Source organism: Winogradskyella algicola, from assembly GCF_005869935.1.
Lineage (GTDB): Bacteria > Bacteroidota > Bacteroidia > Flavobacteriales > Flavobacteriaceae > Winogradskyella > Winogradskyella algicola.
In genome coordinates this window covers 1-57,671 of the sequence record NZ_SZQF01000002.1, presented here as the reverse complement: position 1 = coordinate 57,671, position 57,671 = coordinate 1, and the positions used below count along the sequence as shown (strand labels likewise).

45 protein-coding genes and 5 tRNA genes (1 of these 50 running past the window's edge) are annotated in these 57,671 nt (G+C 33.7%); 42 read left to right on the top strand and 8 right to left on the bottom strand.

The features are described from left to right. The 4 genes in view from FC091_RS04700 to FC091_RS04685 are tightly spaced (at most 11 nt apart) and all read left to right on the top strand, a layout consistent with a single transcriptional unit that may run on beyond the window. A protein-coding gene (locus tag FC091_RS04700) for a DegT/DnrJ/EryC1/StrS family aminotransferase (RefSeq protein WP_138433123.1) crosses the window boundary here: on the top strand, nucleotides 1-1,120 show its 3' portion. 2 nt of this gene lie to the left of the window's left edge; 1,120 of the gene's 1,122 nt are visible here — the last part of the coding sequence; only part of the start codon is in view: it crosses the left edge, with 1 base visible at nucleotide 1; it ends in the stop codon at nucleotides 1,118-1,120. Next, a complete protein-coding gene (locus tag FC091_RS04695; RefSeq protein ID WP_138433122.1) occupies nucleotides 1,121-2,428 on the top strand; it encodes an O-antigen translocase in 1,308 nt (435 codons plus the stop codon). Nucleotides 2,429-2,439: 11 nt separating this feature from the next. Then, on the top strand, nucleotides 2,440-3,744 hold the full coding sequence (locus tag FC091_RS04690) for an O-antigen translocase (protein WP_138433121.1): 1,305 nt from the start codon (nucleotides 2,440-2,442) through the stop codon (nucleotides 3,742-3,744). Continuing rightward, the gene (locus tag FC091_RS04685) at nucleotides 3,731-4,555 is read left to right on the top strand and encodes a phytanoyl-CoA dioxygenase family protein (protein WP_138433120.1); all 825 of its coding nucleotides are present in this window, start codon (nucleotides 3,731-3,733) and stop codon (nucleotides 4,553-4,555) included. The genes FC091_RS04690 and FC091_RS04685 overlap by 14 nt, the downstream gene beginning before the upstream one ends. Here FC091_RS04685 and FC091_RS04680 read toward each other — a convergent pair. Next, entirely contained in the window at nucleotides 4,545-5,684 is a 1,140-nt protein-coding gene (locus tag FC091_RS04680; RefSeq protein WP_138433119.1) for a glycosyltransferase, read from the bottom strand. The two genes, FC091_RS04685 and FC091_RS04680, sit on opposite strands and share 11 nt — an antisense overlap. Nucleotides 5,685-5,719: 35 nt before the next feature. On the opposite strand from FC091_RS04680, the gene FC091_RS04675 reads away from it, so the two are divergent. Together FC091_RS04675 and FC091_RS04670 are read left to right on the top strand one after the other, a co-directional pair. Continuing rightward, nucleotides 5,720-6,805, top strand: coding sequence for a glycosyltransferase (locus FC091_RS04675; RefSeq protein ID WP_138433118.1), 1,086 nt, complete (start codon nucleotides 5,720-5,722; stop codon nucleotides 6,803-6,805). A gap of 14 nt (nucleotides 6,806-6,819) precedes the next feature. Continuing rightward, nucleotides 6,820-7,230, top strand: coding sequence for a sugar 3,4-ketoisomerase (locus tag FC091_RS04670; protein ID WP_138433117.1), 411 nt, complete (start codon nucleotides 6,820-6,822; stop codon nucleotides 7,228-7,230). Here the strand turns inward: FC091_RS04670 and FC091_RS04665 are convergent. From FC091_RS04665 to FC091_RS04655, 3 genes are read right to left on the bottom strand one after another with little or no spacing between them, the layout of a single operon-like run. Beyond that, a complete protein-coding gene (locus FC091_RS04665) occupies nucleotides 7,215-8,135 on the bottom strand; it encodes a glycosyltransferase family 2 protein (protein WP_138433116.1) in 921 nt (306 codons plus the stop codon). The two genes, FC091_RS04670 and FC091_RS04665, sit on opposite strands and share 16 nt — an antisense overlap. Next, complete coding sequence (locus FC091_RS04660) at nucleotides 8,135-8,998, bottom strand: glycosyltransferase family 2 protein (RefSeq protein ID WP_138433115.1); 864 nt, start codon at nucleotides 8,996-8,998, stop codon at nucleotides 8,135-8,137. The genes FC091_RS04665 and FC091_RS04660 overlap by 1 nt, the downstream gene beginning before the upstream one ends. 3 nt (nucleotides 8,999-9,001) lie before the next feature. Continuing rightward, nucleotides 9,002-9,685 (bottom strand): cell division ATP-binding protein FtsE, encoded by a 684-nt coding sequence (locus tag FC091_RS04655; RefSeq protein WP_138433114.1) that lies wholly within the window; start codon nucleotides 9,683-9,685, stop codon nucleotides 9,002-9,004. 232 nt (nucleotides 9,686-9,917) lie between these two features. On the opposite strand from FC091_RS04655, the gene FC091_RS04650 reads away from it, so the two are divergent. Continuing rightward, nucleotides 9,918-12,938 carry a tetratricopeptide repeat protein gene (locus FC091_RS04650; RefSeq protein ID WP_138433113.1) on the top strand — a complete coding sequence of 1,007 codons (3,021 nt, stop codon included), beginning with the start codon at nucleotides 9,918-9,920 and terminating at the stop codon, nucleotides 12,936-12,938. Nucleotides 12,939-13,042: 104 nt separating this feature from the next. Continuing rightward, the gene (locus tag FC091_RS04645; protein WP_138433112.1) at nucleotides 13,043-14,770 is read left to right on the top strand and encodes a TonB-dependent receptor; all 1,728 of its coding nucleotides are present in this window, start codon (nucleotides 13,043-13,045) and stop codon (nucleotides 14,768-14,770) included. 111 nt (nucleotides 14,771-14,881) lie between these two features. Here the strand turns inward: FC091_RS04645 and FC091_RS04640 are convergent, their stop codons facing one another. Continuing rightward, complete coding sequence (locus FC091_RS04640) at nucleotides 14,882-15,583, bottom strand: class I SAM-dependent methyltransferase (protein WP_138433111.1); 702 nt, start codon at nucleotides 15,581-15,583, stop codon at nucleotides 14,882-14,884. Nucleotides 15,584-15,696: 113 nt separating this feature from the next. On the opposite strand from FC091_RS04640, the gene FC091_RS04635 reads away from it, so the two are divergent. From FC091_RS04635 to FC091_RS04610, 6 genes are all read left to right on the top strand, one after another. Next, entirely contained in the window at nucleotides 15,697-16,191 is a 495-nt protein-coding gene (locus tag FC091_RS04635) for a YkgJ family cysteine cluster protein (protein WP_138433110.1), read from the top strand. A gap of 48 nt (nucleotides 16,192-16,239) precedes the next feature. Further along, nucleotides 16,240-17,139 carry a hypothetical protein gene (locus tag FC091_RS04630; protein WP_138433109.1) on the top strand — a complete coding sequence of 300 codons (900 nt, stop codon included), beginning with the start codon at nucleotides 16,240-16,242 and terminating at the stop codon, nucleotides 17,137-17,139. A gap of 4 nt (nucleotides 17,140-17,143) precedes the next feature. Then, a complete protein-coding gene (locus FC091_RS04625) occupies nucleotides 17,144-17,992 on the top strand; it encodes a sterol desaturase family protein (RefSeq protein ID WP_138433108.1) in 849 nt (282 codons plus the stop codon). A gap of 66 nt (nucleotides 17,993-18,058) precedes the next feature. Further along, nucleotides 18,059-18,382, top strand: coding sequence for a GIY-YIG nuclease family protein (locus tag FC091_RS04620; RefSeq protein ID WP_138433107.1), 324 nt, complete (start codon nucleotides 18,059-18,061; stop codon nucleotides 18,380-18,382). 37 nt (nucleotides 18,383-18,419) lie between these two features. Next, entirely contained in the window at nucleotides 18,420-19,256 is an 837-nt protein-coding gene (locus tag FC091_RS04615) for a glycerophosphodiester phosphodiesterase family protein (RefSeq protein ID WP_138433106.1), read from the top strand. A gap of 155 nt (nucleotides 19,257-19,411) precedes the next feature. After that, nucleotides 19,412-19,843: a hypothetical protein gene (locus tag FC091_RS04610; RefSeq protein WP_138433105.1), complete on the top strand. Its 432-nt coding sequence runs from the start codon at nucleotides 19,412-19,414 to the stop codon at nucleotides 19,841-19,843. Between the two features lie 180 nt (nucleotides 19,844-20,023). Here FC091_RS04610 and FC091_RS04605 read toward each other — a convergent pair whose 3' ends face one another. Continuing rightward, complete coding sequence (locus FC091_RS04605; protein ID WP_138433104.1) at nucleotides 20,024-21,340, bottom strand: exo-beta-N-acetylmuramidase NamZ family protein; 1,317 nt, start codon at nucleotides 21,338-21,340, stop codon at nucleotides 20,024-20,026. 10 nt (nucleotides 21,341-21,350) lie between these two features. On the opposite strand from FC091_RS04605, the gene FC091_RS04600 reads away from it, so the two are divergent. The 25 genes from FC091_RS04600 to FC091_RS04480 all read left to right on the top strand — a co-directional run bounded on the left by FC091_RS04600 (nucleotide 21,351) and on the right by FC091_RS04480 (nucleotide 45,412). Next, a complete protein-coding gene (locus tag FC091_RS04600; RefSeq protein ID WP_138433380.1) occupies nucleotides 21,351-22,583 on the top strand; it encodes an ABC transporter permease in 1,233 nt (410 codons plus the stop codon). Between the two features lie 68 nt (nucleotides 22,584-22,651). Further along, a complete protein-coding gene (locus FC091_RS04595; RefSeq protein ID WP_138433103.1) occupies nucleotides 22,652-23,632 on the top strand; it encodes a PLP-dependent cysteine synthase family protein in 981 nt (326 codons plus the stop codon). Nucleotides 23,633-23,712: 80 nt separating this feature from the next. Next, entirely contained in the window at nucleotides 23,713-24,984 is a 1,272-nt protein-coding gene (locus tag FC091_RS04590) for a DUF2851 family protein (RefSeq protein WP_138433102.1), read from the top strand. Nucleotides 24,985-24,997: 13 nt separating this feature from the next. Beyond that, the gene (locus FC091_RS15335; RefSeq protein WP_138433101.1) at nucleotides 24,998-25,225 is read left to right on the top strand and encodes a PspC domain-containing protein; all 228 of its coding nucleotides are present in this window, start codon (nucleotides 24,998-25,000) and stop codon (nucleotides 25,223-25,225) included. Nucleotides 25,226-25,228: 3 nt separating this feature from the next. Continuing rightward, nucleotides 25,229-26,251 carry a potassium channel family protein gene (locus FC091_RS04580; RefSeq protein WP_138433100.1) on the top strand — a complete coding sequence of 341 codons (1,023 nt, stop codon included), beginning with the start codon at nucleotides 25,229-25,231 and terminating at the stop codon, nucleotides 26,249-26,251. A gap of 97 nt (nucleotides 26,252-26,348) precedes the next feature. Continuing rightward, nucleotides 26,349-28,205: an alanine/glycine:cation symporter family protein gene (locus FC091_RS04575; RefSeq protein WP_138433099.1), complete on the top strand. Its 1,857-nt coding sequence runs from the start codon at nucleotides 26,349-26,351 to the stop codon at nucleotides 28,203-28,205. A 17-nt stretch (nucleotides 28,206-28,222) separates the two neighbouring features. Further along, nucleotides 28,223-29,095 (top strand): ComEA family DNA-binding protein, encoded by an 873-nt coding sequence (locus tag FC091_RS04570; RefSeq protein ID WP_138433098.1) that lies wholly within the window; start codon nucleotides 28,223-28,225, stop codon nucleotides 29,093-29,095. A gap of 15 nt (nucleotides 29,096-29,110) precedes the next feature. Further along, the gene (locus FC091_RS04565) at nucleotides 29,111-30,277 is read left to right on the top strand and encodes an acyl-CoA dehydrogenase family protein (RefSeq protein ID WP_138433097.1); all 1,167 of its coding nucleotides are present in this window, start codon (nucleotides 29,111-29,113) and stop codon (nucleotides 30,275-30,277) included. Between the two features lie 107 nt (nucleotides 30,278-30,384). Beyond that, nucleotides 30,385-31,275, top strand: a complete 891-nt coding sequence (locus tag FC091_RS04560) for a tyrosine-type recombinase/integrase (RefSeq protein ID WP_138433096.1) — start codon at nucleotides 30,385-30,387, stop codon at nucleotides 31,273-31,275. Between the two features lie 78 nt (nucleotides 31,276-31,353). Next, complete coding sequence (gene hpf, locus FC091_RS04555; RefSeq protein WP_138433095.1) at nucleotides 31,354-31,662, top strand: ribosome hibernation-promoting factor, HPF/YfiA family; 309 nt, start codon at nucleotides 31,354-31,356, stop codon at nucleotides 31,660-31,662. 110 nt (nucleotides 31,663-31,772) lie between these two features. Then, nucleotides 31,773-31,846 (top strand) — tRNA-Thr (locus FC091_RS04550). Nucleotides 31,847-31,899: 53 nt separating this feature from the next. After that, nucleotides 31,900-31,982: transfer RNA gene (locus tag FC091_RS04545), tRNA-Tyr, on the top strand. A gap of 75 nt (nucleotides 31,983-32,057) precedes the next feature. Continuing rightward, nucleotides 32,058-32,130: transfer RNA gene (locus FC091_RS04540), tRNA-Gly, on the top strand. Between the two features lie 54 nt (nucleotides 32,131-32,184). Beyond that, nucleotides 32,185-32,256 (top strand) — tRNA-Thr (locus tag FC091_RS04535). 68 nt (nucleotides 32,257-32,324) lie between these two features. Next, nucleotides 32,325-33,512, top strand: coding sequence for an elongation factor Tu (tuf, locus tag FC091_RS04530; RefSeq protein ID WP_076617142.1), 1,188 nt, complete (start codon nucleotides 32,325-32,327; stop codon nucleotides 33,510-33,512). A 64-nt stretch (nucleotides 33,513-33,576) separates the two neighbouring features. After that, a tRNA-Trp gene (locus FC091_RS04525) sits at nucleotides 33,577-33,649 on the top strand. Between the two features lie 45 nt (nucleotides 33,650-33,694). Further along, complete coding sequence (secE, locus tag FC091_RS04520) at nucleotides 33,695-33,889, top strand: preprotein translocase subunit SecE (RefSeq protein ID WP_138433094.1); 195 nt, start codon at nucleotides 33,695-33,697, stop codon at nucleotides 33,887-33,889. A 17-nt stretch (nucleotides 33,890-33,906) separates the two neighbouring features. Further along, nucleotides 33,907-34,452 carry a transcription termination/antitermination protein NusG gene (gene nusG, locus FC091_RS04515; RefSeq protein ID WP_076617136.1) on the top strand — a complete coding sequence of 182 codons (546 nt, stop codon included), beginning with the start codon at nucleotides 33,907-33,909 and terminating at the stop codon, nucleotides 34,450-34,452. A gap of 69 nt (nucleotides 34,453-34,521) precedes the next feature. Further along, entirely contained in the window at nucleotides 34,522-34,962 is a 441-nt protein-coding gene (gene rplK / locus FC091_RS04510) for a 50S ribosomal protein L11 (protein ID WP_138433093.1), read from the top strand. A 10-nt stretch (nucleotides 34,963-34,972) separates the two neighbouring features. Beyond that, nucleotides 34,973-35,662 carry a 50S ribosomal protein L1 gene (gene rplA / locus FC091_RS04505; protein ID WP_138433092.1) on the top strand — a complete coding sequence of 230 codons (690 nt, stop codon included), beginning with the start codon at nucleotides 34,973-34,975 and terminating at the stop codon, nucleotides 35,660-35,662. 19 nt (nucleotides 35,663-35,681) lie between these two features. After that, on the top strand, nucleotides 35,682-36,203 hold the full coding sequence (gene rplJ, locus FC091_RS04500) for a 50S ribosomal protein L10 (protein ID WP_138433091.1): 522 nt from the start codon (nucleotides 35,682-35,684) through the stop codon (nucleotides 36,201-36,203). Nucleotides 36,204-36,265: 62 nt separating this feature from the next. Beyond that, nucleotides 36,266-36,643 carry a 50S ribosomal protein L7/L12 gene (gene rplL / locus FC091_RS04495; RefSeq protein WP_138433090.1) on the top strand — a complete coding sequence of 126 codons (378 nt, stop codon included), beginning with the start codon at nucleotides 36,266-36,268 and terminating at the stop codon, nucleotides 36,641-36,643. Between the two features lie 123 nt (nucleotides 36,644-36,766). Then, entirely contained in the window at nucleotides 36,767-40,579 is a 3,813-nt protein-coding gene (gene rpoB / locus FC091_RS04490; protein WP_138433089.1) for a DNA-directed RNA polymerase subunit beta, read from the top strand. Nucleotides 40,580-40,652: 73 nt separating this feature from the next. Then, nucleotides 40,653-44,954: a DNA-directed RNA polymerase subunit beta' gene (gene rpoC, locus FC091_RS04485; RefSeq protein WP_138433088.1), complete on the top strand. Its 4,302-nt coding sequence runs from the start codon at nucleotides 40,653-40,655 to the stop codon at nucleotides 44,952-44,954. A 140-nt stretch (nucleotides 44,955-45,094) separates the two neighbouring features. Beyond that, a complete protein-coding gene (locus FC091_RS04480) occupies nucleotides 45,095-45,412 on the top strand; it encodes a DUF3467 domain-containing protein (protein WP_076617118.1) in 318 nt (105 codons plus the stop codon). 608 nt (nucleotides 45,413-46,020) lie between these two features. On the opposite strand, the gene FC091_RS04475 is transcribed toward FC091_RS04480, so the two are convergent. Both FC091_RS04475 and FC091_RS04470 read right to left on the bottom strand, forming a co-directional pair. Then, entirely contained in the window at nucleotides 46,021-46,251 is a 231-nt protein-coding gene (locus FC091_RS04475) for a (4Fe-4S)-binding protein (RefSeq protein ID WP_138433087.1), read from the bottom strand. 140 nt (nucleotides 46,252-46,391) lie between these two features. Next, complete coding sequence (locus FC091_RS04470) at nucleotides 46,392-47,981, bottom strand: peptide chain release factor 3 (protein ID WP_138433086.1); 1,590 nt, start codon at nucleotides 47,979-47,981, stop codon at nucleotides 46,392-46,394. 107 nt (nucleotides 47,982-48,088) lie between these two features. Between FC091_RS04470 and FC091_RS04465 the strand changes: the two genes are divergently transcribed. The 3 genes from FC091_RS04465 to FC091_RS04455 form a co-directional block, all read left to right on the top strand. Then, nucleotides 48,089-50,026, top strand: a complete 1,938-nt coding sequence (locus FC091_RS04465) for a sensor histidine kinase (RefSeq protein WP_138433085.1) — start codon at nucleotides 48,089-48,091, stop codon at nucleotides 50,024-50,026. A 38-nt stretch (nucleotides 50,027-50,064) separates the two neighbouring features. Beyond that, a complete protein-coding gene (locus FC091_RS04460; protein ID WP_138433084.1) occupies nucleotides 50,065-50,787 on the top strand; it encodes a LytR/AlgR family response regulator transcription factor in 723 nt (240 codons plus the stop codon). Nucleotides 50,788-51,373: 586 nt separating this feature from the next. Next, a partial coding sequence (locus FC091_RS04455; RefSeq protein ID WP_138433083.1) for a DUF7507 domain-containing protein occupies nucleotides 51,374-57,671 on the top strand: 6,298 nt, incomplete at its 3' end.

Sequence of the window (57,671 nt, the reverse complement as noted above, 5' to 3'; positions counted from 1 at the left end):
GATCCCCTTTTTAGACCTACATAAAATTAATGATAGATATAGAGAAGAGCTAAAAGCTTCGTTTGCTCAGGCATTAGATACATCGTATTATATACTTGGTCCTAACGTTAAGACATTTGAAAATGAATTTGCCAACTATTGCGGTACAAACTATTGTATTGGGACTGCAAATGGTTTAGACGCATTAACACTTATTCTAAAGGGCTATATAGAAATAGGGAGACTTAAAGTTGGAGATAAAGTTATTGTACCTGCTAATACTTATATAGCAACCATTCTATCTATTCTACACGCGCAATTAGAACCTATTTTAGTTGAACCAAATAGTGAAACTTATAATCTTTCTAGCGAAGATTTGGAGTCTAAATTAACGAAAGACATTAAGGCGATTGTAATGGTGCATTTGTATGGTCAGTTAGCAGAATTCGAAGGATTAAAAGCTATTGCAGATCGGCATAATTTATTATTAATTGAAGATGCTGCCCAAGCACATGGTGCTGTGAGTTCAAAACACCCAACACCTAATAACCAATGCCCAAAAGCCGGTAATTTGAGCCATGCAGCTGCATTTAGCTTTTACCCAAGTAAGAATTTGGGTGCTTTAGGTGATGGAGGTGCAGTAACAACTAATGATAAAGAATTGTACGAGACAATTTTGCTTTTGAGGAATTATGGTAGCAAAATAAAATATGAAAACGAAGTTATAGGATATAACAGTAGGCTGGATGATTTACAAGCTGCCTTTTTAAGTATAAAACTAAAATATTTAGATGCTGATAATTCAAAAAGACGAGATATAGCGAGGAGCTATCTTGAAAAGATAAAAAACCCTAAATTGGTTTTACCTTTTTATGATGGTTCCGAAAATCACGTGTTTCATACATTTGTGATTGAAGTGGATGATAGGGAGGATTTTATAAAGTATTTAAATCAACACAAAATAGGATGGTTAATTCACTATCCAACTCCACCTCATAAGCAAAAAGCCTTAGAAAGATTTTCTCATTTAAAACTTCCTATAACCGAACAAATTCATAAAAGAGTTATAAGTTTGCCAATAAGTCCAGTGTTATCTGATGAAGAAGTAAATACTGTGATCGAGGTTATAAATGCTTATTAATTGAAAAAGTTTTTTCACTACATAAATAATGAAGTTTTAGTAAAAGCTGCTAGTCTTAATACTGCCAATATTAGTATTAAGATTCTTGCAGGAATTCTCATATCAAAGTTTATAGCAGTTTTTATAGGACCTGAAGGTATGTCGCTTATCGGTAATTTAAGAAACTTCCTCAGTACCATACAGTCCATATCAATAGCTGGTCTTTACAATGGTTTTGTTAAACTTATTGGTAAGCATAAAAATAATGTGAAAGAATTAACCAACACGCTATCTACTGTATTTTATTTTGGATTTTTCGCATCACTCATATTGGCTTTTTTATGCTACTACAATGCTGAGTTTATTAATGAATTGATCTTTTTCAATAACAATTATGTTTATGTCATAAAAACGATGGCTATAGTACTTCCGTTTTACTCATTAAACATGTTCGTATTTGCCATAATGAATGGCTTTTCTAAGTATCGGATCTTATTGGTTATAAATATTACAGGTCAAATATTAGGTCTGTTAGTTACGCTTCTTTTAATAAAGCAAGAAAATATTGATGGTGCATTAATCGCAGTTGTTATTACACCTGCGCTTAATCTTCTCATTACAATAGTTGGAATTGCCTTTAGAAAAAATTTAATGTCAATAATAAACATAACTGATATTCAGTTTTCTGTACTCAGAAACTTAAGTCCAAATATGATTATGGCATTGGTATCTTCAATCGCATTGCCAATAGTATATATTATTATTAGAAATTATCTTATTTCTGAAATAGGCATAAAAGAGGCTGGTTATTGGACCGCTGTAACAAGAGTTTCAGATTACTACCTCATGTTTATTAACTCATTAATGGCATTGTATATTTTGCCAAGATTCGCTGAGTTAAAAACTCAAACCGAGTTTAGAAAAGAAGTCTTCAGTTTTTATAAAACGGTTCTTCCTGTTTTTGCACTAATATTAGGTGTCATTTACCTTAGTAGAAGTTTGTTGGTTACTTTATTATTTACTGAAGAATTTAGACCCATAGAAGATTTAATGGGTTATCAGATTCTAGGTGATTTTATGCGTGTAATGTCTATGGTTATTGCTTATAAATTCCTGGCTAAAAAAATGTTTACGCATTTTATTATTATAGAGATATTCTTATTTGTCATCATGTACTTCTCTAGTATTTATCTCATTGATGCTTTTGGATTAAAAGGCGCTGTGATGGGACATTGTCTTAGTTATTTGATGCATTTTGGTATAGTCTTACTTATTTTTGGTAGTTCATTATTTGGTGTTATAAATGATGAAGGAATAGACGAATTCTAAAAATTTTGAGCATGAAAATTCCTAGATTTATTAGAGATAATATTGTGCTTAAGATTACCTCCCTTAATGCAGTTGTAATTACAGTAAGACTTGTTATCTCTGGTTTTACACAATGGTTGCTATCTACAACTTTTGGAGAAACAGGAATTGCCAGAATAGGGCAGGTTAGAAATATCATGGGCATGCTAACCAGTATTTCATCTCTTGGAATTTTTAATGGTATAGTAAAATATGTCGCCGAACACAAAAATAATAAGGCAGAACTAAACAAACTCTTCTCTACAACTACAGTATTTGTTCTTATAGGTTCTTTTATTTCAGGAACTGTGCTCTTCTTTGGATCTGGTTATTTTTCTGAAATTTTATTTAAATCTGATGATTTTAAATATGTTTTTAAAATTATTGCTTTTATAGTGCCTTTTATTGCTTTAAACAGAGTTTTGTATGGTATAGTAAATGGCTTATCAGAATATAAAAACTACGCCAGAATAGAAATGATAAGTTACCTACTGGCAGCAATACTTCTAGTCATTGCACTTTACAAAGCAAATTTAGAGTTTGCTATTTTGGCCATAGCTATTGCTCCGGTAATTCAATTAGGAGTAATTGTCGTTGTGTTTGGAAAAGTTTTAAAACAGTTTGTTGACTTTAAGAAGTTACGGTTAGGCTTAGATTATAAGAATAGTCTGTTGGCATTTACTTTGATGTCATTTGTTTCCACATTTTTACTCAACTATATAGAATTAAGCATAATCAGTCTCATAGAAGATAAAATAAATATTAATGAGGCAGGCTATTGGACTGCAGTGAGTTTTATATCAAAAAATTATATGGTTTTTGCTTCTGGGTTGTTTACATTATATGTCATTCCCAAATTTGCTAATATTTATACCAAAGAAGAATTTAAAAACGAAGTTGTTAATATTTACAAAACCATTTTACCAATTTTTGGGTTGGGTATGATTTTGGTCTATCTATTACGTAATGTAATAATAGATATTATATACCCAGATTTTAAGGGTATGGAGCCTTTGTTTAAATGGCAACTGTTAGGTGATTTTACAAGACTTTGTAGTCTTATTTTAGCACATCAATTTTTAGCAAAACGAATGGTAAAAAGTTTTGTGATTACGGAGATTATTTCGCTTATTTTATTTTATGTGCTAACAAACTTATTTATCAATTATTTTAGTACGGAAGGTGTTGTTATAGCGCATTTAGTAAGATATATAATATATTTTATAATAGTATTATTAGTTGTTAAAAAATACTTTAGTAAAAATAACATATCAGAATACAAGAATGAAGACATGTAGTATATATATAGATGAAGAGGCTTTTGAGTTTAATGTTGAAGGTGACTTTTTTTGGGGAGAAAATAAACTACTATACAAAAAAGAAAATAACGTAATATCAAAAATGCCTTGGCAAAAAGAAGGGTTTAAAGTCGTTGAAGCATTTAGAAATGAAGAGTTTGATATACTAAAAAAATCAATAAAAAAAATAATTATAAATGCCTTAAAAGAAAATAACATTGAAATAAATGACTCAAGTTTTGTGTTGGAGGATTACCATAAATATGTAACTACAAATGAATTACACAATAAAATAATTTCTATCACACGGAATTTAGAGATTGACGATTTTGATTTTGATATTGATTTACTGACCAAGCGATTTGGGGATATATTGGGATATAAACTTACTTCTTGGGTAGAGGAACTAAAAAAAACACATATACAAATTAGAATAAGCAGACCTGATTCTTTAGATATTAACCCACCTCATAGAGATGGATACTTAAGTTACTGGGAAGATATAATAAATGTTTGGTTGCCAATTTGTGGTTGTAATAAAAAATCATCTTTACCTGTTTTACCTGGTAGTCATTTATTACCAGAAAATGAAATTTTAAGAACTGAGAATAAAGGCGCAAAAATTAATGGTAATATCTATCATGTGCCATGTATTTTAGAAACATCTAACGGTATAATGTCAATGAGACGACCAAACCCTAAAGAAGGTGAAGCATTAATATTTACTCCATTTTTAATTCATGGTGCAGCAATTAATCAAAACAAAGACTTAACCAGAATTTCTTTAGAGCTCAGATTTCCTAAGCTTTAGTCCAAAATTCTAGATATTGTTTAGCGCAATTTATGTGATTATGATGTTTCTCTACAAATGCTCTAGCGTTTTTTGAGATACTTATTATTTTGTCAGGGTTTAGTATTAACCACTCTAGTTTTTCTACGATTTTGTCTACATTAGGCAAGGCATTTATGGCTATGGTATCTTCTTCGATTTTATAATAGTCTAACCACTCTTTTTCAGCTCCGGTAAAAACAACTTTACCTTTTGCCATTGCCTCTAAGGCATTAAAACCTTGATCGTATGCATAAACTTGATCTAATAAGATATGAGCTTTATCAAAGCTTTTAATATATGTTTCATAGGGTAGATCTTTACATGTCAAAATTTCTACTTTGTCCTCAAACTTGTTTGAGATTTTATTTAAAGCAGCTTCAAACAGATCATTACCTTTTTTGTAATAATTAGTTGTGTTAATACCATGAAAGATCACAATTTTACCTTCTGCAATAGGTGTTTTATATTCAAGGAGATTTAGATCTATAGAATGAGGAATCATTCCTAGATATTTAGGATGACCCAGTAAAGGAATATGATAATCTAAATCCTTAGATATAATTCCATAACATTTATCAATCATAAAATCAGAAATGCGCTTTTGTGTTTTAGACTTGTAATCTAAAATTATCTCAAAATCTTTTTCGTTTACCTTTCCCTCAAAATAAGGTGTTAAAATGGAATATCTAAATTTCTTATTGTAAGCATATGAAACACTTATGTAATCAATGCCTGTCGATATTAAGAAAGATTTTTTGTTCCAGTTTGTTAACCAGTTAAGAGGTTTTAGTTGGCTTTTTTTATCAATATAGAAAGGTGTTTCGTTCAAAAATTGTACTATGTCACAATTTGAGAGTACTTCTTTATTTTTTTTTATTTGGCGTTTTATTGAAAAACTAAGGAGGTCTATCTTTAATATTCTATAGGTGATAACCCTTAACTTTTTTAAAAATTTAGAATTTAATGTATCCTTTAGTTCTATATCTACATCAACTTTTTTAAAACCATCTCTAAAGCCAATAACTGTGACTTGGTGTCCCATTGTTTGAAGTGCCTTTTTTAAATTCCAATGGGTTCTATTATATTCTCCAACGAGTAATATCTTCATATATATCGTTACATTTGTTTCAAAGATAGTTGTTAATGGTTAAAACTAACACCAAAAAGATATGTATTGTTGTTACTTCTCTAGGAGGTGGCGGAGCAGAACGATCTTCAGCAACCTTATCAGAAATTTTATTCGATTTGGGTTATGATGTTCATATCGTTTCTGTGTTAGATGATATTCAATACCCTTACAAAGGAAAACTTTTGAATTTAGGTGAGTTAAAGGCTAAAAATGATTCAAGTTTAGGACGATTACAAAGACTAGGAGTTTTTAAGGGTTATCTAAAAAAGCACGGTTTTGATTATGTAATTGATAATAGAACTAGAATTGGTTTTTGGAAGGAACTTATTATTTCTAGATGGGCATATAAGACTAAAAAGATCATATATTGTGTAAGAAGTTACAACACCGATTTATATATCAATCCTAATAAATACCTGGGTAAAATTTTATATCGTTCAGCATACAAGATTGTAACGGTATCATTGGCTATAAAGGAAAAGTTAGAAAAAGACTATAATTTTAATAATCTTTCAACAATTTATAATCCCATTGATTTGAAACCAGATGAAACGAAAAGTGAAAATTTCTCTGGTAAATATATTTTGTTTTTTGGGCGATTAGATGATTCTGTTAAAAATATAAGTTTACTTCTAGAGGCATATTCAGAATCAAATTTACCCGATTTAAATATAAAACTAAAAATCCTTGGAGATGGAGAGGATAAAGATATGTTAATTGAAAAAACTGAAAGCTTAAAACTTGAAGAAAAAGTTGAGTTTTTAGGGTTTCAGCCTAATCCAAATAGTATTATTAAGCCATCATTATTTACAGTTCTAACAAGTAGATATGAAGGTTTTCCAAGAGCTTTAATAGAGTCTTTGGCATTAGAGGTTCCTGTTATATCTGTAGACTGTAAATCAGGACCTAATGAAATTGTTGTAGATGAGCAAAATGGGCTTTTAGTTGAAAATTATAATGTAGAAGCACTAGCAAAAGCATTAAACAAGATGGTACAAGATGAAGAATTATACTTACATTGCAAGTCCAATTCAAAAGCTAGTGTAGAGAAGTTTTCTAAAGAAGACATTGGTATGCAATGGCGAACTATTTTAAAGTAAATAATAACTATTAAATGAGTATTGCTCTAAATAATGTTAAGTTTTTAGATATTCCTAAAGTACATGATGAAAGAGGTTCTTTAGCTGTAATAGAAAAGGAAGTCATACCTTTTGGAATAAAGCGTGTGTATTATTTGTACGATGTGCCAAGCGATAGTTACAGAGGAGGTCATGCTCATAAAGAACAGGAGTCGGTAATTATTGCGCTAAGCGGAAGTTTTGAAGTTACACTAGATAATGGTGTTAGTAAACAAAAAATAATATTAAATAAGCCAACAAAAGCATTATATGTTCCTACTTATATTTGGAGAGAGATTGATAACTTTTCCTCTGGGGCAGTATGTTTGGTATTAGCCTCAACAAATTTTAAAGAAGAAGAGTATATCAGAGATTATGATCGATTTCTGAATCAAGTCAAAGGGTAATATAATTTTTCTCCTTTTAAAGATTTAATCCTAAGCAATAATCTAATAAACCACCTCGGTGAGTTTAAAATTATTTTTTGACTTAAACGTAAGTTGTTACGATTTATATAGCTTTTGTAATACTTAAAACTTTCTTTATCTCTTTCGAGTTTACTAAGTATAGCTAAAGGAAATCTATTTCTGTCAATATAAATTTTCAAATGTTTGTCTTGCTGCTCTTCCTTAAAATACTTGTCGTATCTGGGTTTGTTTTTTACGCTAAATACTGTGTTGCTTATACTTTCGGGTACGAAGTTGTAATACACAAGAATTTTATTTATAAATACAACCTTAAAATGTATTCCTATTCTTATCCAAAAATCTGTATCCTCGCCAGATTCAATTGAGGTGTCAAAATAACCTATTTTTTCTATAATGTTTTTTCTGAATACTATACTAGAACTTGTTAGTATTGTGTGATCTAAACTAGATTTAAAAAAATCACGGATCTCGTAGGTGTTTCTTTGTTTAAAGTTATAGGTTGCAGGAACAACTTTGTGTTCATATTTATGAGCTAATGCTGTAGTAAAAACCGAAACATTGCTAAATTTGGTTATAGCTTCTTTAATAAATTTTAAAAAATCTTTTTCCCATAAATCATCACCATCCAAAAGCGCAACATAATTGGCATTTGCAACTTCAATACCTTTGTTCCGAGCTGCAGAAACTCCTTGGTTTTTTGTTGTAATGAGTTCAATACGATTATCGTTAAAAGATTTGATAATACTTTTACTTTCATCAGTTGATCCATCATTAACAACAATAATTTCAAAATCTTGAAATGTCTGATTCAAAACACTATTTATAGTGTTTTTTATAAACTCAGCTTTGTTATAAACTGTTATGACTACAGAAAAAAATGGCACTAGTTTTTTTGTTTTAGATTACAAAAGTAACCTAACTTATATAAATCAAATAAAAATATTGATGGGCTCGAAGAATTTAGATTTTTTAATATAATAGGTTTAATTAATTTAAAAATTTTGCCACATATACCATCTAAAGCTAAAAAGTTTAATTTTTTATAGACTTTTATGATTTTACTACCCTTAAAGATTTGATAGTGTTCTTTTGATAATTTTTTGAGGTTTTTTAATCCTTCTTCGGTTTTTTTAATGAAAGTTTGCGCATCTTCATCACAATCGTGTATCACAGGGTTGTTTATAAACTTTAAAGTGATTTTATCGGATTCTATTGTTTTGAAGAATAAAAGATCTTCGTAGCCATAAGTTTTGATTGATTCGTCAAAAGGATGGCGTTTAATTATTGTTTTTTTAATCAAAAAATTAGCAGAAGTATAAGTGTTGTTTTTTGTATTGGCTTCTCTTTTTTTTGTGTAGGCCCATCTAAGGGTGAATGGTTTTTTGGGTTTCACTTCTTTGTGAGTCATTCCACCAATAATAACATCATCATCTAAAACGGTTAAGTAATCGTTTATAAATTGTTCTGATTTTGGGAACGTGCCTGCATCAACAAAAAGTAGATTTTCGTAAGATGACAAATTAGCTAATTTGTTTCTAGCTGCACTTCTACCTATATTTTTATTCGATACTTCTACTCTTACTTTATTCAAAGAAGTTAAAGAGGTGATATCATAACTTCTTACACTAGATGCGTCATCTAAAACAATTATTTCAAACTCAATAGTGCAATCATTCGCTTGTTGGTGCAATTCTTTTACAAGTGGTTCTACATCATAATTATATGTAGGTATAAGAATAGAGAGCATAGATTAATTCTTTCTCTGCACTACCTCAAAAACCTTGTTTTCATCACACTTTAAGGTTTTGCTCGGGTATTTTAAAAGCAAAGCATAATCGTGTGTGGCCATTAAAATAGTATTTCCGTTTTTATTTATGTCTTGTAACACTTCCATAACTTCAATACTGGTTTGAGGGTCTAGGTTACCTGTAGGCTCATCAGCTAAAATCAATTCCGGATCATTAAGAAGTGCTCTTGCTATGGCAATACGCTGTTGCTCACCACCAGAAAGCTCATGCGGAAATTTAAACCCTTTAGTTTTCATAGCTACTTTATCCAAAACCTTTTCAATGCGCTCTTTTATTTTGTCTTTCTCCTTCCAGCCAGTTGCCTTCAAAACAAATTCAAGATTACCATTTATAGTGCGGTCTGGTAATAATTTAAAATCCTGAAAAACAATACCTAATTTTCTTCTTAAAAAGGGAATATCTCGCTCTTTCATTGTTCTAAGATTGAAGTCTACAATAGTGCCTTCTCCTTCGGTCAATTCTAAATCGCCATAAAGCGTTTTCATAAAACTACTTTTTCCACTTCCTGTTTTACCAATGAGATATACAAAATCACCTTTTTGCATTTCAAAGTTAACATCATTTAAAACCATATTACCACCTTGATAGATGGTTGCGTTTTTAAGTTGTAAAACAGTTTCAGACATAGTTATATAAAAAAATTAAGTAAATGTAAAAGTATTATTAATTAACTCAATAATCAAACGCTAAGATGTATTGTTTAAGTACAAAAGCGTTAAATAAAAGATAAAGCTAAACTAATATTTAATAAACCATATTATAATTATACAGGTTTTCTATCGTTATACATTTTGTATTCATTTATATTTGAATAGTGATAGCTTATCATCAATAAATATTAATCAAAAAACGACTCTAATGCTAGTTTTAAAAAGACAATTACTTATCGTTTTTCTTACGTTTACAATGCTGGGATTCGCACAGAAATCTGCAGTATATACAAGTGAGTTAAAGGATTACCAAAAGGCATTAACTTTATACAATAATAAACAGTACAAAGCCGCACAATCTTTGTTCGACGATATTAAATACAATACAGATGATGCTGTTTTAAAGTCCGACTGTTCGTATTACATTGCCAATTGTGCTGTAAGATTAAATCAGAGAAATGCAGACGATTTAATCGAAAAATTTGTTGAAGAATACCCAACAAGCACAAAGCGAAACACGGCCTTTTTAGATGTGGCAGATTACTATTTTGAAAATGGTAAATACGCCTATGCTCGCAAATGGTATCAAAAAGTAGATGAGTCTAGTATAGCACGTACTGAGCGCGAGCGTTTCAATTTTAATTACGGTTACACCTTATATTCTACAAATAGTAAAAAAGAAGCAACAAAGTATCTTAACCGTGTTGCAGATTCTAAGGAATACGGCTCGCAAGCCAAGTATTACATAGGTTACATGGCTTACGAAGGTGACGATTATGATACTGCTAATGAATATTTTGATCAGGTAAGCGATAACGAAAAATACAAGGAAAAGTTATCGTACTATCAAGCCGATCTAAACTTTAAACTAGGAAAGTTTGAAAAAGCCATAGAACTTGCCTTAGAGCAATTACCAAGCAGTAGAGGTGTAGAAGCATCTGAACTTAATAAAATTATAGGTGAAAGTTATTTTAACCTCGAAAAATACGAAGAGGCTATTCCTTATCTTCAAGCTTATGAAGGCAAAAAAGGAAAGTGGAGCAATACAGATTATTACCAAATAGGTTACGCTTATTACAAGCAAAACGATTTTGAAAAAGCCATTTCAGAATTCAATAAAATTATAGATGGTAACAACGCTGTAGCACAGAATGCTTATTATCATTTGGGTGAAAGCTACATCAACCTAGAGAAAAAACAAGAAGCATTAAACGCGTTTAGAAATGCATCTGAAATGGATTACGATTTAAAAATTCAGGAAGATGCTTGGTTAAACTATGCTAAGATTAGTTATGAGATTGGTAACCCTTACCAATCTGTACCACAGGTTTTAGCAGGCTATTTAGATAAATATCCAGATACAAGCTACAGAGAAGAAGTTGAGACCTTACTGATTGATTCTTACATTACATCAAAAAATTACAAGGAAGCCTTAGAATTATTAAAAGGTAAAAATAGTTTTGAAAACAAAGTAGCTTACCAAAAAGTAGCATTTTTTAGAGGAATAGAATTGTATAACGAAACCAAGTATAGCGAAGCTTTAGAGTTGTTTAATAACTCATTAAAAGAACCAAGAGATCCAATTTTTGTAGCAAAAGCTACCTTTTGGAAAGCCGAAACAGAATATAATTTAACCAACTATAACGACGCCTTAATTGGGTTTAAACAATTTGTTGGTATGTCTGAAGCTTCAGGCTTATCTGAGAATGAAAACTTAGATTATAATTTAGCTTACACGTATTTCAAGTTGAAAGATTATACCAACGCTTCAAAATATTTTCAAAAATTTATTGATAATAATTCTGGTGACAGGCTACGACGAAACGATGCTTATTTAAGGTTGGCAGATGGTTATTTTGTGTCTAGTAAATACCAAAATGCCATCGATGCTTATGATAAAGCCATTCAGATTAATGAAATTGAAACCGATTATGCAGCGTTTCAAAAGGCAATGAGTAATGGGTATTTAGGCAAAGCATCTACAAAAATTTCTGAGCTTAATACGTTTATAGATACGTATCCTAAGTCAGCATTACGAGACGATGCCATGTACGAGCTGGCAAACTCTTATGTTAAGTCTAACGAGACAGACAAAGCAATGCAGATGTACGACCGATTAAATTCGGAATACAAACGTGGTGCTTTTACTTCAAAAGCGTTATTACGTCAAGGTTTGGTGTATTACAATGCCAATGATAACGAGCGTGCATTAACCAAGTTTAAAAAAGTAGCATCGGATTTTCCAAATTCTGGTGAAGCTGTTCAGGCAGTTTCTACAGCGCGTTTAATTTATATCGATTTAGGTCGTGTGGATGATTACGCAGCTTGGGTAAAGTCTTTAGATTATGTTGAGGTTTCTGATGTAGAGCTGGATAATACCATGTATTTGGCAGCCGAAAAGCCATATTTAGAAAACGATACTGAGAATGCCATTCGTCAGTTTAATAAATATTTAAACCAGTTTCCTAATGGTATTCATGCGTTAAAATCACATTTCTACATCGCACAATTATATTACAAAAAGGATTTATTTGAAACCGCTCAACCACATTACAAATATGTTGTTGATGCTTCAAGAAGTGAATATACAGAGCAGGCAACAGTGAAGCTTTGTGAAATTTACCTGAAAGATTCTAACTGGTCGCAAGCGATTCCGGTTTTAAAAACCTTGGAAGCTGAAGCAGACTATCCTCAGAATGTATTGTATGCGCAGTCTAATTTAATGAATGCGTACTACCAAACAGAGGATTATTCTAGTGCTGAAAATTATGCCGAAAAGGTATTGGCAAATTCTAACTTAGACACTAAAGTGAAGAGTGATGCTAAGATTATCATTGCACGTTCTGCCTTAAAAACAGGAAACGAGGACAAGGCAAAAACAGCCTATGCTGATGTAGAAAAAATAGCTACAGGAAGTGTTGCGGCAGAAGCTCTATATTACAATGCGTATTTTAAAAATAAGGAAGGTAAGTATGAAGCCTCAAACACAACCATTCAAAAATTGGCCAAGGATTACAGCAGTTACAAATATTACAGTGCTAAAGGTTTGGTAGTTATGGCGAAGAATTTTTATGCATTGGGTGATGCGTTTCAGGCCAATTATATTTTAGAAAGTGTGATTTCTAATTTCCCAGAGTTTGATGATGTGGTACAAGAGGCACAGCAAGAACTTAACAAGATTAAAACCGAAGAAGCTAAAACAAATTCATCAATCGAAACGGATAATTAAGCAAGAAGACACTTCGACTGCGCTCAGTGTGACAGTTGAATTAAATTATTGCTTTTTTTGTCAGGCTGAGCGCAGTCGAAGCCTCTTAAATCAAAATATCAAATATGAAAATCAAGTTTTTAATTTTTATAATCACCATATCAAGCAGTATATCAATAGTAGCTCAAGAACGTGCAAAAGACACTATTGATGACCAAGTCGTAAATGTGGTAACACCATACAAACCTACAATTTCAGATGCCTTTAAAATTAAGGATACGCCAAAATTACAAGACTCTAATTTGGTGAAGAAAAAAGAGGTGAGGTATAATATTTTTTCAATTCCAGTGGCTTCAACTTTTACGCCTGCAAAGGGTAAAGCAGCAACGGTTGATAAAGCAAAAGCTGTGAAGTTATACGATAATTACGCATCGCTTGGAGTGGGTACATATACAACAGTTTTGGGTGAAGTGTATCTTAACCATGAGCTTAGTAATTCTGAAAATGTTGGTGGTTATTTCAGTCACCATTCTTCTCAAGGTGGTATTGAAGATTTATTGTTAGATGACGATTTTTCTACCACGCATTTAAACGCACATTATTCTCAAAGACTTAGAGATTTATCATGGAAAGTAGATGGAGGTTTTGACTTAATGACATACAATTGGTATGGTTTGCCTCAGAATTTCTTTGGACAAGCCGAAGCAGATATGATAGATCCTAGCCACACGTTTAATAGTTTTTATTTAGGCGGAAAAATTAATTTTGAAGATGCTATTATCAACGATGGTAGTGTGCGTTTTAGACGTTTTGGTGATAATCAAGATTCTGGTGAAAACCGTTTTGTAGCTAAAGCAGGTTTCGATATTCCTGTGCAAGGAGAAGCTATAAAAACAAAATTATATGTGGATTACGTTGGTGGAAGTTTTGATAGTGATTACGAGAATTTAGGTGACATTAATTACGGAAATGTTACAGTTGGTTTATCACCTTCGTATCAATTAACCCAAGATGATTTAACGGTCAATTTAGGCTTAAGTTTAGTCTATCTTAATGATACTGAACTTAGCGATAATAAGTTTTTTATCTACCCTAATATTGATGCTTCTTACCGTTTAGTAGACGAAATTTTGATTGCTTATGGTGGAATCACAGGACAGTTACAACAAAACTCTTACTACGATTTTGCTACAGAAAATCCATTTGTATCTCCAACACTTTATGTAGCACCAACAGACCAACGCTATAAAGGGTTTTTAGGACTTAAAGGAAAGCTGTCTAATAGTGTAAGTTATAACGTTAAAGGAAATTATTACGCAGAAGAGAATAAAGCACTTTTTAAAGCAAATGATGCTAGAGGTGATGCAACAGCAGATTACCAATATGGTAATTCTTTTGGTGTGGTGTATGATGATGTTACTACCTTTTCGGTTGCTGGTGAGTTAAACATTGATGTCAATAGAAATTTTACGCTTGGTTTTAAAGGAGAATACTTTAACTATGATATGGATAATGAAGCCGAAGCATGGAATTTACCAAACGTAACAGGTTCTATCTTTATGGATTTACAAATATCTGAACAATGGTATGCAGGTGCTAGTGCCATTTATGTTGGCGAACGAAAAGACCAACAAGATTTAGTGGCTACATTATTGCCACAAGACCCAAATCCTGTTATAAGTTTAGATAGTTATTTTGATGCTAATGCGCATGTAGGTTATAAAATCAACGATCAGTTATCTGTATTTGGAAAAGTCAATAACATCCTTAACCAGGATTACGAGCGTTATTTAAACTTCCCCGTTCAAGGCATACAAGCATTAATAGGAGCTACATATCAATTCGATTTCTAAAATTCCTTTGAAAAAGGAATCTTTTTATCGTCATTTTGAACTGTCATACTGAGCTTCTCGAAGTGTTGTTTCAGAATCACTATGGATAGCTAACCAAATTCAGGAAGTAAATTATGCGTGAGTAATCCTCGCTAAATAATGAAAATGCTCGCCATCCATAACTTTTTCGCATTTAAGACCTACGGTTTGGCAAGCTGTGTTTAGCGTTTCAAAATCGAGGTAGAGCCACTTCATTGGAGTTGCTTCTTCGCCTTTGTAGCTAAAGAAATAATCAAGTTCGCCAATATAACCACTGTTTAAATCTAGCCAAGTACCACCATCTTCATCTTCGTACATATAAGAGATATCAGAAGAGTCGATTAAAATTTGTCCGTTAGGTTTCAACAACGATTTTAGGAGGTTTAAGTATTTAGCAACCTGTAGTATTTCCTGAAAAATACCAGTACCATTCATTAAAAGTAGAATGGTATCAAACGTATCTGTTTCTTCTAATAAAGCTTTATGTTCAGCATTTTTTAGCCCTCGTAATTTGCAGACGTCAATAGCACCTTTAGAGCTATCAATTGCTTTTACATTAAGTCCTTTTTCCTGTAACCAAAGTGCGTGGTTGCCAGCACCACAACCAACATCGAGGATTTTGCCTTTACTAAGTTGTAAAGCTTTTTGCTCTAGTTTTGGCATTTCAGAATAAGTTCTAAATAAATAGGGAAGTGGTAATTCGTCCTTATCAGATATGTTGGTCCATGTGATAATATCTTCAGAATAATTACCATTCTGATAATCTAATAGTGCTTTTCCAAAGATGTCTTTCATAATATTGTCATTGCGAGCAAAGCGCGGCAATCTGTTAGTTTTAGGTTGTATTTTTCGAGATTACCACGTCATTTCATTCCTCGTAATGACAAGTAAATTCGTATTTTTACAATATGCAAAACCAAATCAATAATCTGCCAAAGTTGGCCAAAGATAAGCATAAGGAAAACAAAACTTTCTTTGCCAAACTTAGAAAAAAGCCACCAAAGCAATTAGACTACATTATGCAAGAGTTGCACGAGGAAGAGTTTGAACGAACAGATTGTTTGCAATGTGCTAATTGTTGCAAAACCACAGGACCTTTGTTTACGGATAAGGATATTCAGCGCATATCTAAATCTTTCAAAATGAAAGAGCAGCAGTTTATTGATGCTTATTTGCGCCTAGATGAGGATAATGATTATGTGTTGCAATCTGTGCCTTGCACGTTTTTAGATGCGGATAATTACTGTATGATTTATGATGTAAGACCAAAGGCTTGCCGAGAATTTCCGCATACAGATCGTAAAAAATTTCAGCAAATTTCTAATTTAACTTTAAAAAATGTAGCGATTTGTCCTGCAGCGTTTAACATTGTTGAAGAAATGAAAAAACGAATAAATGTATAACTTTAGCTTCGGAATAATTTTTGATATAACCTTTGAAAAAAACTAAATATGAAAAACGTTCTACTAAAATTATTGCTCGTTGTTTTAATGGTGAACACAGCTTCAGCTCAAGAATGGATGAAAAATCTAGAGGTAGCGCAAGCCTTAGCAACGGTTCAGAATAAAATGGTGCTTATGGTTTGGGAAGAAACTACTACGTATCAATATCCTGTTATTGTAAAAGATGATAAAGGTAGAACTGTATTTATTAATAACTTGTATGAAGACGAGCAGGTGAGTCCTTTAATTTGGGAACATTTTGTGCCAGTCATTGTATCAGAATATCGTTATGCGGATTTATATGAAAAGATTAAAGAAAGTCGTAGCCAAAAATACTTAGATAAGTTTAATGACGATAGCATAAAAATTATGGATGTTAATGGTAATATTCTCAATGTAAATTACTCAACAGAAGACTTTCAAAATATAACAACTTTAATAGAGCGCTACTCTTTAAATACAGCCTTTATTGCTAAAGAACTTCAGGATTATAGAGAAGATAAAAATTTCTATTCTGCCTATTTTTTAGCATCAAAATATTTAGATCTTAGCATGTACGCCAAACCACGAACAAGAAATGATATTATTGAATTGTCTAACATCTATATTAACGAGACGGAACGACTTATTTCGAAAGAAGAGCAGAATGAGCACACAGCCTTGAAACAGCGTTGTGAGTTGTTAAAACTTCAAAAATATCTGCTTTTAAAACGGCCAAAAAAAGTTATCAGACAGTTGAATAAAATAAAGGATGATGAGATTGTAGAAAGTAATAAACCATTTATGGCATTTTTGTATTATGCCGCTTATATGAGCACAGGTAAATCCGAAGATGCAGAAGAATGGAAATCTCAAATTTCTTCTGTAAATTTGAAAAAAGCACAAAAGATTATAAATTTAAATAGATAATTCTTTGGAAACGATTATTAACTATTTTGAAACGATTCCATCGTCTCACCGAAGTCTTATTTTAATTGGTGGATTAACTTTTTTTTGGTTATTAGAAGGTGGTTTACCTTTATTCAAATTTAAGTATAACAAATGGCAGCATGCGTTGCCTAATTTGTTCTTTACACTAACAACAGTAATTGTTAATTTCGCATTAGCATCATTACTATATTGGTCTTCAAAATGGGTGGTAGAACATAATTTTGGGATTATTAACTGGTTGTTTCCCGATGCTCAGCCTCTTTGGCTTTATGCGTTTCTTGGTGTTCTGTTATTAGACTTTTTTGGTGCGTATTTGGCGCATTATGTAGAGCATAAAGTAAAACCACTTTGGATGGTACATTTGGTACATCACACAGACCACAAAGTAGATACAACAACAGCCAACAGGCACCATCCTATTGAGAGTGTTATTCGTTTTGCATTTACCTTGTTTGGTGTTTTTGCTGTCGGTACACCTTTTGCATTGGTTATGTTATACCAAGCTATGTCTTTAATTTTTACACAGTTTACACATGCTAATATTAAGTTGCCTAAAGGTTTGGATAAAGCGTTGAGTTATTTTATCATCTCGCCAGATATGCACAAAATCCATCATCATTACCGCTTGCCATATACAGATTCTAATTATGGTAATATTTTTAGTATTTGGGATCGCTTATTGGGTACTTACATGTACATGGATAGAGAAAAATTGGTTTACGGAGTAGATGTTTTTCCAGATGAAACGAAAAATAGCAATATTGGTGAATTGCTAAAACAACCTTTTCAGAAATATGAAAAACCTACACTCTCGGCAGATGTGGAAGAGTAGTATGAAATAACCTTTTAACTATAACTGTCAGGCTGAGCCTGTCGAAGCCGAACTCATAAAAAAATCATGAGATTATATTACGTATATATATTGAAATGTTCCGATGGCTCCTATTATACAGGAATGACCAATGATTTAGAGAGAAGGTTAATAGAACATCAAACGAAAGCTTCTTATGGATATACATACAAAAGATTGCCAGTAAAACTTGTTTGGTATTTAGAATGTTCTAAACCAGACGAGGCTATAGGTATAGAAAAGAAAATTAAAGGATGGTCTAGAAAGAAAAAAGAGGCCTTAATTAATGAAAACTGGGATGACTTAGTAAGATTTTCAAAAAATTATACAGAATATGGGAAACCAAAAACGTCTTCGACAAGCTCAGACTGACAATAAGTATTTATTAGTAATTTTAGTCATATTTTTAATGAGCTGCAACATCGAAAAACAATTAGACATTCAAGGTCACAGAGGCTGTAGAGGTCTATATCCCGAAAATTCCTTGCCAGCATTTGATAAAGCGATTGAACTTGGTGTTACAACTTTAGAGTTAGATATTGCCATTACAAAAGACAATGAAGTTGTGGTTTCGCACGAGCCTTTTATGAGCCGAACTATTTGTTTTAATCCCGAAGGCGACGAGATTCCTGAAGACATGGACATGAAGTATAATCTCTATGAGATGACGCACAATGAGATTAAACAATTTGATTGTGGTACAAAGCTTCATCCTACATATCCAGACCAAAAGAAACTAAAAACTTACAAACCACTTTTGTCTGAAGTTTTTGAACTTGCAAAGACTAAAAATCCTGATATTAAATTCAATATTGAAATTAAATCTAAGCCTGAGTATTATGGTATTTATACACCACAGCCAGATGAATATGTAAAAATAGTCTTAGATGAAATTGAAGAAAGTGGACTTTTCTCTAATGTGAATTTGCAGTCATTTGATTTAGTGATTTTAGAAGAAATAAAGAAACAATCTCCAAAAATGCCAGTTGCACTTCTGGTAGATGAAGATGAAACTATAGCAACAAAGCTTGAAAAACTATCTTACAAACCAGAAATAATAAGTCCATATTTTAAATTATTAACTTCAGAAATTATTAATGAGTATCATGCTCAAAATTATCTAATCATTCCTTGGACAGTTAACGAAGTACAAGACCTATTAAAGATGCTTAGATGGAATGTAGATGGCATTATTACAGATTATCCAGACAGGCTTATAAAGATGCGTTCTAGCGAACGTTATTAACAACTTATCAACAAAAAATAGTAATTCCTCTGATTTCTGTGTAGTTGGTGGATATTTTATCCTTTCATTCAATTATCCAATTATGTTTGCGATGGATTAATTAATTAAATACTGTTGAGCTAAACAAACCAAGTTTAATGTAAAGCTTTGCTGTAGTGAAAAATTTAATCCGAATTCTCCTCATTGTTGTCCTTGTTTTTTTATTAAGTTTTACGTTAAAAGCCCAAGAACAATATGCCAAATTAGAGCCAAACAGAAATATTCAAGCCAAAGGATTAATTCATAAGTTGAATGAAACCAAGGATACATTAATCTTGCAAAGCGATAAAAAGATCAATTATCTCTATTCTATCAATAAAGACTACGGAAGGGATTTTGATGTCTATGTAGACACCACATTTTATAAATTTCCATTAAACAAATTGCCAAAAGGAAAACATGTGTTGGTAGCTGTTCAGTCGCCAAAACGCATCGTATTTGTCGTTAGAATTTTAAAAGAAATCCCAAAAGAAGAACCAATAGAAATACCCTCTGAAGCTATAGTCGCTAACGAATCTAAAAAAGTAGTGGTAACTGAGAATAATTAATCATTCCCTCAGAAAGTAATAATAAAAATTCGTCAGTTCGAGTGGATTTTTCGATTGTAAATGAGAAAAATTTGTATCGAGAATTAGAATTTTAATAACTAAAAAGTTCTCCATACGATTTTTCGTACCTCAAAATCACTCGAACTGACATGTGATATATAATGTTCAAATTCAGAGATATTAATCATAGATTAAATATCTCGCTCTAATTACTTTAAAAACCTCTAAATCATCCTGCCATGTTGCCCTAATGGCTTCTTCGCTCATTCCAGATTCTATTTGCTGTTGTAGTTTTTCTGTACCAGCATGTTTGGTGAAGTTAGCAGTATTAAACACTTTACTTTTATCGGTAGCATTAGTGTAAGCGTCAATCACATATTTTAATGTAAAACGTCTTTCAGCTTTAATTTTAGACAAATCTTCGCCATAACACAGTACATCTTTATGTTTAGGGTATTTTGAGCCAAAATTAGGTTGTGGAGTATAGGTAAAGGCATAATGTGACGCATCTAAAAAGGGAGCGCCATAACGTTGAAATTGAAACTCAGTACCGCGACCAGCATTAATGTTTGTGCCTTCAAACAATCCTAAACTAGGATATAAAGTTATAGATTGATCATTAGGTAAATTTGGAGAAGGTCTTATCGGTAAACTATAGGTTTTTTCATGGTTATAATGTTCCATCTCTACAATAGTAATATCGCATTTAGCATTGTCTTTTAACCAACCTTCACCATTAATCATTTTAGCATATTCGCCAATCGTCATACCGTGCGCCAAAGGAATGGTATGCATGCCCAAAAAGCTACTGTGCTCTTTTTCTAATGTAGGGCCATCAACATAGTTGCCATTAGGATTAGGACGATCTAATATTAGTAATGGTACATTATTTTCAGCGCAAGCTTCCATCACATAATGCAAGGTAGAGATGTAGGTATAAAAACGCACACCAACATCTTGAATATCAAAAACCATAATATCTAAATCTTCGAGTTGCTCAGTTGTTGGTTTTTTATGTTTCCCATGAAGTGAAAAAATTGGTAACTGTGTTTTTACATCTACACCATCTTTTACATTTTCACCAGCATCAGCCGTACCTCTAAAACCATGCTCAGGAGAAAATACTTTTTTGATGTTGATGTTTAATGCTAATAGAGAATCTACTATATGTTGATAAGAAATGTCATTGCGAGACTTAGAAGAAGTCGCGGCAATCTCTTTAAAAATCACAGAGGTTTGATTAGCCACAACACCAACGCACTTTCCTTTTAATAATGGTAAGTAAGCTTCTGTGCGGTTAGCACCAACTACAATACTTTTGTCATCCTTTTCTTCTGTCATACTGAGCGTGTCACGCTGAGCCTGTCGAAGCGCAGTCGAAGTGTCTTCTAGCTTCTCACTTCTCACTTCGAGCTTTTCACTTCCTCCTTTTCCTGCACAAGAAATCACTACCAAGACAAATAATAAAACTGTATTTTTGAAAACCTTAAAACGCATAAAAGAAAATTTGAATTTCGAACTGTTTATAGCTAAACGCATTATTGGCAATAAAGCGTATAAAAGTAGTGTTTCGGCACCAATAATTAAAATTGGTATTGCGGCAATTGCTATCGGTATTATAGTAATGCTTATTGCTATTGCAACGGGTTTAGGGCTTCAGCAAAAAATTAGAGATAAGGTAGTTGCCTTTAATGGTCATATAGAAATTACAAATTATGATACCAATGCTTCAGATGAATCTCAGGTGCCAATCTCTTCAGATCAGGATTTTTATCCAAACTTCAATGCTGTAGAAGAAGTAACGCACATACAAGGTATTGCTACAAAATTCGCAGTAATTAGAACCGAAACTGATTTTGAAGGCGTCGTTATTAAAGGCGTAGGAGCCGATTATAAATGGGATTATTTTCAGGAGTTTTTGGTAGAAGGTCGTTTACCAGATTTTTCAGGAAAACGTAATGAGGAAATATTAATTTCAAGCTATTTAGCAAACCGATTAGGTTTTAAAGTTGGTGATACATTTCAAACCTTATTTGGTGAAAATCTTAATAAAGCTCCACGCTACATTAATTATGAAATAGTTGGTATCTATAATTCTGGTTTTCAAGAACTAGATGAAAAATTCTGTATTGCAGATTTGCGTCATATTCAACGTTTAAATAAATGGGAAGCTAATGAAATTGGAAGTTTTGAGGTGTTTATTGATGACTTTTCAAACATAGAAGAAACTTATAATGCTGTGTTTAAAGAAATCCCCTCCTTGTTAAATGCTACACCAGTAAACCAAAAGTATTACACCGTATTTGAGTGGATAAAAATTTTCGATAACAATACCTATGGCATTATAGCTATTATGATAATTGTTGCCGGAATAAACATGATTACAGCCTTGTTGGTCTTAATTTTAGAGCGTACCCAAATGATAGGTATTCTTAAGGCTTTAGGTAGTTCTAACTGGTCTATAAGAAAAGTGTTTTTGTACAACGCATCCTATCTTATTGGTTTAGGTTTGCTTTGGGGAAATTTACTAGGTTTAGGCTTGTTGTTTGCTCAAAAGTATTTCAAGCTTTTTCCGCTTAATCCAGATACCTATTATGTAAGTGAAGCGCCAGTATACATAAGTTTAGATTATATTTTGATTCTAAATATCGGAACCTTTATTGCATGTTTATTAATGCTTTTAATACCATCAGTGATAATTTCTAAGATATCGCCAGTAAAAGCCATTCGATTCGATTAAAAAACATAACGAACTTTTAACGCCTTACTTTTAACTTTTCAACTATTTTTGCATCGCAAAATAAAACTATGGAGTACGTAGAAAACATATTAGGAACCATTGGTAACACACCTTTGGTAAAGATGAATAAATTAGTAGAGGAGCTACCTTGTTTGGTTTTAGCCAAGTATGAAACCTTTAATCCAGGAAACTCAGTTAAGGATCGTATGGCATTACAAATGATTGAAGATGCAGAGGCGGATGGACGCTTAAAGCCTGGCGGAACTATCATTGAAGGGACATCAGGAAATACAGGTATGGGACTCGCTCTAGCAGCCATAGTTAAAGGCTATAAATGTATTTTTGTTATAAGCGATAAACAGTCTAAGGAAAAAATGGATGTTTTAAGAGCTGTAGGTGCAGAAGTTATTGTCTGCCCTACAGACGTAGAGCCAGATGATCCTCGAAGTTACTATTCAGTGTCCAAAAGACTTGGTGAAGAAACGCCAAATTCATGGTATGTAAATCAATACGACAATCCAAGTAACTGTAAAGCTCATTTTAAAACTACTGGTCCAGAAATTTGGAAACAAACAGACGGAAAAGTAACACATTTTGTAGTTGGTGTAGGTACAGGCGGTACGATTTCAGGAGTAGGAAGTTACCTAAAAATGAAAAACCCAAACATCAAAGTCTGGGGTGTAGATACTTATGGTTCAGTGTTTAAAAAATATCATGAAACCGGCATTTTTGATGAAAATGAAATCTACCCGTACGTCACCGAAGGTATTGGTGAAGACATTTTACCGGCAAATGTTAATTTTGGTATTATCGATGGATTTACAAAAGTAACTGACAAAGATGCTGCGGTGTACACACAACGTCTAGCAAAAGAAGAAGGCATGTTTTTGGGTAATTCTGCAGGTGCTGCTATAAAAGGTGTACTTCAATTAAAAGAACATTTTAAACCAGAAGACGTCGTGGTTGTGTTGTTTCATGATCACGGAAGTCGCTATGTAGGTAAGATGTTCAATGACGATTGGATGCGTGAAAAAGGGTATATTGATTAAAAAAAATGCTTCCCGTATTTTTGAACATAACAAATTAACTAGATATCCTGAGTTTTGCTCAGGATTTTCTATTTTAGAGCATGCAAGAAGACTTTCTTCATTACGTTTGGAAGCAAAAAGCTTTTTCCTCAACATCGCTTAAAACTACAAGTGGTGAATCTATTGTTATCTTAAAATTAGGGCAGCATAATCATAATTCAGGTCCAGATTTTTTTAATGCCCAGTTAAGTATTGATGGCCAGTTATGGGCTGGTAATGTTGAAATTCATATAAAATCTTCAGATTGGTATGTGCATGGTCATGAAAAAGATAAGGCATATGATAACGTAATTTTACATGTAGTTTGGGAACATGATACAGAAGTATTAAGACGTGATAATTCGTTGGTTTCGACATTAGAATTAAAGCCAATAATAGATAGAAATCTTGTTACGAATTACCGTGCATTGTTAACATCTAAGGCCTGGATTAATTGCGAAACTCATTACCCTGAAGTAGATGATTTTGTATTAGAAAACTGGATAGAGCGTTTGTATATCGAGCGCTTAGAACGAAAATCGAGTGAAATTTTAGAGCTTTTAAAGGAATCTAAAAACGATTGGGAAGCAGTTTTATTCAAAATGCTGTTAAAAAACTTTGGACTTAAAGTAAATGGTGAAGCATTTTTTAGCCTTGCAAACTCTGTAGACTATGCTACAGTTAGAAAACTTCAGAATAATATACTAGATTTGGAAGCCTTATTCTTTGGTCAAGCAAGTTTACTAGATGAAGATGTACAAGAGCCTTACTTTAAAGATTTAAAAGAGCGTTATCTTTTTTTGGTACAAAAGTTTAAACTTAATAATCAAGGTGTTTTACCAGTGCAATTTTTTAGGCTAAGACCACCAAATTTTCCAACAATTCGCCTTTCGCAATTTGTTAATCTTTATGTTTCTGAGCAGCAGCTATTTTCAAAAGTAATGACGATTCAAACAAAAAAAGATTTTTATAAATTGTTCAGTAAGGGTGTTACCAACTTTTGGATGACGCATTATACCTTTGGTAAACAGTCAAAAGTCTATAAGAAGGTAATTACAAAATCATTTATTGATTTGTTGTTAATAAACACAGTCATTCCTATAAAATTTAGTTACGCCAAGCATCAAGGTCAACAAATTAACGACAAGTTGTTCAAATTACTAAGTGGTATAAGGCAAGAAAATAACAGCATTGTAAATAAATACATGCAACTGAGACCTATTAAAAAGAATGCTCTCAGTTCACAAGGTTTGCTTCAATTAAAACAAAATTATTGTGATACAAACCGCTGTCTCCAATGTGCAATAGGGAATAGTTTAATAGTTAAAAATTAAGTACATTGCAACTATGAATTTGTTTTACAAATTACTACACTATTTTCAAAAAAGAGGTTACTATGTTTGCCAACGCATCGCAGACCGCTTGGGTATTAGGGCAAAAATTGTAAGGACATCTTTTATGTATTTAACATTTGTAACCCTTGGCTTTGGGTTTGCTTTATACCTGTTCTTAGCTTTTTGGATGCGAATTAAAGATATAATTTACACAAAACGCTCTTCAGTTTTCGATTTATAATTTATGAGCAATCCATTATTACGACTCTTCAGATCTAAAATATATACAGCATTAATACTACTATTAATACTTATGTTTATAGGTATTATTGGTTACAGGTTTATATCCAATTATGAATGGATTGACGCTATCTATATGACGGTTATAACGATAACTACAGTGGGTTTTGCGGAAGTAAATCCATTAGATACCCAGTCAAAAATATTTACTGTGTTTTTGATTTTAGCAAGTGTCGTTATTGTAGGTTATGCTATATCAATAATTACAGAGTATATTTTGAGTAGAAATAATTTCGAAGACATAAAACAACGTAAAATGCAAAAGGAAATTGAAGCCATGTCTGGCCACATTATAATTTGTGGTTTTGGACGAAACGGAAAGCAAGCATCAATAAAATTACAAGATTATGGTAAACCCTTTGTTATCATAGAACGAAATAAGGATGTTATAGAGCGTTTACAAGAAGACGGATTGCCTTATGTATTTGGAAATGCCAATGAAGACGAAACTTTAATTGAAGCAGGTATAGATCGCGCAAGTACATTGATAACAGCATTACCTAGTGATGCAGATAATTTGTTTGTTGTACTTTCTGCTAGGCAAATAAATAAAGAGTTGTGCATAATAAGTAGAGCATCTCAAGAAACCTCATATAATAAACTAAAACTAGCGGGTGCTAACAATGTTATTTTACCAGATAAAATAGGTGGAGATCATATGGCATCTTTAGTAGTTATTCCAGATTTAGTAGAGTTTATTGATAACCTAGGTATCGTGGGTGAACGCAATATCAATATCGAAGAAATTAAAGTAGAACAACTTTACGACACAGAACACGTAAAGACTATTCGAGAACTAGACTTAAGAAAAAAAACAGGTTGTACTGTTATTGGATTTAAGGATGAAAATGGTGAGTATATTGTTAATCCAGAGGCAGATACAAAGCTTGTTACTGGTTCAAAAATCATTGTTTTAGGTCGTCCAGAGCAGATCAATAAGCTCAACTCAGAGTTTAATATAGAATAAGACACATAACCTTTTTAACGTAACAAGCTTTAAAAACTCATTTTTTTTTAGCATCTTGTCGGCTTATAATTAATAAAAACTAACTAATACTAATCTCATGAAGAAATATCTTCTGTTACTTTTTGTACTTATATTACCACTGTTAAATTTTGCTCAAGAAACTACATCTCAAAAGATTGACAATGCTTTTAAAAAATATACAGGGTGGTTTGTAGAAGGAATTTTTGCTGAAATACCTTTTGGAGAAATAAATGAAGAGGTCACTTTAGATTTAACAAAAACTGATCCGTTTAAGTACAATAAGAAAATTGAAAATGATTCAGTTTATATCACAGAAATAAGACTTCCTAGCAATAGAATTGCCACTGAAATAGATATATTATCGGACAATGATCTATCAGTTAGAGATAAAAATAGTATCGTTTTTTCAGAAAAAGAATTAAACTCTAATCAGAGCGTAACACTAATGGCTACATCGCCTTACGCTAGTATTCCATGGGTTCTTATTGTATTAGTAGGTGGTGCACTGTTCTTCACTATTTATTTTAAATTTATTAATGTAACAGGCTTTAGAACTGCTATTAAAGTAGTTCAAGGAAAATATGAAGATATAGAAAAGCACGGTGCTGATACTTTATATGGCGATAGCACACCAAATGAAGGAGGAGACATTATTGAAACAATAAGAGACGAAGGAGCTGATGGTGAAGTATCTCACTTTCAGGCATTAACGGCAGCATTATCTGCAACAGTTGGTTTAGGTAATATTGCAGGTGTAGCAGTGGCATTATCTATAGGTGGTCCTGGTGCGACATTCTGGATGATTGTTGCTGGTCTTTTAGGTATGGCATCAAAATTTGCTGAATGTACGTTAGGTGTAAAATATAGAGATGTCGGTAATGATGGTACTGTTTATGGTGGGCCAATGTACTACTTAACAAAAGGTCTAAGGGCCAAAGGAATGGGTGGTTTAGGTAAAGTTTTGGCAGTCATTTTTGCGATTTTTGTTATTGGAGGCTCATTTGGTGGTGGAAATATGTTTCAGGCAAATCAAGCAGCTGCTCAATTTGTTAAACTTTTTGATTTAGAAGGCGGTAACGCTGGCTTGTACTTTGGTTTGGTGATGGCAGTTTTAGTTGCTGTTGTTATTATAGGTGGTATTAAACGTATTGCATCAGTAACAGAAAAAATTGTACCATTCATGGCTGGTATATATGTCCTTGCTGCTCTGATAATTTTAGGTGCTAATTTTACACTTATCGATGATGCCTTCGGGTTAATATTCGAAGGGGCGTTTTCCGGTCTTGGTATAGCAGGTGGCCTCGTTGGAGTAATGATTCAAGGAATTAGAAGAGGTGCTTTCTCAAACGAAGCAGGTGTAGGATCTGCGGCTATTGCTCACTCTGCAGTGAGAACCAAATATCCAGCGAGTGAAGGTATTGTAGCTTTATTGGAGCCTTTTGTAGATACCGTTGTGATTTGTACAATGACAGCTCTAGTTATAGTAATAACAAATTTCGACGGTTCATTTATGGAATATGGTGTTGAGATTAAAGAAGGTGTTGAGATCACAGCAACAGCCTTTGACAGTGTTATACCGCATTTTTCAGTTGTACTAACAATTGCTGTTATATTGTTTGCATTTAGTACTATGATTTCTTGGTCTTATTATGGTATGCAGGGTTGGGTATTTTTATTCGGAAAAGGAAAAACTTCGGATTTAGCATACAAAATTTTATTTTTAATATTTGTGGTAATTGGTGCGTCAATCAGCCTGGGTGCAGTAATCGATTTCTCAGATGCAATGATTTTTGCAATGGTTGTACCAAATATTATCGGTGTAGTATTGTTATCGCCAATAATAAGAAACGAATTGAAAAAATATTATAAAGCAATCAACGTTAAAGAGGAAGCAATCGAAGAAGGTGCAGATGATATGAACGAGATTCTATAAAATAAATACATAAAAATATGAAATCCCATTTCCAGTTTTCTAATCAACAACGGAATGGGATTTTTTTATTATTCATAATTATCATTGCTTTACAATGTATTTTTGCTTTTATAGATTTTTCAGATGATACATTTCATTCAGACACTAAAGAAATAAATGCTTTTAGAAAAGAATTGGATTCATTACGGTTGATAGAAGTTGAGAACCACAAACCAAAGATCTATCCATTCAACCCAAACTATATCACCGATTATAAGGGGTACACGTTAGGTATGACGAATGAAGAGATTGATAGACTTCATCGATTTAGAGAAAGTAATCAATGGATAAATTCAGCTAACCAGTTTCAACAGGTGACAAAAGTCTCAGATTCAATACTGAATAAAATTTCACCTTATTTTAAATTTCCAGAATGGGTTACCAGTCCCAAGCCAAATTCAAATAGCTATAATAATTCGTTTGCCAAGAATAATAAGCCGAAAACGTTTAATCAGAAAGTAGATTTAAATATAGCAACAGCTAACCAGCTCCAAAAAGTTTACGGAGTCGGTGAGAAACTTTCAGACCGTATTATTAAGTATAGAACTAAATTTGGTGGTTTTATAGCAGATGTGGAATTATCTGAAGTTTACGGATTAATGCCTGAGGTAATAGAAAGGATAAGAGAAGGCTTTACTGTAAAAACCCCAAGAGCAATACAAACCATTAATATTAATTCTGCGACAAGAGACGAACTTGTATTGATTAAGTATATAGATTATGAAGTGGCAAATAATATTATAGAAGAAAGAACCCTCAGGGAAGGTTTCAAATCTTTTGAAGAATTAACAAAAATTGAAGATTTTCCTATTAAAAAATTAGAGATAATTAAATTATATTTGCGATTGTAAAGAAAAACATAATTTATGTCAAATATATACTTCACCGAAGAGCACAATTTATTTAGAGAAAGCCTAAGAGATTTTTTGCAAAAAGAAGTTGTGCCTCATATTGAAAAGTGGGAAGAAACAGGTACTATTGAACGCTTTATTTGGAAGAAATTTGGTGATATGGGCTATTTTGGTTTAGCCTATCCTGAAGAATATGGTGGATTAGATTTAGACTTGTTTTATACTGTAATTCTTTTAGAGGAACTGCAGCGAATCAATTCGGGTGGATTTGCCGCTGCAATTTGGGCTCATGCTTATTTAGCTATGACACATCTTAATGCCGAAGGAGATGAAGCTATAAAATCAAAATATCTTGCTGATAGTATTACTGGAGATATGATTGGCTGTCTTTGCGTTACGGAGCCATTTGGAGGTAGTGATGTTGCTGGTATGAGAACTACAGCTATTAAGGAAGGTGACCATTATATTTTAAATGGATCTAAAACATTTATTACCAATGGTGTTTACAGTGACTACATGGTAGTTGCAGCAAAGACTAACCCAGAACTAGGTAATAAGGGTATCAGTATATTTGTTGTAGATAGCAAATCCAAAGGTGTAACGGCTACTAAACTAGATAAGTTAGGCTGGCGAGCATCTGATACAGGTGAGATAGCCTTTGATAATGTCAAGGTTCCAGCTAATCAATTAATGGGAGAAGAGGGTAAAGGTTTTGCATACATAATGCAGCATTTCGCTTTAGAAAGACTCATAATGGGAATAAATGCGCATGCTAGAGCAGAATATGCCTTAGAGTACACATTACAATATATGTCTGAAAGAACAACTTTTGGGCAATCTTTAGATAAATACCAGGCCTTGCGTCATAGATATGTGGATATGCATGCAGACATGCAATTGTGCAAATACTACAATTATATGGTCGCAGATAGATTAGATAAAGGAGAATATGTTGTAGAAGAAGCAACAATTTCTAAGTTAAAATCTACTAAAATGGCTGATGAAGTGGCTTACAACTGTCTGCAGTTTTTAGGTGGTTATGGATACATGGAAGAATATCCGCTGGCAAGAATGTTTAGAGATAGTCGTCTGGGTCCTATAGGTGGTGGTACCTCAGAGATTTTAAAAGAAATCCTCTCTAAGATTATTATTGATAAAAAGTCATATAAACCTGCAACTTAAAATTTAATATTAGAATCATTCAAAATCCTGCTAAAAGCAGGATTTTTTTATTTGTAAATAATTTATACAAAGTAAAAAAGCTATATTTAAAATTCTAGAACTAAGAAATGAGCCTAAAAGCATTTTCAGAATATTTAGCATTAGAAAAGAATTACTCTAAGCATACCGTGTTGGCATACCTTAGAGACCTAGAGGTGTTTCAAGAGTTTTTAGATAAAAATCACGATTCAGAGCCCATTGAAAAAGTAGATTATTCAGAAATCAGGCAATGGATTGTTGAGTTGGTAAACAGTGGTATTTCAAATAGAACGATTAATAGAAAAGTATCTTCACTTAATTCATACTATAAGTTTTTACAAAAATCTCAGCAAATAGAAACTAACCCTTTAAGAAAGCATAAAGCTTTAAAAGTGGGTAAGAAAGTGCAATTACCTTTTTCTGAACAAGAACTGAAAAAGGTTTTAGAAAATTCTATCGAAGTAGTAGATTTTGAAAGCGCGAGAAATCAACTAATTATAGAGCTGTTTTATGCTACTGGTATTAGAAGAATAGAACTTGTTAATATGAAGCTATCTGATATAGATATGGGTAAAAAGCAGATAAAAGTCCTTGGGAAAAGAAATAAAGAACGTTATGTTCCATTACTTAGTTCTTTAGTGAAATCTTTTGATACATATTTAAAGTATAGAATTAGTTTACCTGAGGTAGCAGATAAAGAATATTTGTTTTTAACAAAAAAGGGTGTTAAGATTTACGAAATGCTTGTTTATAGAATAATAAATAAGTACTTTAGTATAGCATCCTCAAAAGCCAAATGCAGTCCGCATGTACTAAGGCACTCATTTGCAACACATTTATTAAATGAGGGAGCAGATTTAAATGCAGTAAAAGAACTTCTTGGACATACCAGTTTAGCTGCAACACAAGTATATACGCACAACAGTATATCTGAACTAAAAAAAGTGTATGCTAAAACACACCCAAGAAATAAACGTTAAGAACTCAACTTAACATCAAATCAAGTATTGAATAACGAATTTTATTCGATACAAAATGTTTAACTTAAAAAGTAGTGTATGAAAGTAAACACCCAATCCGTTAATTTCACAGCAGACAGAAAGTTGATTGATTTCATTCAGAAGAGAATGGATAAACTAGATTTATTTTATGATAAAATAATTCAGTCTGATGTTTATTTGAAGGTTGAAAATACTAGCGATAAAGAAAACAAAGTTTTTGAAGCTAAAGTACGCGTTCCAGGTGATAGTTTTGTAGTTAAAAAACAATGTAAAACCTTCGAGGAAGGTGCTGATATAGCAATATCATCATTAGAGAGGCAAATCAAAAAACGAAAGCAAAAATTAAGAGCAAGAACAAAAGCATAAAATTTTTGACAAAATGTTTTGAATAAAAAAATAAAATACTACATTTGCAGTCCGTTAGAAATAGCGGGCTTTTTTATGGCAAGAAATTGTTGAGAAAAAGTACTCAAAAAGCCGATATAGCTCAGCTGGCTAGAGCAGCTGATTTGTAATCAGCAGGTCGTGGGTTCGAGTCCCTCTATCGGCTCTAAAAAACACAAAATTGCATGTGTTTTTGAATTGAAATTTTGAAATGAATAAGGGGAGATTCCAGAGCGGCCAAATGGGACGGACTGTAACTCCGTTGTCTTTCGACTTCGCAGGTTCGAATCCTGCTCTCCCCACTTTTTTCAATCAAACAATTTTTTGATTGTTTTGAAATATTGAAACCACTAATTAAGGAAGCTTAATTATTGAAAGCGGGAGTAGCTCAGTTGGTAGAGCGTCAGCCTTCCAAGCTGAATGTCGCCGGTTCGAACCCGGTCTCCCGCTCAAAAAAACCTGCGAAGGCAGGTGTCTCAAAAATAGAGATGTTAAACACTTTACGCCGGTGTAGCTCAGGGGTAGAGCGTTTCCTTGGTAAGGAAGAGGTCACGAGTTCAAATCTCGTCATTGGCTCTTTTTTCTAAGAGAAACTTAGAATAGCAATTGAACACTAATATTAAATAAGATTAAATAAATTAAACATGGCAAAGGCAACTTTCGATCGTTCAAAACCACACTTAAATATAGGTACTATTGGACACGTAGATCACGGTAAAACAACTTTAACTGCTGCTATTACTAAAGTATTAGCTGATGCAGGTTTATCTGAAGCAAGAGCATTCGATCAAATCGATAATGCACCAGAAGAAAAAGAAAGAGGTATCACAATTAATACTTCTCACGTAGAATATCAAACAGCAAACCGTCACTATGCCCACGTTGACTGTCCAGGTCACGCGGATTACGTAAAGAACATGGTTACTGGTGCTGCTCAAATGGATGGTGCTATTTTAGTTGTTGCTGCAACAGATGGTCCAATGCCACAAACTCGTGAGCATATTTTACTTGGTCGTCAGGTAGGTATTCCTCGCATCGTAGTATTCATGAACAAAGTGGATATGGTTGATGATGAAGAGTTATTAGAATTAGTAGAAATGGAAATCAGAGATTTATTATCTTTCTACGAGTATGATGGTGATAATGGTCCTGTAATCGCTGGTTCTGCATTAGGTGCATTAAACGGTGAGCAAAAGTGGGTTGATACTGTAATGGAATTAATGGAAGCTTGTGATAGCTGGATTGAAGAGCCGGTACGTGATATGGACAAGCCTTTCTTAATGCCAATCGAAGATGTATTCTCAATTACTGGTCGTGGTACTGTAGCAACTGGTCGTATTGAAACTGGTGTAGCTAATACAGGTGACCCTGTTGAGATTATTGGTATGGGTGCTGAGAAATTAACATCTACTATTACTGGTATCGAAATGTTCCGTCAAATCTTAGATAGAGGTGAAGCTGGTGATAACGCTGGTATCTTATTAAGAGGTATTGAAAAAACTCAAATCTCTAGAGGTATGGTAATCGTTAAGCCTGGTTCTGTAACTCCTCACCAAAAATTCAAAGCTGAGGTTTATATCCTTAAGAAAGAAGAAGGTGGGCGTCACACACCATTCCACAATAACTACCGTCCTCAGTTCTACGTACGTACAACTGACGTAACTGGAAACATTTCTCTTCCAGATGGTGTTGAGATGGTAATGCCTGGTGATAATTTAACTATTACTGTTGAGTTAATTCAACCAATTGCGATGAACGTAGGTTTACGTTTCGCTATCCGTGAAGGTGGTAGAACAGTTGGTGCTGGTCAGGTAACTGAAATTTTAGACTAAACAAAATAGTTAAAATAAATTAATTAAGGTGTCCTGATATTTCAGGATGCCTTGATTATTGTTTACGGGTTTAGCTCAGTTGGTAGAGCACTGGTCTCCAAAACCAGGTGTCGGGAGTTCGAGTCTCTCAACCCGTGCAAAATTAGATAACAGGTTAAAAGTAACCTTTAAATAATATACAAATGGCAGGATTAATAACATATATAAAGGAATCATTCGAAGAGTTAAAAAACAATGTGTCTTGGACGCCTTGGGCAGAAGCTCAAAGATTAACTGTAATCGTAGCAGTGTTTTCAATTATTTTTTCTTTAGCCATTTGGGGTGTTGACACTGTTTTTAGTAAAGCAGTAAGAGTATATTTCGATTTATTAAACTAACAAATACATAAAGGGAGATGTCAGATAAAAAATGGTATGTTGTTAGGGCAGTAAGCGGTCAGGAAAATAAAATTAAGACCTACATAGAAAATGAAATCGCAAGATTAGGCTTAGAAGATTATGTAGATCAAGTTTTAGTCCCTACTGAAAAAGTTATTCAAATCCGTAACGGTAAGAAAATAAACAAAGAGAAGGTTTATTTTCCAGGATATATAATGATACAGGCTAACTTAAGTGGTGAAATTCCTCACATTATAAAATCAATTACTAACGTTATTGGTTTTTTAGGTGAAACAAAAGGTGGTGATCCTGTGCCATTAAGGCAGTCTGAAGTTAACAGAATGTTAGGTAAAGTTGATGAATTGGCAATTGAGGCAGATGCTAATATTGCAATTCCATTTACAAAAGGTGAGACTGTAAAAGTTATAGATGGGCCATTCAATGGTTTTGATGGTACTATCGAGAAAATTTTTGAAGAAAAGCGTAAGCTTGAGGTAATGGTTAAAATCTTTGGAAGAAAGACACCATTAGAATTAAGTTATATGCAAGTTGAAAAGTTATAATAATTGTTACAATAAAGATAGCGTTAGTCTTAGCTTCCAACATAGACAAGACGCACTAAATTTTAAAAAATGGCAAAAGAACTAGACAAAGTAGTTAAGTTACAAGTTCGGGGAGGTGCTGCGAATCCATCGCCACCGGTTGGACCCGCTTTAGGTGCCGCTGGAGTTAATATCATGGAGTTCTGTAAGCAGTTTAATGCTAGAACTCAAGATAAGCCAGGTAAAGTATTACCTGTGGTAATATCTGTTTACAAAGACAAATCTTTTGAATTTGTAATCAAAACACCACCAGCTGCAGTACAATTATTAGAAGCGGCCAAAGTAAAGAAAGGATCTGGAGAACCTAACCGACGCAAAGTAGCAAAAGTAACTTGGGATCAAGTTAGAACAATTGCAGAAGATAAAATGCAAGATTTAAATGCATTCGAAATCGGATCAGCTATGAAAATGGTTGCTGGTACTGCAAGATCGATGGGTATCACTGTTAAAGGAGGTGAAGCTCCAAACTAAATTTTTACAAATGGCAAGATTAACAAGAAAGCAAAAGGAAGCAAGAGCTAAAGTTGATAAAAACAAACTTTACTCTTTAGAAGAAGCTTCAGCTTTACTAAAAGAAATCACATACACTAAGTTTGATGCTTCAGTAGATTTAGCAGTTAGATTAGGTGTAGATCCACGTAAAGCCAATCAAATGGTTCGTGGTGTAGTTTCTCTACCACATGGTACAGGTAAAGATATGAAGGTTCTTGCATTAGTTACTCCAGACAAAGAAGCAGAAGCTAAAGAAGCTGGTGCTGATTATGTTGGATTAGATGAATACTTACAAAAAATTAAAGACGGTTGGACAGATGTAGACGTTATCGTTACAATGCCAAGTGTTATGGGTAAGTTAGGACCATTAGGTAGAGTATTAGGGCCAAGAGGTCTTATGCCAAACCCTAAAACAGGAACAGTAACTATGGATATAGGAAAAGCTGTTAGTGAAGTGAAAGCTGGTAAAATTGACTTTAAAGTAGATAAAACAGGTATCGTACATGCACCAATAGGAAAAGCGTCTTTTAGCGCTGAAAAATTAGTTGGTAATGCAAATGAGCTGTTAACCACTTTAATGAAGTTAAAACCAACTGCAGCTAAAGGTACTTACATGAAAAGTATTTACATGTCTAGTACTATGAGTCCAAGTATCGCAATAGAGACAAAAATAGGATAGTAGTTAAACTTAGAATATTATGACAAGAGAAGAAAAATCGGTAGTAATTGAAGAGTTGACTGCTCAATTAGCAGATAATACTAATATCTATTTAACAGATATCTCAGGATTAGATGCAGCAACAACTTCAAATTTAAGAAGAGCTTGTTTCAAATCTAACATTAAGTTAGCTGTTGTTAAGAATACGCTTTTAGAGAAAGCGATGGAAGCATCGGAAAAGGATTTCGGTGATTTACCAACAACTCTAAAAGGTAATACTTCTGTAATGTATTCTGAAACAGGAAATGCACCGGCAAAAGTTATAAAAGAATTTCGTAAGAAATCTGAAAAGCCTTTATTAAAAGGTGCTTTTATTGAAGAAGCAATTTACATAGGCGATGACTTACTAGATACATTAGTTGAAATTAAGTCTAGAGAAGAATTACTTGGTGAGATTGTTACATTGTTACAATCACCTGCTAAGAATGTTATCTCAGCACTTAAATCAGGTGGTGGTACAATCGCTGGATTAGTTAAAACATTATCTGAAAGAGAAGGATAATTTATAACAAGAACACACTTAGAAATAAAAATAAAAACACACACACATTAAAACAATAGAAAATGGCAGATTTAAAAGATTTCGCAGAACAATTAGTTAACTTAACAGTAAAAGAAGTTAACGAATTAGCAACAATATTAAAAGACGAGTACGGTATTGAGCCTGCTGCTGCAGCTGTAGCTGTTGCTGCTGGTGGAGCTGCTGCTGGTGGAGACGCTGCAGAAGAGCAAACTGAATTCGACGTAATTCTTAAGTCAGCAGGTGCTTCTAAATTAGCAGTTGTAAAGTTAGTTAAAGAATTAACTGGTTTAGGATTAAAAGATGCTAAAGGTTTAGTTGATGATGCACCAAGTACAGTTAAAGAAGGTGTTTCTAAAGACGAGGCAGAAGGCTTAAAATCTTCTTTAGAAGAAGCTGGAGCTGAGGTTGAGCTTAAGTAAGCTCAGCTTAACCTACAACATATGGTTTAGGTCTGGAGTGTCCCTCCAAGACCTAAACCCTTTTGTGTATATAAACGTTATATACATTTTTTAGTTTTTATTTAATAAAAATCTCGTTCATCAATGTTAGCAAAAAAGGCTGAAAGAATTAATTTCTCTTCTATTGTAAATAGAACAGATTACCCAGACTTTTTGGATATTCAAATTAAGTCCTTCCAGGATTTTTTCCAATTAGAAACAAAGTCAGAAGCAAGAGAAAATGAAGGGTTATACAATACCTTCATGGAAAATTTCCCTATTACAGATACTCGTAATCAATTTGTATTAGAATTTTTAGATTACTTTATCGATCCTCCACGCTATACTATAGAAGAGTGTATAGAAAGAGGATTAACATACAGTGTTCCTTTAAAAGCTAGATTAAAGTTATACTGTACAGATCCTGAACACGAAGATTTTGAAACAATCGTTCAAGATGTATATTTAGGTACAATTCCTTACATGACGCCTAGCGGTACTTTTTGTATTAATGGTGCAGAGCGTGTAGTTGTATCTCAGTTACACCGTTCACCAGGTGTATTCTTTAGCCAGTCATTCCACGCTAATGGTACTAAGTTATATTCTGCAAGAGTAATTCCTTTTAAGGGGTCTTGGATTGAATTTGCTACAGATATCAATAGTGTGATGTACGCTTACATTGATAGAAAGAAAAAATTACCTGTTACTACGCTTTTCCGTGCTATCGGTTTTGAGCGTGATAAAGATATTTTAGAAATCTTTGATCTTGCAGAAGAAGTAAAAGTTTCTAAATCTGGATTAAAGAAAGTAATCGGTCGTAAACTTGCTGCACGTGTACTTAACACATGGCACGAAGATTTCGTGGACGAGGATACAGGTGAGGTTGTATCTATTGAGCGTAACGAAATTGTTTTAGATCGTGACACAATAGTTGACAAAGATAATATTGAAGAAATCCTTGAAGCAGGTGTAAAAACAATTCTTTTACACAAAGAAAGTGCACAGCAAGGAGATTACGCAATTATTCACAATACATTACAAAAGGATCCAACAAACTCTGAAAAAGAAGCTGTTGAACATATCTATCGTCAATTACGTAATGCAGAGCCGCCAGATGAGGAAACGGCACGTGGTATAATTGACAAATTATTCTTCTCAGACCAACGTTACTCTTTGGGTGAAGTAGGTCGTTATAGAATGAATAAGAAATTAGGTTTAGATATCGGAATGGATAAGCAAGTGCTTACCAAAGAAGATATCATAACCATCATAAAATATTTAATTGAGTTAATTAACTCTAAAGCTGAGATCGATGATATCGATCACTTATCTAACCGTCGTGTACGTACAGTAGGTGAACAGTTATCTTCTCAGTTTGGTGTTGGTTTAGCTCGTATGGCACGTACAATTCGTGAGCGTATGAACGTTCGTGATAACGAGGTGTTTACTCCAATAGACTTAATTAATGCTAAGACATTATCGTCTGTAATTAATTCTTTCTTCGGTACAAACCAGTTATCTCAATTTATGGATCAGACCAATCCATTAGCAGAGATTACTCACAAACGTCGTTTATCTGCATTAGGACCAGGTGGTCTTTCAAGAGAAAGAGCAGGTTTCGAGGTACGTGACGTTCACTATACACATTATGGACGTTTATGTCCTATTGAAACACCAGAAGGACCAAACATTGGTTTAATATCCTCATTAGGTGTGTATGCTAAGGTAAATTCAATGGGATTCATTGAAACACCATATAGAAAAGTTGAAAACGGTGTTGTTGATATTAAAAATACACCAACATATTTAAGTGCTGAGGAAGAGGAAGAAATGATGATTGCTCAGGCAACTGTAGAAGTTGATGATAAAGGTAAAATTCAGCATGATAAAGTAATTGCAAGACAAGAAGGTGATTTCCCTGTGATTGAGCCAACCAGTGTTAATTACACAGATGTTGCACCAAACCAAATTGCATCTATTTCGGCATCATTAATTCCATTCTTAGAGCATGATGACGCAAACCGTGCCTTAATGGGATCTAACATGATGCGTCAGGCAGTTCCATTATTAAGACCTGAAGCACCAATTGTTGGTACAGGATTAGAGCGTCAAGTAGCATCAGACTCTAGAGTATTAATTAATGCTGAAGGAGAAGGTGTTGTTGAGTATGTTGATGCGGAGAAAATAGTTATTAAGTACGAACGTACTGAAGAAGAAGCAATGGTTAGCTTTGACAGTGATGTTAAAGAATATCCATTAGTAAAATTCAGAAAAACAAACCAAGGTACCTCTATTAACTTAAAACCAATTGTTAGAAAAGGAGATAAAGTTTCTAAAGGTCAGGTTTTATGTGAAGGTTATGCAACTCAAAACGGAGAATTAGCACTTGGTAGAAATATGAAAGTTGCCTTTATGCCTTGGAAAGGGTATAACTTTGAGGATGCGATTGTAATTTCTGAAAAAGTTGTTCGTGATGATATCTTTACATCTATCCATATCGATGAGTACTCTCTAGAAGTTAGAGATACCAAATTAGGTAACGAAGAGTTAACTAACGATATACCAAACGTTTCAGAAGAGGCTACTAAAGACTTAGATGAAAACGGTATGATTCGTGTTGGTGCTGAGATTAAGCCTGGTGATATCTTAATTGGTAAGATTACACCAAAAGGTGAATCAGACCCAACTCCAGAAGAAAAGTTACTTCGTGCGATATTCGGTGACAAAGCAGGTGATGTTAAAGATGCATCTTTAAAAGCATCTCCATCATTAAATGGTGTTGTTATCGATAAAAAATTATTCGCAAGAGCAGTAAAGGATAAGCGTAAGAGAGCTCAAGACAAAGAAGATATCGAGAAGCTAGAAGATGCTTACGACAAGCGTTTTGATGATTTAAAAGCAATTTTAGTTGAAAAGCTTTTTGCAATCGTTAATGGTAAAACTGCACAAGGAATCTATAATGATTTAGGTGAAGAAATTATACCAAAAGGTAAAAAGTATACCTTAAAAATGTTAAATGCCGTAGATGATTACACGCACTTAACATCTGGTAAATGGACAACTGATGATCATACAAACGAACTTGTTGCTGATTTAATCCACAACTATAAGATTAAAGAAAATGATCTTCAAGGTTCATTGAGACGTGAGAAGTTTACAATTTCTGTTGGTGATGAATTACCAGCAGGTATCATTAAGCTTGCTAAAGTTTACATCGCTAAGAAACGTAAACTAAAAGTAGGTGATAAGATGGCAGGTCGTCACGGTAACAAAGGTATTGTTGCACGTATTGTTCGTCAAGAAGATATGCCATTCTTAGAAGACGGAACACCTGTAGATATTGTACTGAACCCACTTGGTGTACCTTCTCGTATGAACATTGGTCAGATTTATGAAACAGTATTAGGTTGGGCAGGTCAGAAGTTAAATAGGACTTATGCAACTCCAATTTTTGATGGTGCTACTTTAGATCAGATTAATGGCTTTACAGATGAAGCTGGTGTACCAAGATTTGGTCATACCTATTTGTATGACGGTGGCACAGGAGATCGCTTTGACCAACCTGCAACAGTGGGTGTTATCTACATGATAAAACTAGGTCACATGATTGACGATAAGATGCACGCACGTTCTATAGGTCCTTATTCATTAATTACGCAACAACCATTAGGTGGTAAAGCACAATTTGGTGGTCAGCGTTTTGGTGAGATGGAGGTATGGGCACTTGAAGCATATGGTGCATCAAGTACTCTACGTGAGATCTTAACTGTGAAATCAGATGACGTAATAGGTAGAGCAAAAACTTACGAAGCAATCGTTAAGGGTGAGCCAATGCCAGAACCAGGACTACCTGAATCGTTCAATGTATTAATGCATGAATTAAAAGGTTTAGGATTAGATATTAGATTAGAAGAATAAAAAAAGTAGTAGACAGTCATCAGCGCATATTAATTTGTGTGCTGAAGGCTGAAGACTGAATACTATAAAAAACATGGCAAGAAAACAAGATAAGAATACAGTACAGAAATTTAATAAAATTTCTATTGGTTTAGCGTCTCCAGAATCTGTTTTAGCAGCTTCTCGAGGTGAAGTATTAAAGCCAGAAACTATCAATTATCGAACTCACAAACCTGAGCGTGATGGTTTGTTCTGTGAGCGTATTTTTGGTCCTGTAAAGGATTATGAGTGTGCTTGTGGTAAATACAAAAGAATACGTTACAAGGGTATTGTTTGTGACCGTTGTGGTGTAGAAGTAACTGAAAAGAAAGTACGTAGAGACAGGGTTGGACATATTAATTTAGTTGTTCCTGTAGCTCATATCTGGTATTTCCGTTCTTTACCTAACAAAATAGGTTACCTTCTTGGATTACCATCTAAGAAATTAGATATGATTATTTATTACGAACGTTATGTGGTTATTCAACCAGGTAATGCAATGAATGCTGAAGGTGAGCCAGTACAAAAAATGGATTTCTTAACAGAAGAAGAATATCTTAATATTTTAGAATCTCTTCCTCAAGAAAACCAATACTTAGAAGATACTGACCCAAATAAGTTTATCGCTAAAATGGGTGCTGAGTGTCTTATCGATTTATTAGCTAGAATTGACTTAGACCAATTATCTTACGAATTAAGACACAAAGCTAATAATGAAACATCTAAGCAACGTAAAACAGAAGCTTTAAAGCGTCTTCAGGTTGTTGAAGCTTTTAGAGAATCTAACGAAAACAGAGAGAACAGACCAGAATGGATGATCATGAAGGCTGTTCCTGTAATACCACCAGAATTAAGACCTTTAGTGCCTCTAGATGGTGGTCGTTTTGCAACTTCAGATTTAAATGATCTTTACCGTCGTGTAATTATCCGTAACAACCGTCTTAAGAGACTTGTTGAGATAAAGGCTCCAGAAGTGATTTTACGTAATGAAAAGCGTATGTTACAAGAATCTGTAGATTCATTATTTGATAACACGCGTAAATCATCTGCAGTAAAAACAGACTCTAACAGACCTTTAAAATCTTTATCAGATTCATTAAAAGGTAAGCAAGGTCGTTTCCGTCAAAACTTACTAGGTAAGCGTGTTGATTACTCTGCACGTTCCGTGATTGTTGTAGGACCTGAGTTAAAATTATTCGAGTGTGGATTGCCAAAAAATATGGCAGCAGAGCTTTACAAGCCTTTCATCATTAGAAAATTAATTGAAAGAGGAATTGTTAAGACTGTAAAATCAGCAAAGAAAATTATAGATAGAAAAGAGCCTGTAGTATGGGATATCTTAGAGAATGTTCTTAAAGGACATCCAGTATTGCTAAACCGTGCTCCAACGCTTCACAGACTTGGTATACAAGCATTCCAGCCAAAACTTATCGAAGGTAAAGCAATTCAGTTACACCCATTAGTGTGTACAGCATTTAACGCGGATTTCGATGGGGATCAGATGGCAGTGCATTTACCATTAGGGCCTGAAGCAATCTTAGAAGCGCAATTATTAATGTTAGCTTCACACAACATATTAAACCCTGCAAACGGATCGCCTGTTACGGTACCTTCTCAGGATATGGTACTTGGTCTTTACTATATGACTAAGCTACGTAAGACTGATAAAGAATATACTGTTAAAGGTGAAGGATTAACGTTCTATTCGCCAGAAGAAGTAACAATTGCCTACAACGAGAAGAAAGTTGATCTTAATGCAGGAATTAAGGTTAGAACTAAAGATTTTAACGAGAAAGGTGAACTAACTACTCAAATTATTGAAACTACTGTTGGTCGTGTACTTTTCAACGAAAAAGTGCCAGAAGCAGCAGGTTATATTAATGAGGTTTTAACTAAAAAGTCTTTAAGAGATATTATTGGTAATATCCTTAAAGTAACTTCAGTTCCAGAAACAGCTGAGTTCTTAGATGAGATTAAGACTTTAGGTTACAAGTTCGCATTCCAAGGTGGATTATCATTTAGTTTAGGTGATATCATTATACCTGAAGAAAAGCACGCTATGATTGACGCTGCCAACAAGCAAGTTGATGGTATTATGGGTAACTATAACATGGGTCTTATTACCAATAATGAACGTTATAACCAAGTTATTGATATCTGGACGTCTACCAATGCTGAATTAACTGAATTGTCAATGAAGCGTATCCGTGAAGATCAGCAAGGTTTTAACTCAGTATTTATGATGTTAGACTCTGGTGCTCGTGGATCTAAAGAACAGATTCGTCAGTTAACTGGTATGCGTGGATTAATGGCAAAGCCTAAAAAATCCAACGCAGGTGGTGGTGAGATTATTGAAAACCCAATTCTTTCTAACTTTAAAGAAGGGCTTTCAATTTTAGAATACTTTATCTCTACTCACGGTGCTCGTAAAGGTCTTGCAGATACGGCTCTTAAAACTGCTGATGCAGGTTACTTAACACGTCGTTTAGTAGATGTTTCACAAGATGTGATTGTATACGAAGAGGATTGTGGTACATTAAGAGGTATCGAAGTTTCTGCTCTTAAGAAGAATGAAGAAGTTGTAGAGAAGTTAGAAGCTAGAATAGTTGGTAGAACATCGTTAAATGATGTCTACGACCCACATACTGAAGAATTAATTGTAGAAGCAGGTGGTCATATTGATGATGCAATTGCAAAACAAATAGGTGATTCTGCTATCGAATCTATAGAAGTGCGTTCGCCATTAACGTGTGAGGCTAAAAAAGGAATATGTGTGAAGTGTTATGGACGTAACCTTGCTACTGGTAAAATGGTACAACGAGGTGAAGCTGTTGGTGTAGTTGCTGCTCAATCTATTGGTGAGCCAGGCACACAGCTTACACTGCGTACGTTCCACGTAGGTGGTATTGCAGGTAACATTTCTGAAGAGAATAAGTTAATAGTTAAGTTTGATGGTATTGCAGAAATCGATGACCTTAAAACTGTAAAAACTAAAGATAACGAAGGAAACGAAGTTGATGTTGTTATCTCTAGAACTTCAGAATTAAAGTTAACAGATGCTAAAACAGGTATTGTTTTAAGTACAAATAATATTCCTTATGGTTCGCACATCTTTGTTAAGCCAGGCGCTAAAGTGAAGAAAGGTGATATCATCTGTCAGTGGGATCCATATAACGGTGTGATTATTTCGGAATTTGCTGGTAAAGTGAAGTACGAAAATATCGAGCAAGGTGTAACCTACCAAGTAGAGATTGATGAGCAAACAGGTTTCCAAGAAAAAGTAATTTCAGAATCTAGAAACAAGAAGTTGATACCAACATTATTGATTGAAGATTCTAAAGGAGAAACAATCCGTTCTTACAATTTACCTGTAGGTGCACACATTATGATTGACGATGGTGATAAAATTGAGATTGGTAAAATCTTAGTTAAGATTCCTCGTAAGTCTGCCAAAGCTGGTGATATTACTGGTGGTCTTCCACGTGTAACTGAGTTATTCGAGGCACGTAATCCATCTAATCCAGCAGTTGTAAGTGAGATTGATGGAGTGGTTTCATTTGGTAAAATTAAACGTGGTAACCGTGAGATTATAATCGAGTCTAAATTAGGTGAGGTTAAGAAGTACTTAGTAAAATTATCTAATCAAATTCTTGTTCAAGAAAATGATTATGTAAAAGCAGGTATGCCTTTATCTGATGGGTCTATTACGCCAAATGATATCTTAAATATCAAAGGCCCTTCCGCAGTACAACAATACTTGGTAAATGAGGTACAAGAAGTATATCGTTTACAAGGTGTAAAGATTAATGATAAACACTTTGAAGTTGTTGTAAGACAGATGATGCGTAAGGTAAGAATTATGGATTCTGGTGACACAATTTTCTTAGAAAATCAATTAGTACACAAATCAGATTTCATTGAAGAAAATGATAAAATTTTCGGTATGAAGGTTGTAGAAGACGCTGGTGATTCTGAGAATTTAAAATCAGGTCAAATCGTTACTGTACGTCAGCTAAGAGATGAAAACTCAATCTTACGTAGAGAAGATAAAAACCTTGTTACTGCTAGAGATGTACAGCCAGCTACAGCAACACCAATATTACAAGGTATTACTAGAGCTTCATTACAGACTAAATCGTTTATCTCCGCAGCATCGTTCCAAGAAACTACTAAGGTTCTTAACGAAGCAGCCGTAAATGGTAAGGTAGATACTCTTGAAGGACTGAAAGAAAATGTTATTGTAGGACACAGAATACCGGCTGGTACAGGTGTTAGAGAATATGATAATATTATTGTAGGTTCTAAAGAAGAATTTGATCAAATGATGAAAGCTAAAGAAGAAATGAACTTTAACTAAATGAGACTTATGTTTATCAAGCCGAAGGCAAAGATAAACTTGTAAGTCGAATTTATCCTGAACTTGATTCAGGATCCCATAAAACAAAAGCCTTCATTCTATTATAGTTTGAAGGCTTTTTTAATTTTAAAATTAATATTATGTCAGAAGAAAAAAAGAATCCAAAAAAAGGACAGATAAATATAGAGTTAGACGAAAAGGTAGCAGAAGGTACTTATTCTAACTTAGCAATCATTAATCATTCAGTTTCAGAGTTTGTTGTGGACTTTGTAAGCATAATGCCAGGTACACCTAAGAGTAAGGTAAAGTCTAGAATAATTTTAACACCACAACATGCTAAACGTTTATTAAAAGCACTAGGTGATAATGTAGCTCGATTTGAAAAAGCCCATGGTGAAATCAAAGATTACGAGCAACCACCAATTCCTTTGAACTTCGGACCAACAGGTCAGGCATAAATTTAGAATTTGTGGTTGCGAGAAATGTTTCCATACAGCAACCACCAATTCCTTTGAACTTCGGACCAACAGGTCAGGCATAAATTTAGAATTTGTGGTTGCGAGAAATGTTTCCATACAGCAACCACCAATTCCATTGAATTTTGGACCCACAGGTCAAGCATAAATTTAGAATTTGTGGTTGTGAGAAATATTTTCATATGGCAACCACCAATTCCATTAAATTTTGGGCCAATAGGTCAGGCTTAAATTTAGAAATTGTGGTTGGAGAAACGTTCCATACAGCAACCACCAATTCCTATTCATCCAATCGAAGCTTTAGCGAAGTTGAATTTAATTTCGAACCAATAGGTCAAGGATGATTTTATTATAGTAGAATTCTATAGAAATTTCTTATTGTATTTGAAAAAGTAATAAATATTGAAGTATTTCTAGAGGAACAGAAGAAGTTATAAATTTAGTTAATCTAATCTGTTATAAAAATGATTTAGCGTTCTTTAAATCGCTTAAATTCAATTTCTCTGTTTTTAAAGCTGAAATTAAAGACAATAAAAAATCCTTGTAGTATTTCACTACAAGGATTTTTTATTACTTAGAAAGTATAAACTTTAGGCCACATCTTTTTGGTTTAGATGATATTTTAGTGCACCTGATGGACATTTCTTAATCTGATTTACAATCACATCCGTTTGTGCACCATCTAAGTCAATCCATGGAATCACAGAGTTCCTAAATACTTCTGAAAGTTGTTTAGCGCAAATACCAGCATTTACACAACAACGTGGTTCGTAGGTTACAGTAATCTCTTTATTACTGTATACGTTTGCATTTACATCCATAACAAGTAGATTGGTTTGGGGTTAATCTTTCAATAAGACAAAATAATTAATAACCAATAGTAATCAAAACATCGTTTAAAGGCAAAAAATATCGATAAAAAACACTGTAATTTAACTAAAATGAAAAAGTTTCTTACATTTTATTCAAACTCAGACGTCATATGAAATGTTATACTTGGATATTTTTGTTGTGTCATTTGTAGGGTAAACATTGAGTCTGCCAAAAAAACCAATTGATTTTGCTTATCTCTAGCTAAATAGCGTTGTTTCACCCTTAAAAAATCTTTAAATTCATCACTCTTTTCATTATCTGTCTGAACCCAACATGCTTTATGTACATTAAGGTTTTCGTAAGTACATTTTGCACCATATTCGTGCTCTAATCTGTATTGAATAACTTCATATTGAAGCGCTCCAACTGTACCTATGACTTTACGACCATTATAATCTAATGTAAACAACTGAGCAACACCTTCGTCCATTAATTGGTCAATACCCTTGTAAAGCTGCTTAGCTTTCATTGGGTCAGCATTATTAATATATCTAAAGTGCTCAGGTGAAAAACTTGGAATACCTTTATAATTAAGAGTTTCTCCTTCGGTTAAAGTATCACCAATTTTAAAGTTTCCAGAGTCTTGTAGGCCAACAATATCGCCAGGATATGAGATGTCTACAATTTCTTTCTTTTCAGCAAAAAAAGCGTTAGGACTAGAGAATTTAAGTTTTTTACCATGCCTTACATGTAAATAAGGAGTATTTCGTTTGAACTCTCCAGAAACAATCTTCACAAAGGCCAATCTGTTTCTGTGGTTTGGATCCATATTGGCATGAATCTTAAAAACAAAACCAGAAAATTCCTTTTCGTCGGGTTGTACTAAACGTTCTTCACTTTTTTTAGCTCTAGGCTTCGGTGCTATTTCAACAAAACAATCCAATAATTCGCGCACACCAAAATTATTCAATGCAGAACCAAAAAATACAGGTTGTAAATGACCATTTAAATAGGCTTCTTTATCAAACTCAGGGTAGATACCCTCTACCAATTCTATCTCATCTCTCAGAGTTTGCGCTGCTTTTTCACCAACAAGCTTATCTAACTCTTTAGAATTTAAATCAGAAATTTCAACTGTATCGTTAATATGCTGCTTACTATCTCCTTCAAAAAGATTAACGTTCTTTTCCCAAATGTTATAAATCCCTTTAAAGTCGTAACCCATACCAATTGGGAAACTTAAAGGAGTAACTTTTAGTCCAAGTTTTTGTTCAACTTCATCCAGAAGGTCAAAAGCGTCCTTACCCTCACGGTCTAGTTTGTTAATAAAAACAATCATTGGGATATTACGCATTCTACAAACTTCAACGAGTTTTTCGGTTTGTTCCTCAACACCTTTGGCTACATCAATAACTACAATTACGCTATCTACAGCTGTTAACGTTCTAAAAGTATCCTCGGCAAAATCTTTGTGGCCAGGTGTATCTAGAATATTAATTTTAATACCGTTGTATTCAAAAGCCAAGACAGATGTAGCAACAGAAATACCACGTTGGCGCTCTATCTCCATAAAGTCGCTCGTAGCACCTTTTTTTATTTTATTACTTTTTACTGCACCTGCTTCTTGGATAGCACCACCGAAAAGTAATAGCTTTTCTGTTAATGTAGTTTTACCAGCATCTGGATGTGATATAATTCCAAATGTTCGTCTTCTATTTATTTCTTCCTTAAAACTCATTGAGAATGATTAAAACGAGTGCAAATATAATATTATTAAGTTCATATAAATTATGTAGAATATAATTAAACAACATCCATATATTTACGGCTTTAATTTTCCGATTAATGAAATTTAGATTTTTATTTTTTCTGTTTTTAAGCCATTGTTTGTTCTCCCAAAATACTATAGAGCTGCCTATTGATGATATCAAAAGTCAAGATAGTATACTCAAAATTGAAAAGTACATACTCAATAAAGAACATGACTCTGCTATAGCGATGATTGAAAAGATAAAGAAGTCTTCTTATGTCAATGCATTGTATCGTATAGCTAGCAATAATAATCCTACTTATATCGATTATACCAAACTTATAAATAGCTTAACTAAAAATCCGAAACTATCGTACCAAAGTGTTTCAGATTACATTAATCTTAATGTAGAAAAGCCCACAGACACTAAGAAAATAGATTTAGATTACGTAAAAATCAAAGTAAATCAAATATCCAAACTTCGAGATGATATCTCTATTGAATCAGCTTCTAAAATTCAGGAAGCATTAGATAATTATATCAATGCTTTCAACGGTAATAATGACGATGTAAAAAAAGCAAAGATTTATTCAAGCACACATCAGATAGTTCTGTATATCATTCAACAAGATATAGAAAAAGGAAAAAAATTATGCTTAGAAAATTTTGATGAAGCCAAAAAATTAAATGATAATGAGCTGATGATTACATCCTTGTATTATTTATGTGATTTTTTGGTATTAGAAGGAAAACTAAATGAATATATTGAAAAATGTGAACTGAGTTTAGAGTTAGAAAAATCATTGACAGAACACAGTCCGTATTATATTGGGACACTTGTTCACATCATCGATGCCTATATATATAAAGGTGGAGAGGACGAAAAGGTAAAGTTGCTACTAAAAGAACTTTATAATGATAAGGGCTCTTCACAACAAAGCTATTCTCTATACGCAAAGTATTTAGGTACTATAGATCTTGAATCTAAAGATGCAAACGATATCTTTGATTTGTTTAAAGTAAATGACATAATTGGTTTTAGTAAGCTTACAAGTAAGCTTGGTGAACAAACATTAAATCCTAATGATCAGTATCAGCTAATTAGAGAAATTTCTCAAACTTTAGAAAACCACAATTATTTAAAAGAGGCAATATATTTTAAAGATCAGACTGTAGTACAAATAAAAAAAATTTACTCTCAAGATTTAGCTAGCTCTTTAGCAAGTTATAAAGTAAATCAGGCAGAGAAAGAAAAAAATCTAAGTGTAGCGCACGAAAAAGAAAGAACTAACCTCTATATTATTATAGCAACTTTAGTAGGTTTTCTTTTCTTAATTTCTGCATGGGCATACTTTAAAAAGAAGAAACAGTCAGAAGTACTTAAAGAAAAAAATAGAACCATTGAGGTGGCCTTAAAAGAAAAAGAACTTTTGGTAAAAGAAGTACACCATAGGGTAAAAAATAATTTTCAGATAGTGTCTAGCTTATTAGAGTTACAGACAAATAATATAGAAGATAAAAAAGCATTACAATTAATTGAAGATGGGCAAAATAGGTTAAGGTCTATGGCGATAATTCATCAAAAATTATATCAAAATAAGGATGGTTTAATAGACTTTAATGATTACATAACTCTTTTGGTAAAAGAATTAACATCTTTATATGATTCAGATAAAAAAATAGAAATTCATATAGACATCAATAAAATATTTTTTGATATCGATACAGCAATACCTTTAGGTTTAATAATAAATGAGTTGGTAACTAATGCATATAAGTATGCATTTAAAGAAGAAGAAGGAAAGTTGAATATATCTATTGATAAGTCGGAAGAGTACCATACACTAAAAGTTTATGACAATGGTACTGGACTAAACACTAAAACCAACTTTGACAGCATTAAAACTACAGGCTTAAGATTAGTAAAGCGACTAGTTAAACAGATACATGGCAATATTGAATATAAGAATAGAAGCGGCGCCTATTTTGTAATTACCTTTAAGGATACAAAATCCAGAAAAACAGTTAATTAAAGATATCTTATCAGATATAATCATTAAAAACTCAAGCAATGAACAAAATTAGAGTTTTAATAGTTGAAGATGAAGTTATCATAGCAGATAATATAAGAGATGCTTTAGAAAGTTTAGGTTATGACGTGTTAGAACCAGCTATAAATTTTACGGAAGCAATAGAAACTATTGAAAACGAAAAACCAGATATTGCTATACTAGATGTTCAGCTTTCTGGCAAAAAAACTGGTATAGACTTAGCTCAAGTAATAACGGATCAGTACAAATTTCCCTTTATATTTTTGACATCCAACTCTGACGAACTAACATTAAACGAAGCGAAACAAGTATCACCCTCTGCCTATTTAGTAAAACCGTTTTCTAAGAGAGAATTATACACATCTATAGAAGTGGCAATTTTTAACCATTCTCAAAAACAAAAAACATTTACAAATAACCAAATAAAAGAAGACGATGCTTTATTTCTTAAGATTAAAGGCGTATATCAAAAAATAAAGTTTAATGATATCCTTTATTTGCAGAGTGATCACGTTTACATTCTGATTTTTCTCACCAATAGTAAAACTATACTGGCCAGAGCCACACTAAATGACATGTTAGATAAGCTGTCTAAAGATTTTATTAGAGTTCACAGAAGTTTTATTATAAATTCTAAATTTTTAACTCAAATTTCTGGCAATACTGTAACAGTGAATGATTCTGTAATTCCTATTGGTAAAAAATTCCGCCAAGTAATTTTAGAAAAAATAAACTATATGTAAATGTTAAAGCTTTAATAGAGGTTTTTTCATTTAGTAACAATTATAATGGTGTTCGTAACATTAAATGTTAAATTTTAGTTGCTATGACTTAATTTTACTTCTGAATTTGTTGGGTTGAATTTTGAATTTTTTACATCATAAAAGTCACCATTCGTCTACATCATAAAAGTCACCATTCGTCGAACTACCAATTCCACTCAACATACAATATTGGTCGTTCAACTAAAAGAGAAATAGAAGTATAACGATTTGGTAATTTTGTAATTATATTTCGGAAACGAAAATCAATTATTTCTTTTTGTACTTTTACATTAAGAAAATTTTAAGATTAGTTTTCCTACTAAGTAAGCCCCGAAGTTGATTAATAGCAAATCTCTTCACCTAGATTTATTTAGTTTTTATTAGTGACATCAAGACAATTTTTAGTGTCTTAAAAGATATAAAAGAATAACTCAAAGGTTTTTTATATAAAAATCTTACAAAAAAAATTTGTTTTTTACACTTTGTCGGATATATTTGCATTTTATCGACAAATTAAAAGCATCGATTTAATAAAATTTGAATTATACATCAACTATATAATAATATGAAAATCTCTACACGATTCTCTAATTTAAGCTTAGCCTACATATGTTTAGGATTTGTCTTTTTCCATTCTATTACAATTAAAGCCCAAAGCTGTCCAACTATTAATGAAGACGGTATATTTAATCCTGAAACAGATGTACTGATGACCTCTTATCATCAATCGATGGCTAAAACCACTACTGGTATTGTGGCTTGGGGTGAAGATATGGCTGCAAACGGAGGTAATGCCAATGTCATTACGGAAGTTACACCAGCAAATGGTTACAATTACTCGGGAACTCCTTTGCACTTTGCACTCTCTGGTAATTCAGATGGGCAAGGTTTCTTAGCTACTACTGTTAGTTTGTATGCTTGGGGTGGTGTTGGCGAAGTTGTTGATGGTGACTTTGTCTCTGGAATAGGGTTTAATGATATGGATGCTACTCAGACTCTACCTTTTAATTCAGCTGACATTACACAAATGCATGCCAGTTCAGATGTACTTTTTGTAATTGCTGCAGGAGAAGTTTGGGTTGCTACAACAGGCACGACAGCACCAAGTGGTAATAACAGTACCAATGGAAATATTTGGCAACAGGTACAGACATCTGCTGGAGTTCCTCTTACTGGAGTAATCAATATAACTGGTAATAAATATGCTGGTTATGCACTTCTGTCTAATGGTGATATTTATACATGGGGAGATAATGTGGTAATTGGTGATGGTAGTCCCGCTCAAAACCTAGACTTTGCAACTTTAATGGCTACTCCACCAGCACCAGTGAAAGAAATATCTTCGTTTACACACAATGATGGTGATACAGGTCTATTATTGTTGGCAACTGATACAAAAGTTTATGGTGTAGGAGATAATACACTTGGAGAATTAATAACTACGGGTTCTGGTGTTGTTACTTCATGGACGGCAATACAAGATAATTCGGGCATGAGTGATCTTACAGGAGTTATCCAATTATCAACCACACATACTTCGGAAGAATGGGCTGCAGCTGCAGTACTTGTTGAACCAGCGTTACCCTCTGATCCTTATATCATATATAGTTGGGGTTGGAATAATCAAAACTCTATCGGTCAAGGTGGCAATGCTGTTATTCAAAATCCAACTATTCCTCCGTCATTCAATGTCGGTGTAGACGATCCAGTTTACGTGAGCGTGGGTGGTCATGCAATGACATTTTTCAATAGAGCTGGTGGTGGTTCAATTTGTTTTGTGGGACATATTACAAGTGGAAGTACCGGTGGTTTAACCACAGGATCTGGAAATGTGTTTGAATGTGTTATACCTGCAACAGTAGAGCTTTGCGGATCTCAACCAACAATTTTAGCTTTAGATGATGATTTTAGTGGTTCACCATTTGATGCGATTACTGGCGGTACTACCGCTAGTGTTTTTGCAGACAACGGGAATGGTATTGATGAATCGGATGGTTCACCAGCAACAGACGCAAATATTAATGATAATATAAATATTAGTAACAATGGAGGCTTAACAGGTGTTTCTATTAATACAGACGGAACAATAGATGTGCCAGCAGGCGCAACTGCAGGAACTTATACAGTAACGTATGAGATTTGTTTAAATGCTCCAAATGAAACTATATGTACTACAGCAAATGTAATCATCGAATTAGTAGCAAATTGTGATATCACAGCAATAAGTTCTTCTAATGAATCTGTTTGTAATGATAACCTAACACCAGATAATATTAGTGATGATACCTTTACGGCAGATATAACAGTAACTTTTACTAATGCACCTGGAGTCGGTACTCTAGATTTATCTGGTGATGGTACTGCTTCTGTTTCTGTGGTAGGTTTAACCTCACCACATACATTTACAGGTGTGACTCTGCCTGCTAATGGTAGTGCAATTTCATTAACAGCAACGTTTTCTGATGATGGTGCTTGTACGCTAACTAATAATTCGGTTGTTAATGCACCTTTTGAGTGTAGTGACGATGAGTGTCCAGATGTTATTCCACCAGGATCGCCATCAAGTGCACTTACAGCAGTTGATGTTACTTTTGATATTGTTAATCTAAATGATGAAGCTAATGCAAACTTATCAACTAAGCAGTTTAATAGTATTACTATAGCTGGTGAGCCTGCACCTTTTACAGATTTATTGGTGCCAGATAATATTTCGTATTCTTATTCTTCACCATCAGCAACTAACCAAAGGATGATAAATAATGGTGTTGATGGCGCTGCTATTACTGATGGTCCTGCAATTTTTGATCCTGAATTAATTGCCGCAAATACAGATAGAAACTTAAACCATTACTTTAGAAACGATGGTAATATTTTTCCAACAGACTATGTAAACTTTGAATTTAACTATGATATAAATTCAGCCTCTAATAGATATGTTATAATTACTGAGCGAAATGGTAATAATACTATGGAGGCTCAAGCCATAGACGAAAATGGAAATGTAATTGGAACTCCTCAAATTGTTGATAATGTCGGTGGTGGAACAACAACCTATATAGCCACAGGTCAGAACAATGATAATGGACAACAAATTTATGCCACAGTATATCCGCTAACTGCTTTTGTTGGGCCAAATATTCCTATTCGTGGTATAAGATTAACGCAAACTGGTGCACCAGCTAGTGGTGGTGATGGTGGTGATGGTAAAGTATTTATAGTATACGATCCATTTTTCTTAACACCTCCGCCTACTATTTCTTTGTCCACCTCTTTTACTCAACCAGTGTGTCCGGCAAATGAAGGTACAATTACCATAGATGCAACAGATAATGGAGGAGGTCCATTAGAATATAGTATTAATGGCGCTACAGGCCCATGGCAAGCTTCTAATGTATTTAACAATGTTGGTCCTGGAACATACAACGCCTCAGTAAGGTATATTGGTTCTCCTTCATGTCAAAATATTAGCCCAGATGCTTTTACACTTTTAGATGCAGGTTGTGTAGCTTGTAATATTTCAGATATTACATCCTCAAATATTGACCCTTGTGACGATAATAGTACACCGGGAGATATAACGGATGATACTTTTACCGCAGATATAACGGTAACTTTTGTTGGTGCACCTTCTACAGGAACTCTAGACCTTTCTGGTGATGGTTCGGCATCAGTTTCAGTTGTTGGATTAACCTCACCACATACATTTGTCGATGTAGTTCTTCCAGCAGATGGTGGAGCAATAGATTTAACGGCAACATTTTCTGATGATGTAACTTGTACATTAAACAACACAAATGTATTTACAGCACCTTTTGAGTGTAGTGATGATGCCTGTCTAGATGTGATTCCTCCAGGAAATCCAACAACGGCATTATTGGCAGGCGATGTAACCTTTGATGTTAACACAGGCTCAAATCAGTTTGATCCTGCTATTTTAAATTTTATAACAGTTGCAGGTCAGCCTAATCCTTTTACAGGTATTGCCAGACCAGAATCTACAAATTACTCATTTGCTAATCAAGCAGCTGCTAATCAGTTTATTACTCTTCAGAATACAACAACAAATGATATCACTCAAGGACCAGCAATATTTGATCCAGCTTTAATAGAAGCTAATTCAAATGCAAACTTGAGAAACTTCCTTTCTCTAGACAATGGTATTGAATCTACAGACTATGTAGAGTTTGTTTACAATTCAGACATAACATCTGCATCAAATAGATATGTGGTTGTTACTGAGCGAAATGGTAATAACGAAGTAAGTATTCAGGCTTTGGATAATAGTTTGAATTTAACAGGAAACGTAGTCACAGTTACTTTAGCTGATTACATAAATACAGGAGTGCCTATTCTTTCAGGTGTAAATGTATTTGCAGCTATTTATCCCTTAACAGCGTTAGTGCCATCTGGTACAGATATTAGAGGTGTTCGAATCACACAGAGTGGTGCAACAGGAACAGATGGAGGAGATGGCAAGATGTTTATACTTTACGATCCAAGTTTCTTTATTCCACCCCCAACAATTGAAGCTACAACAGATATAATTCAGCCAACTTGTCCAACAAATTTAGGATCTATAACCATTGATGCAACCGATAATGGTGGTGGTACTATAGAGTATAGTATCAATGGCGTAGCTGGACCATGGCAAACATTTAACGTATTCAATAACTTAATACCAGGTACATATACACCAGCAGTAAGGTATCAATCCGATATTCAATGTGTAGCTGTAGCTAATTCTGTGACGTTACAAGATTCTGATTTTGATATTACAGTGCTTACTGCATCAGATATAACAGCATGTAATGATAATGGTACACCATCAGATATAACAGACGATACTTTTACTGCAGACATTACGGTAACTTATGATAATGCTCCTTCTAGTGGAACTTTAGATATTACTGGTGATATTACACTGAGTATAGCTGTAGGTAGTTTAGATGGTGCAACAAGTCATGTTTTTGATGATGTTGTTTTACCAGCAAATGGTAATGATTTATCTTTTACGGCTACTTTTTCAGACGCACCTTCATGTACATTAACGGATTCTGCTTTAATTTCAGCACCTTTTGAGTGTAGTGATGATGCCTGTCTTGATGTAATTCCGACAGGAAATCCAACAGCATCATTATTAGCAGGCGATGTAACCTTTGATGTTAATACAGGCTCAAATCAGTTTGATCCTGCTATTTTAAATTTCATAACAGTTACTGGTCAGCCTAACCCTTTTACAGGTATTGCTAGACCAGAATCTACAAATTACTCATTTGCCAATCCAGCTGCAGCAAATCAGTTTATCACAGAACAAAACACAACAACACACGATATATCTCAAGGACCAGCAATATTTGATCCAGCTTTAATAGAAGCTAATTCAAATGCAAACTTGAGAAACTACCTTGCTTTAGACAATGGTATTGAATCTACAGATTATGTAGAGTTTGTTTACAATTCAGACATAACATCTGCATCAAATAGATATGTAGTTGTTACTGAACGAAACGGTAATAATGAAGTGAGCATCCAAGCTTTGGATAATAGTTTGAATTTAACAGGAAACGTAGTTACGGTTACCTTAGCTGATTATATAGATACAGGAGTACCAATACTTTCAGGTGTAAATGTATTTGCAGTAATTTATCCATTAACAGCATTGGTACCATCTGGTACAGATATTAGAGGTGTTCGAATCACACAGAGTGGTGCAACAGGAACAGATGGAGGAGATGGCAAGATGTTTATACTTTATGATCCAAGTTTCTTCGTCCCACCTCCAACAATTGAAGCTTCAACGAGTAGTATACAACCAACATGTTTGTCTAATTTAGGTACTATAACTGTAGATGCAACCGATAATGGTGGTGGTACTATAGAGTATAGTTTATCAAGTCTAAGTGGGTCAAACGATCAAACATGGCAGACATCCAATGTGTTTAACAATTTACCACCAGATTCTTATACTATAGAGGTTAGGTACCAAGCTACAACTACATGTAGTGCTACATCCTCAATGCCAATTGTTTTAGATTCTGCAGATTGTAGTATTAGTTTAATTAAGAGTATTACTAGTATCACTTCTTCAGGAGCACCAGGTTTATTAGATGATATTATAAATTATGAATTTACTATAACTAACACTGGTGATGAAACGTTATCTAACATAGTTGTAACAGATCCAATAGTCGGAACAGTTACTTGTGTAGATTCTAGTTTAGCACCAGGTTTAAGTACAACTTGTTCTGCTTCATATACTATATTACAATCTGATGTTGATGCAGGTGGAGTTGAAAATTCTGCTTTTGTTACTGCAGAAGTTCCAGGAGGGGATATTGGAAACACTTTAGACGATATTACAGACACATCTGACACTGGTACAGCAGCTGATGGTTCTGTAGTTACAGATCCTGAAACTGTTGAAACAGATGATATAGATTCCATTAATGGTGATAATAATGATGCTGACACTACTAATGATGTCACGCCTTTTACAATTCCTGAAGATCCAAGCATCGAGGCCGTTAAGACGGTAGCGATCACCAATGATGTAGCACCAGTAGGGGCAAGTTTAGGAGATACGGTAGAATATACGATCACGGTAACCAATACAGGTAATGTGACCTTAGACGGAGTAGCGATAGCGGATACGTTCGTGGACGCCAATGGTAACCCACTGACCTTATTGACCGGTCCAACGTTTGTAGGCCCATCCAGTTTAGGCAGTGCAGAAGGCGACCTATTGGTTGGCGAAGTAGCGACGTATACGGCGACCTATGTCATCGAGCAGGATGCCGTGGATGCCGGAGGCTTTAGCAACAGTGTTTTAGCTGATGGCGATAGTCCAGCGGACACGAATGTCG

Coding starts and splice junctions, on each gene's coding strand:
- FC091_RS04690 (WP_138433121.1), top strand. CDS start 2,440: ATGAAAATTCCTAGATTTATTAGAGATAATATTGTGCTTAAGATTACC.
- FC091_RS04685 (WP_138433120.1), top strand. CDS start 3,731: ATGAAGACATGTAGTATATATATAGATGAAGAGGCTTTTGAGTTTAAT.
- FC091_RS04680 (WP_138433119.1), bottom strand. CDS start 5,684: ATGAAGATATTACTCGTTGGAGAATATAATAGAACCCATTGGAATTTA.
- FC091_RS04675 (WP_138433118.1), top strand. CDS start 5,720: ATGGTTAAAACTAACACCAAAAAGATATGTATTGTTGTTACTTCTCTA.
- FC091_RS04670 (WP_138433117.1), top strand. CDS start 6,820: ATGAGTATTGCTCTAAATAATGTTAAGTTTTTAGATATTCCTAAAGTA.
- FC091_RS04660 (WP_138433115.1), bottom strand. CDS start 8,998: ATGCTCTCTATTCTTATACCTACATATAATTATGATGTAGAACCACTT.
- FC091_RS04655 (WP_138433114.1), bottom strand. CDS start 9,685: ATGTCTGAAACTGTTTTACAACTTAAAAACGCAACCATCTATCAAGGT.
- FC091_RS04650 (WP_138433113.1), top strand. CDS start 9,918: ATGCTAGTTTTAAAAAGACAATTACTTATCGTTTTTCTTACGTTTACA.
- FC091_RS04645 (WP_138433112.1), top strand. CDS start 13,043: ATGAAAATCAAGTTTTTAATTTTTATAATCACCATATCAAGCAGTATA.
- FC091_RS04640 (WP_138433111.1), bottom strand. CDS start 15,583: ATGAAAGACATCTTTGGAAAAGCACTATTAGATTATCAGAATGGTAAT.
- FC091_RS04635 (WP_138433110.1), top strand. CDS start 15,697: ATGCAAAACCAAATCAATAATCTGCCAAAGTTGGCCAAAGATAAGCAT.
- FC091_RS04630 (WP_138433109.1), top strand. CDS start 16,240: ATGAAAAACGTTCTACTAAAATTATTGCTCGTTGTTTTAATGGTGAAC.
- FC091_RS04620 (WP_138433107.1), top strand. CDS start 18,059: ATGAGATTATATTACGTATATATATTGAAATGTTCCGATGGCTCCTAT.
- FC091_RS04615 (WP_138433106.1), top strand. CDS start 18,420: ATGAGCTGCAACATCGAAAAACAATTAGACATTCAAGGTCACAGAGGC.
- FC091_RS04605 (WP_138433104.1), bottom strand. CDS start 21,340: ATGCGTTTTAAGGTTTTCAAAAATACAGTTTTATTATTTGTCTTGGTA.
- FC091_RS04595 (WP_138433103.1), top strand. CDS start 22,652: ATGGAGTACGTAGAAAACATATTAGGAACCATTGGTAACACACCTTTG.
- FC091_RS04590 (WP_138433102.1), top strand. CDS start 23,713: ATGCAAGAAGACTTTCTTCATTACGTTTGGAAGCAAAAAGCTTTTTCC.
- FC091_RS15335 (WP_138433101.1), top strand. CDS start 24,998: ATGAATTTGTTTTACAAATTACTACACTATTTTCAAAAAAGAGGTTAC.
- FC091_RS04580 (WP_138433100.1), top strand. CDS start 25,229: ATGAGCAATCCATTATTACGACTCTTCAGATCTAAAATATATACAGCA.
- FC091_RS04575 (WP_138433099.1), top strand. CDS start 26,349: ATGAAGAAATATCTTCTGTTACTTTTTGTACTTATATTACCACTGTTA.
- FC091_RS04570 (WP_138433098.1), top strand. CDS start 28,223: ATGAAATCCCATTTCCAGTTTTCTAATCAACAACGGAATGGGATTTTT.
- FC091_RS04565 (WP_138433097.1), top strand. CDS start 29,111: ATGTCAAATATATACTTCACCGAAGAGCACAATTTATTTAGAGAAAGC.
- FC091_RS04560 (WP_138433096.1), top strand. CDS start 30,385: ATGAGCCTAAAAGCATTTTCAGAATATTTAGCATTAGAAAAGAATTAC.
- hpf (WP_138433095.1), top strand. CDS start 31,354: ATGAAAGTAAACACCCAATCCGTTAATTTCACAGCAGACAGAAAGTTG.
- tuf (WP_076617142.1), top strand. CDS start 32,325: ATGGCAAAGGCAACTTTCGATCGTTCAAAACCACACTTAAATATAGGT.
- secE (WP_138433094.1), top strand. CDS start 33,695: ATGGCAGGATTAATAACATATATAAAGGAATCATTCGAAGAGTTAAAA.
- nusG (WP_076617136.1), top strand. CDS start 33,907: ATGTCAGATAAAAAATGGTATGTTGTTAGGGCAGTAAGCGGTCAGGAA.
- rplK (WP_138433093.1), top strand. CDS start 34,522: ATGGCAAAAGAACTAGACAAAGTAGTTAAGTTACAAGTTCGGGGAGGT.
- rplA (WP_138433092.1), top strand. CDS start 34,973: ATGGCAAGATTAACAAGAAAGCAAAAGGAAGCAAGAGCTAAAGTTGAT.
- rplJ (WP_138433091.1), top strand. CDS start 35,682: ATGACAAGAGAAGAAAAATCGGTAGTAATTGAAGAGTTGACTGCTCAA.
- rplL (WP_138433090.1), top strand. CDS start 36,266: ATGGCAGATTTAAAAGATTTCGCAGAACAATTAGTTAACTTAACAGTA.
- rpoB (WP_138433089.1), top strand. CDS start 36,767: ATGTTAGCAAAAAAGGCTGAAAGAATTAATTTCTCTTCTATTGTAAAT.
- rpoC (WP_138433088.1), top strand. CDS start 40,653: ATGGCAAGAAAACAAGATAAGAATACAGTACAGAAATTTAATAAAATT.
- FC091_RS04480 (WP_076617118.1), top strand. CDS start 45,095: ATGTCAGAAGAAAAAAAGAATCCAAAAAAAGGACAGATAAATATAGAG.
- FC091_RS04475 (WP_138433087.1), bottom strand. CDS start 46,251: ATGGATGTAAATGCAAACGTATACAGTAATAAAGAGATTACTGTAACC.
- FC091_RS04470 (WP_138433086.1), bottom strand. CDS start 47,981: ATGAGTTTTAAGGAAGAAATAAATAGAAGACGAACATTTGGAATTATA.
- FC091_RS04465 (WP_138433085.1), top strand. CDS start 48,089: ATGAAATTTAGATTTTTATTTTTTCTGTTTTTAAGCCATTGTTTGTTC.
- FC091_RS04460 (WP_138433084.1), top strand. CDS start 50,065: ATGAACAAAATTAGAGTTTTAATAGTTGAAGATGAAGTTATCATAGCA.